Below are 55,480 nucleotides of genomic sequence, written 5' to 3'. Positions count from 1 at the left end.
CCGTGGGATCGACGAGAAATTCCGCGTGCGGCGTGACATCCAAGACCGGAGTTGGTTGCTCCCCGATGACCAAAGCCGGCACCGACGCCTCCGCCGACAAGGCAAGGGCCGTCATCAATGTAAAAATGGCGACGGGCTTGCTCATGGTCTGGCCTCTTTGACGCGGGCCGAGGTCTGATGGTGCCTCCGACACTGATAAGATTCGGCGCCGCTGGCAAGTTGCGGCTAAGCAGTTTCAGGAATGCTGCCGCGCGGAGGTCCTTCTCGACGCGGCGGGGAGTTGAAGCTCGGCGCGCTGTTGCTGCGCCTACAACTCGACGCTCACCTGCACGCCGAGGGGCACGTCGTATCAATCCCGATCCTCGGCGAGCAATTGACGAAACATCTCGTAAACCACATCGCGGGTGTTGGCGTATTCCAGCCGTATTTCCCGCGCCGAGACCTGACGGTGAAGGATGCGGATGCCGCCGATGCGCAGACGGCTGAAACCCTCGAGGTCACCTTGCAGCCCTTTGATGTCGCCCTTTCCTTTGGCCAACGCGCGGAGGGCGGCGCGAACTCTCTTTTTGGTCTGGGGCGGAAGAGCGGTCAGCCAAGCCGCGACCTGATCAGAGGCCGAAATTTTCATCGGTCAGGTCAAGCGTGCGGTATTTCGTCTTGCCCGCTCGCGCGGCCTGAACCGCTTTCATGGCTGCCGGGTCGGCCAGAACGTCCAAGGTCTCCATCAATGCTTCGAAGTCCTCGATAGGCAGACCGACGACAACAGGACGATTGCGGTTGGAAATGACAAAACGCCGACCGGAACGGCAAAGCTTGGTCAGGTTGGCCTGAGCCTCGCGCATGTTGTAGGTAGAAGTCATTAATTACGTCTATACAACGGGAAAGATGCGCGTGCAAGGAGACGCGATCCACCTTGAGCTTCGCCTACAGTTCGACGCTCACCTGCACGCCGAGGACAAGGGCGTTGCCGGATTCACCGAAGCCGCCCGGGCGGATGATGTATTGAATGTCGGGCTGCACGGCCAATTCCTTGGTGATTTTGAAGATGTAGCCCGCGTTGAGCACGGACTCGAAGGCGCCGGAGGATGATTGCCGGACGCTTTGCGCGTAGGGCTCGCTGAAGTTGCCGATTTGCCCGACGACGTAAAGATGGTCCGTGGGCCGCCCGGGCAACGGGCCTTGCCAAGCGCTGCCGGCGAATCCGCTCCACGGCATTTCGGTCACGCCGGTCGGCGGTGACCACGTGGCACCGCTGAACACGCAGAGGTGCGGCGCTTGAATTTGTCCGGGCGTTTGTTCCCAAAGTGTTTGTTGGCCGAGCAGGTAAAATCCGAACGGATTTTCGCCCCAACCGCCGGGATAATTCGCCGTGGACGTAGTGGAAAAATAGGCGCCCAGTTTGTAGATGCCGGGCAAGCCGCTCCGGTCGCCGGTGAGTTCGGTGCGGTTGCGGGTGAAACGGCGGTCTTCCTGCACGGCGGTGAATTGTTTGGAGTTGGGAGTCCAACCGACTTCCGCTACGGCAAACCCGCCATCGCCCTGACCGAAACCGAGATCCAAACCGTGGTAGGGGCCTGATTCGTCCAAGTCGGCACGCGCTTGGAACCATCCGGCCATGATGTAGGTCTCCTCGGCGGGCAACCATCGCGCACCCGCGGCCCACGAAGCAGAAGCGCTTCCGGTGAAAGGCGAGTTGAGTTTGAGCGCGATCGGCACGGAGTTGAGTCCGCCGGTCACGAGCAGGTTGAGCGCCGGCAGTCCGCCGAAAAATTCGGCGGACGAAATGCGCCCGGCCAACACTTGCAGCCGGTCATCGAAAGCCTTTTGAACAAGGTAGGCCTCGTAGAGGAAGACTGTGTTGTCGGTCCATGCCTGCGAGACTTCGAAGGTGTTGCCGATCGTGGCGGAAAGATCGCGTCCCGCGCCGGAGACAGCAGACACGCGCAATCCGCCTCCGCGCCAACCGAGCGGCTCTTTCCATTCAAATCCGAACGGCAGCATCTGCGAGTAGGCGAAGGATTGCGACAGTCCGCCGACCGGATTGCCTTGGAACACGCCGTAGTAATCGACAAAGAACTCCATGCCGATCGGTTTGGCCACATTCTTTGCGAGGGAGGAGATACGCGCCAAAATATTCGCTGAGTCGTCGGGTTCCTCCGCGCGGACGCCGTGCTGCAACAGCACAATAAAGACGCTCGCGACAGCGATGAATCTCCGGGGGAGTAAATGCACGCGCGTTGCCTGGAGAGCGAGAAAGAGTCTTCCGCTCATTTTATTCACGGTAAAGATCCGCGGCGTCGAATCCCTCCAGCAGCCGATAGAAAGCCTGCCTGAACGATGGGCCAGACGGCCACGTGGCAACCCAATCGGCCCCGTGCTTAAGCTCTCCGCGCGTCGGATCTATGGCCACCAAGTCTTCGATGTGCCGGCGCCCCTCAAGCGGGTCCAGAGCTGCTGACATTTTCAACGCAATCAGGTCCAGCCGGTCCATGAAGCGGACAGTAAGACATGGGCCGAAATCGGCGCTGTGTTTTGCGGAGCGCTCGATTGCTCCGGGCGGAAGACCGCGAGCGAGTATTGGCGATGCTGCCATGTTGAACCAACCGGGGTTGAGTGAAAGCGAAAGCCCGGCTGCGGTGATGGCGGCGTCCATCTCCGGAGAGAAATCCTCGCTGGCAACGATTCTACCTTCGGCGTCGATCATACCCACCGCGTCCACGTCGAGGGTGCGGCGCGATAGCGCGCCGACCACGCACAGGGCTGATGCGCCGCAACACAACACCGTGACGGGATCAGCGTCGCGGAGCGCCATCTGTCGCCCCGGCTCGGTGAGCGCGCGCTCCACATCCGCTTTTTTGGTAAAACCGTTCATACACGGCTCTGTGCGGCAGCCGACAGAATTTCCCGCGGAGCGAAAGTGCCGCCGGAGGCAACGTGGCGCTCTTGCTTTAGCCGCACGGTGCGACCGGTGATTTCCGGATAGGTAGCCGGGTCGAACCACGAATTTGCCGAAACGGTATGGAAGGTCTTGCGGAATCCGTCCCAGAAAGCCACGGAAGCCGAGCGGCCGTCTCCGAGATACCAAGCACCGTCGATCAGTGCGGCGAGGGGGATGACGCCATCCCGGCCGGGTTTGTGCCAGCGCAGCAGGATATTCTGACGCGCGGCCAGTGATTTTGCCGCGGTTCGTGCCTTTCCTCCCTTGCGGCCGTTGCGTGCGGGCACGGTTGATGTCCTCATAATGCGTGTTTATACGAAGGTGCTTCGTATATCAAGCCTGTCGCGCAGGCGTTTCAGGACCTGAATCGCATTTGCTTCGCCGCGGGGGAGGTCGTGATGCTCGGGCGGGCAAAACTACTTTTTCGTCGAAAAAATTGCCGTTTCGTCGTGCGGCCGAATGAGGGATTTTACAATCGCAACGGGTTCTGAGAGTGTCTGCCGCCCATGAAATCGCTCCCCCTCACTTCCATGTTTCTCGCCCTGTTTGCCGGCGGGGCCATCGCTGCCGCTCCGGTCGAGGTGACCACGGCACCGGCGCCTGAGGCCAACACCGCCGAGTTGGCCCAGAAATTGCAGAACCCGGTTGCGGACCTGATCAGCATGCAGTTTCAGAATAACTTCAATTTCGGCGTTGGGGAGCACCAGGGAACGCTTACTTACTCAATATCCAGCCGGTCATCCCTCTTCACATCACGCCCGAATGGAACTACATCGTGCGGCCGGTCCTGCCGTTCATCTCTACGAGCAATGTGTTCGGTCCGGGCTATGTCAGCGGACTGGGGGATCTCGAGCTCGAGACGTTTCTTTCGCCGGTGAAGCCAGGGCCTTTCGGAATTATCTGGGGCCTCGGGCCCACGTCCATCCTGCCCACGGCCACACAAAAGAAACTCGGCGGCGATGTCATGACGCTCGGTCCGTCCGCGGTTGCCTTGGTGCAGAAGAACGGATGGACGATCGGATCGCTCGTCACCCAAAACTGGCGCGTCGCCGGCCCCGGCGATTACAACGCGAGCTATTTCCAACCCTTCGTGACGCACACCTTCAAGACGGCGACGAGCATCAGCATCGACAGCGAATCAACCTACGACTGGCTCGATGAGCAGTGGACCATCTCGTTCAACAACACGTATTCCCAGGTGATCAAGATCGGCAAAATCCCGGTGCAGATCGGGTTGGCCCTGCAATACTACGCCCAGTCGCCCGTGCCCGGTCAGCAGTGGGGGCTGCGCATAAATTTCACGCCGATGCTTCCGGAGTAGTCCACCGCGTTTTTTTTTGATAATCTCACACTCAACAAACATCACTCATGAATACATCTAAAGTCGTCCCCGCACTTTTCGCCTTCGCGGCGATGCTCGTTGCCAACCAACCCGCGCTCGCCTGCACTGGCGGCGCGCTCATTGCCAAAGATGGCGGCGTGGCGGTCGGGCGCACGCTCGAATTCGGCGAACCGCTCGATTCCGTTCTCGCCGTCTGGCCTGCAGGAGCGGAGTTTGTCGGAACGACGCCGACCGGGAACAACGGGCTCAAGTGGAAATCGAAATACGGCTTCATGGGACCGACCGCCGGCACGCATCACGACATGCTCATCGACGGGATCAACGACCAGGGTCTCAACGTCGGGCTCTTTTACTTCCCCGGCTATGCGCAATACGCCGAGCCCACGCCGGAGAACGCAGCGAAAGGCCTCGCCCCCGCGCAAATCACCGCATGGGTGCTCTCGAACTGCGCAACCGTGGAGGACGTGAAAGCCAAAATCGGCGAAATCGCGCTCCTGCCCGTGGTGCTCGACCTCATCGGCATCGTGCCCGACATGCACATGAAAGTGCAGGACCCCTCGGGCAAATGCATCGTTGTCGAACCGCGCGGCGGCAAGCTGCTCGTGCACGACAATCCGGTGCGCGTGCTGACCAACGCGCCGGAATTTCCGTGGATGCTGACCAATCTCAACACCTACCTCGACATGTCCGCGGCCTATCCGGCCAACAAGAAGATCGGCGACCTCACGCTTTCGCCCTTCGGCATGGGCGGCGGATCGTTCGGTTTGCCGGGAGATTTCAGCCCGCCGTCGCGCTTCGTGCGCATGACGTTCTACCTGCAGAACGCCCTGCCTCAGAAGACCACCGGCGAGGCCGTGGGCACCATGTTCCATTTCCTCAACAACTTCGACATCCCGCCCGGCGCCGCCATGCCTCCAGCCGGCACATCGGAGAAATTTCCCGACTACACTTCGTGGACCACGGTGTCCGACCTGAAGGCCAAGAAATATCACTGGAAAACCTACGGCAACCCGAACGTGCGTGTCATAGACCTCGCCGAGGCGCTCAAAGCCGCCGGCGACAAAAAGGCCACCGTCGAGATGGGCCCGCAGGACCACGACAGCTTTACGCCGTCCGAGGTGGTCACGGTTAAATAGCGCCGAGTCTCTGGTCGGGCCGGCTCGGTCGCTAATTCGAGCCGCAGGCTTCGAGCGTGGTCATCGGCGCTCTGCCATGGGCGTTGACGCCCCTCGAAAGGCACAAAATACAGCTATCAAGCCGTCCAATTGCCCGCGATGATGATGGCGCTGAGCACGAGCACCGAAAGTGCGGGCACGGACTTCTTGAACGGGTCGCCGACTTTGAGATGCATCGCCACCGCGCCTGCCATGAGGAGAGCGACAACGATTGCGGCCGGAAGGACGAGCGCGGGGCAGATCAGGCCGGCGAGCAGTGCGAGAGCGGAGGCGACCTTCAACACTCCCACCAGGTAGCAGGACCACGCCGGGAGGCCATAAGCGGCGAATTCCTCGGGCATGGTGGCCGCAGATCCTCCGCGGTAAGCCGTGGCTTTGTTGAAGCGCAAAAGCCAGACGTTGAGCAGGCCGCAGCCGACGATGATTTGGCAGATTTGGACGAAGGTTTTCATGGATTCGGGGACTGTATGGTTGTCAATGAACCTAAGCGGATTCTAGCTTTGGCGTCAGGAGAATTTTTCCGGTGCCGACCACAATCGATTTTCTTGCTGCCGTTTCCGCCGCCGCGTTCCTGTTCTACGGAGCGGCCTGCGTTTTCTCACGGGCGATGGTAGCGGAGTTCGAGCGCTACCGATTGGGACGTTGGCGTTTGCTGGTCGGCTGGCTCGAAATCGCCGGTGCCTGCGGCCTCATCGCGGGCTGGTGGTGGCAACCCCTGCAAGTCGCGGCGGCAAGCGGATTGTTCGCCCTCATGCTCTGCGGGCTCTGGGCCCGCTGGCGCATCCGCGATCCGTGGTATGCTTTGCTGCCCGCCTTGGTGCTGGCGTTAACGAACTTGGCGATCGTGCTGTCGGCCCTTGCTTAGCCGGCACTTCGCACCGCTTCCGCCGCACCTACTTCGCCGTGTCGATATCGAGGATCTGGCCCTTGGTGGTGACGTCCATGTTCAGCACCAGATCCCTGTGGCGCACACGCAGGCGGTAAAACCGCTTGCCGTCGTTCTCGCCGCGCGCCGCCGAGATAATTTTCGAATCCGGGAAAAAATCCGCCACGCCGGCTGAAACGTTCGCCGGGAGTTCATCGACCGCGATGTCGTCCGAAAGGGAGGTCTCCCGATCAATCAGCCGCACCAGTCCCGGATACCCGCGGTTCATGTCGATCTCGCGGATGCGCCCACCGCGCAGCACCTCGATGTGAAGCAACTCGTCTTGGTGAAGGACTTTGAGGTCGTAATAAAGGCGGCCGTCATCCTCGTCGGCACGCGCGGATTCGATAGTCGAGCCGGGAAGGTAATCCGCCACCGCCGCGGTGACTTTCTGCGGAAGTTCATCGACAGACACCGGATAGTCGTCGTCCGCCGGAGAGGTTATTGCGGTGGAGATGAGGGCCGCGAGGATCGGGAGGAACTTCTTCATGCGCTTTTCACTAATCCCTTTGCCGCTTGTCTGACAAGCCCCGTTCCACTGGAAGTCGTCTCCGGCGCGAGCTTTGATTGTTGGCAAGCGCCCCGCGCTTGGAAAAACTGGGCCGCGATGGAAACACCCGAAGCGGCCATGGTTCCCGTGTCTCCGCGGCATGAAGTGCTGCTTGCTCCGGAGTATGCCCAGCTTATCCGCTACGCGCCCGAGCACGATTTTGTGATGCGCACCATCGCGCGACGCGAGGCCAACGGCCTGCAACTGATGTCCGCCGAAATGGTCATAGCCGGGAAGGATACGCGGAAGCAATTTCCCTTGGCCGAAAAATATCCCATGCATTTCCGCAAGACGTATTTCCCCGGGCGTCTGCACGGCGATCCGTCTGTCGAATTCGAAAACCAGAGGCGGGCCTCGGAGATTCTCGATGCGCCGCCGCCGATCGGATGGACCAAGGACACCTTCCGCTCATGCTTTGTTCCCGGAAAGCCCTATTCGCGTCTCACCCCTTTCGGCGCGGATCCCGTGGAAGGCAACGTGCAGGTCGCCGAGGAACTGGACTTGGCCACGGCGATCGGACTGTGGTGGCTCTGCCGGCGAGCCTTCGATGAACTCGTCCGTCTTCACGAGGGCGGTCTCGTGCACGGTGACATGGAGCTGCACAACATCGCCGTCGCGCCTTCGCCGGCCGAAGCGGTCCTCATCGACTTCGAACTCTCCAAATCCAAAAAAGACATTTCCGCGGCGGACTGGGATAAGCTGGTCAAAGCCGATTTCGCCGAGTTGCTCAAAGAGGCCGTCTATCTGCAATGCACGCTCGGACGTCAGCCCGGGCCGCTGGCCGATATGGCGATGGAGAGGATCGGGGAGCTTTTCTCCTCGCCGGGCCGCTTCGAGCGCAAAATCCGCCGTCAAGCGGCTGTGTGAAACGAAAAGCGTTGGCCGTGCAGGATCGAAAAGGCTCCACAAACGACATTCGCCTCGCGGCGAGCGAAGAACGATCAAAAATGCCTTCTGGAAAACTCGCGGCCCGAGCCCGACTTCAAATAACGCTCGAAAGCGGCAGCTTTTTCTTTGCTGCGGAAAGCGACGGCTGTTTCCACGCGCCAAGGGCTGAATTTCGACGTGTGACTCGCTTTGCCTGAGTTGTGCGCGGCAAGTCGCGCGTTCAAGTCCGATGTGGTTCCGACATAGTGGCGATCGGGGGCCGATTCGCTGACGAGGATGTAGGTGTAATGGAACATCGCGTGAGATCAGCTCCATGATGTGATGAACAAAACCTGCTGGCTTGCCAAGCCGTAGCCTCGACGGGTTGTGGGTTCGAAAGCGGGTCCGCCTACGCGCCTGTGGCGACTCCGGCGTGGCAGCCTTCGCTCTGGCTGCGCGGCGAGGGAAGGCTGGAGGCGAGGGGAGTCGAACCCCTGTCCTCATGGCGTTGGACGCCGCCCGCTACATGCTTAGCTGCCGGTGAGTTGTCGGACTCGGGCTGCTCGGCAGCGCGCTACCTTCGTCCTATCGTCCGCGGGAAGATCCCCGGTAGCGGCGGTCGATCCCGACACCGGGTTGCCTGCTGTCGTCGGCTTCCCGCCTAGCAGGCGTCAACTGGAAGCCGTCGCGGGCGATTAAGCCGCGAGAGCGAGATCTTCGGTCTCTGCTGTTATTTTTTTGATCCGATTATTTACGAGGCCAACGGATCATCCTCGGCATGCGGACGTCGTTTCGCACCATGAGTCGAAACCAGATACGCCCCCTACGGCGGGAAAAGTAGGACCGGGCGGCCGCGTTGTCAAACGATCGTTTACTGCAGGAACCTGATGGTGAACGGATATTGGTAGTCTTGGCCGTTGCTGGTTTTGACCGCGGCCATGATCATGTAAACAATCCAGAGAATGACGACAACGGGCAGGACAAGGAAGCCGATGCAAAGCCAGCAGAGGGCGAAGGCGACCGCGCCGTAAATGGTGTAGCTGATTTGGAAGTTGAGCACTTCTTTGCCAATGCGGTCGAGGTAGGGGCTTTCGGGACGCTTGATGAGCCAGATCACGAGCGGCGCGAGGATTTGCCCGAGCGAGGGCACGAGAAACCCGGCGAAGCCGCTCAAATGCAGCGCGATGGCCCAGCTTTGATCTTCGCGCGTGGGAACCGGCGGCGGTGTGGAGGATGCAGGCGCCGTCAGCGGGGCTTCCGATGGCTGGTTGGATGGCGACGGAACCGGAGGAGGCGTGTTTTCCATGGGTGTTGGATGAACTTTGCGCGTCAGAGTGTCAATAGGAATGGGGGGAGATAAGGCCGAGATTTGAATTCGAGGCCCGAGCGGGACGGCCGCGGGCTTTTGCCGGTCAGGCCTCGTTGAGCAACCCGGTGCCGGCTATACTGGCACAAGGTCGGCTACCAATGGCCGGGACTTCTTGAAGCGGCTTACGCCGAGAACACTGAAGCCAATCACTTTGCCCTGCTCGTCCACGCGTTCCATCACGGCATCATTCCCGGTTGCTATTTCATATCCGGCAGCATCGGAAAAGCGGACTTCGAGGAAATCCGCCTCAGCATCGAACCAAACTCTTACTTTGTCGGCCATAGATCCAACCCGGCTTTGGGTTTGTCCGTCAGATAAGCCGTGACGACAAACGCATCATGCTCGGCACACTTAACCACAACACAGAGCCATTTGCCACCAACGATTGTTTGGGCGTGGAAGTTGTAAAACAACTGCACGGATTCATCCGAGCGTGAACGCCGAACCAATTGCGGCTCGAGCAAGGCCCGCTCGATATCCGCGGCCATGCTTCGCATTTCGCGATGTTCCAGAATGTGAGCCAACCGTTCATCGGTGAGTCGGATCGAATTGCCGAAGCGGTCCTTGAGAAGTTTCACTCCGCGAGAGTTTTATGCCTCGTTCAACAACCCGGTGCCGGCGCAGAGGCGGGCGTAGAGTCCGCCCAGGGCCAGGAGTTCGTCGTGTTTGCCGCGTTCGACAATGCGGCCGCGGTCGAGGACGAGGATTTGGTCGGCGTGGCGCACGGTCGAGAGCCGGTGCGCTATGACAAAGCTGGTGCGCTTCTGCAACAAGCGGTCGAGGGCTTCCTGGATCAGCCGCTCGGTGGTGTTGTCCACGCTTGCCGTGGCTTCGTCGAGGATGAGGACCGGCGGGTCCTTCAACAACGCGCGTGCGATGGAAATGCGCTGTTTTTCGCCGACGCTGAGGCGCACGCCGCGCTCGCCCACCTCGGTTTCGAGCTTCTTCGGCAGGCGTTCGACGAATCCGGCGGCGTTGGCCGCGCGCAAGGCGGTCCAAAGTTCCTCGTCGGTCGCATCGGGTTTCCCGAAGCGCAGGTTGTCGGCCACGGTGCCGTTGAAAAGAAAGCTTTCCTGCGAGACAAGGCCGACCGCGCGCCGCAGGTCTTTTTTGGCGAACGAGCGGATGTCTTGGCCGTCGAGGGTGATGGTTCCTCCGCCCCATTCGTAGAGCCGCATGAGCAATCCGACGAGCGAGGATTTGCCCGCTCCGGTGGGACCGACCAGTGCCACGGTTTCGCCCGGTTTTGCCTCGAGGCAGATGTCGCGAAGAACGCCCGGGCCGTCGCCGTAGGAGAAGTCCACGTTGTCGAAGCGGATTTCTCCCCGCAATGTCGCGGGAAGCGGGGCGCGGCCGGCGTCCGGTTCCGGCGCGGCATCGAGAATGTCGAAAACGCGGCGACCCGCGGCACGCCCGGCTTGCATGATCTGGTTGAGTTGGTGCAAGCGCCCGACGGGTTCGTAAAGGAACCGGACCAGGACGAGAAACGCAACGAGCACGCCGAGGTCCAATTTTCCGTGAAGTGCAGCCCAGCCTCCGTAGCCGAGGACGACGAGGCTGCCGATCGACGAAAGAAAGCTCATGCCCGGGCTGTAAAACGCCCATGCTTGCATGACGACCAGCGTCGCCTCGCGCAGTTTGCCGCTCGATTCGTTGAAACGGCGGTGCTCGCTGGATTCCCGCGCGTAGCCTTTGATCTGCCGGATACCGTCGAGATTGTCGTGCAGGAGGGCGTTGAGGTCGGATGCGGCCCGTCGCTGCGCGCTGTAGCGTTTGCCCGCGGTGAGCGTGTATGCAAGCGCGCCGGCGAAGAGGAACGGCACGGGCGTGAGGGCGCAGAGGGCGAGCGTCGGACTCCACCAAAACATGAGGGCGAGCACGACCGCGATTTGCAGGATGGCGACCGCGCCCTGCTCGATGCCGTCGATGAGGACGCGTTCGACATTGTTCACGTCCTCGACGACGCGGGTCATGATGTCGCCGGTGGCGCGGTGGTCGAACCACGCGAGCGGAAGCGATTGCAGCCTGGCGTAAAGGTCGCTGCGGAGGTCGAAGAGGACTTTTTGCTCGAAGGTGTTGTTGAGCAGGATGCGCAACGTGTTGAGGCCGTCCTGCGCAAGGAAGCCGAACGCGGCCAGAGCGATCATCGGCCACAGCTCCGCGGTTTTCCCGCCGCGCAAAACGTCGTCCACAATGCGCTGGGTGACGACCGGAAAGACGATCACCATCACCGACGAGCCGAGCGCGCAAGCGAGTGTTGTCGCGGCGAGCAGCGGGTATCGCCGCAGGTAAGCGAAGACGCGGGCGAGGATGCGTGGCTTTTCGTTCATACTGTGGTGGCGGCCCTGGAGCGCCGCTTATTATGCATCCCTGCGGCGGTAGTAGGCGAGGCGGATGCTTTGGCTTTTGGGATAAAAGGCCAGCATGTCTTCGATCGTGGAAAACATGAAAGGCGCCGCCAGCGACGGGCCGTTTTTGGTGAAGACCATGTTGTCCGCGATGTAGGTGGCAGAGTGGATGGCCGAACCGTCCGGCAACTTGAGCAGCACGACATCCCCGAAGCGCGGAGCGCCGTTGACCGGCTGGTAATTGTCGCGCAGCAATTTCTCGATATAAGCCGGGTCGTTCAGCGAGGCGTCCGGCTCGCCGCGGGCGAAAAAGTTGAAAGTCGTCCAATGGCAGTCGGGGCCGATGTCTTTGCCCGGCAGCGGATCGGGGAACCGGTAAAGGCGCGCGCGCGCAAACATGGGCAACATGTTCGACAATCCGAGCGGGCCGCCGCCGGCTTGGCCGAGTCCGCGAAGCAGGGGTTCCACTTTGTCGCGCCGTCCGCCCGTGCCGTAATAGGCCACGAGGTTGTCCGTGGCGCCCCCGGCAGGGACTTGGATCGTGAGGATGGCGGATGACTTGCGGGTGAGTTGTCTGAGCAGCTCCAGCTTGACCACGGGAGAGGTGATTTTGTCGGCCACGATGTTGTAGTCCGAAAAGAACAGCCCGGATCCCCGCCGCCACATGAGGCTTTCGACCCCGGCAACAACCTCCGGCGGAAGTTTGGCGCCCTCCAACCACTTTTCCAGGTGCATGTCGGTGGTCCGGAAGGGTTCGACTTGGGGAAAATTCTCCGGAATGTCCGCCAGTTTGTCATAAAGTGCCGAGCGGACATCCATGGAGAGCGAGCGCACGAGGTCTTCCGGCGGTGTTGCGGCGAGCAAGTCGCTGCGGTCCGGCACCCGCTGCAGGAGCGGAAGAATGCGTCCGGCTTGCTCCGTGGTCAGGCCCGATGCACGGAGGAGGGCGGCAACCTCATCCGGGTTGCGGGCGCGGAAATACCAGCGCCCGTCGCCGAGGCGGAAATTGAGCGATGGCAGACTTGCCGGCGCTTCGATGAGGATGGGCTGAACGGTGATCTTGCCCCAGGGACCGGGTTGCAGTTCGTAGGTGGTGCCGACGGAGCCCTCGGGTTTGGCGAAAAGCTTCCGCGTTCCCCAAGCCGCGGTGGTTGACAGCACCGCCAGGGCGCAGGCACCCAAGATGATATTGATTGTCGTGCGCCGCGAGAGCCGCAGATGGAAAAACGAGCGGCCGGATGGTGATCCGAATGAAACGTGCGGTCGGGCCGGGCGGCTGTCCATAATACAACATCGACAGTGGCCTGCCGGAGAGAGGTGGCAGATTGGTCGCTGAGAAAAATCAATCAGAAACAAGCCATCACACAAGGACTTTGTCGCCAGCGCGGGGTAAGGTTGGGCGTCGCTTGGATCGGGGCGCTGGCGAAATTTGCCCAGTGCGGGTGCCCGGGTGCTGCACCGATTTGACCGGCGTCTGAGTGGCAAAGCCGGTCATTCCGGAATCCGCGGGCACTTGGCACGGCAGTTGCTTTTCTTTTTGTCCGGCAACTTGCCCCTTGCGGCGGTTTCCCGGGCGGTAGAGCCGGGGGCTGCAGCAGCGGGACGAGCCCGGAACCACAACAACAACTATGAAACTGATGAAAAAAACAAGATGGGAGTCCATGCTGCTCGTCGCGGTCTTGTCGCTTTGCGCGGCTTCGCCGCTCCGGGCGCAGGAGACGATGTCGGCCGTCACGGAAACCGTGTCGGTCTCAACCGAAGAAGGCACTGTCACGGAGTCCGTGACCGCTGCGACCGCGGAGGCTCCTGCAGGGGCGCCCACGCTTGAACAGCGCGTCGAAGACCTCGAGGCCTACATCAACAACGTCGATCGTCCGTCGGGCGACGCGTCGAAGATCAAAGCGCCGGGTCCCGGACACAATGCGTGGCAGATGGTGTCCACGGCTTTGGTTCTGTTCATGACTTTGCCGGGATTGGCTTTGTTCTACGGGGGCCTCGTGCGCTCGAAGAACGTGCTTTCCATCCTCGCCATGTGCCTGGGCATCGCGGGCCTCGTGTCGTTCCTGTGGTGGCTTTGCGGCTACAGCCTGAGCTTCGGCGCGGGCAATGCCTTCATCGGCGACCTGAGCAACGCGATGTTCAACGGCATGTCGGCAGCGGGGGTCGGCGCCGGCTACTACTGGATTTCGGACTACGTGTGGGCGATGTTCCAGCTCACCTTCGCGATCATCACGCCCGCGCTCATTTTCGGCGCGACGGCCGAGCGCATGAAATTTTCCGCGGTGATGCTTTTCACCGCCATCTGGATGTTCGTCGTCTATTTCCCGATGGCCCACATGGTGTGGAGCACGACCGGTTTCATGTGCGGTCCGCTCAACCCGGATGCGGGCATCAAGGCGATCGACTTCGCCGGCGGAACGGTGGTGCACATGACGTCCGGATGGACCGCGCTCGTGCTCTGTCTGATCCTGGGACCGCGCATGGGTTTCGGCAAAGTGCCCATGCCTCCGCACTCGATGGTGCTGGTGATGATCGGCACCGGGATGCTTTACGTGGGATGGTTCGGCTTCAACGCGGGATCCGCGCTGGGCGCCGACGCGATCGCCGCGAATGCGTTCACCACGACGATGCTGTGCGCCGCGGTGGCGGGCTTCGTGTGGGCCGTGCTCGAGTGGGTTTTGCGCGGCAAACCGAGTGTGCTCGGCTTTTGCTCGGGCATCGTCGCGGGGTTGGTGGTCATCACCCCGGCGGCCGGATTCGTCACTCCGACCAGCGCGATCATCATGGCCTTCGCGGCGGGAATCATTCCGTTTTTCGCCGTCGTTTATCTCAAAAAGTGGCTCGGCTATGACGACGCACTCGACACCTTCGGCATCCACGGGGTAGGGGGAACGATCGGCGCGATCCTCACCGGCATCTTCGCCGATCCCGCGGTCAACGCGGTGGTCGAGCCCCTCAAGGACGGGCTGATCGGCGAGCAACTCAAGGCCGTGCTGCTCACGGTCGGCGTGTCCGTCGTTGCAGCCGCGGTGATCGCCTTCATCGTCAAAGTGACGATCGGATTGCGTCCCGGCCAGGATGAGGAAAACCAAGGCCTCGACACCGTGGACCACGGCGAGGAAGGCTACTTGTTCGACTAGCAACCCGTTTGCCAAAGGAGAAATCACCAATGAAAAAAATCGAAGCAATCATCAAGCCGTTCAAACTCGAGGAAGTGAAGGACGCCTTGTCCGACCTCGGAATCGAGGGAATGACGGTCAGCGAGGTCAAAGGATTCGGCCGCCAGAAGGGCCATACGGAAATCTACCGCGGCAGCGAATACACGGTCGATTTCCTGCCCAAGATCAAGATCGAGGTTGTCGTTTCCGACAACCTTGTCGAGGGCGCCACATCGGCGATCGTCAAGGCGGCCAAGACCGGGAAGATCGGCGACGGCAAGGTCTTCATCTCGACGGTGGAGGAAGCGGTCCGCATCCGCACTGACGAAACCGGGGACAAAGCCGTCTGAACCGGCAGAATTGTGTCCGGTGCAAACCGGACAATTCACGGCAAACGAAGCGGCGGGGGAAGGAGGACCCCCGCCGCTTTCGGCTTTATCGTGCGGTCGATCCGGTGCACCCTACGGCGTCATGAGCAGACTCTTCCTTGTTCTTTCCGTCGCCGCGCTCTGCGGTTGTGCCACGACGAACGCGCCGCAATTGGACCAGCCGGGCTACCTCAAGGTGCTCAAGGCGAAAAAGATCGATGCCGGCACCTACGCCCGCATCAGTCACGGCCGGGTCCTCGGATACGACGACATCAAGGATCTCGCGCGCAAGGGCGTGCCGGGCAAGATGATCGTGCCCTACCTCAAAGCGACGAAGACGCCCTACGATTACTCGGACAAGGAGATCAACGGCCTGGTCGATGCCGGGGCGGACGACGTGCTGGTCAACTATCTCGGCAAGGCGAAGGGAATTTATCTGGAGGACGAGGGGGACATCCCGCGTCATCCTTATTACAGCGATCCCTATTACATGGGCGCGGCGCCCTTCGGGTTCGAGTGGCCGTCCGCTTGGACCGGCGATTTTATCGGACTCTACTGAGTTCGTAACGCCGCGAGGTCCGGATCGTTGTGCAGCGCGTCCAGGATCGAAGGGTAAAGCGGGTGCCAACCGGATGACCGGAGCTTTGCGTTGCTGACGCGTTTTCCGGTGGCCGGAGCAAGATGCGCGTTCCGGACGGGTTGATCCGTGCGAATGTCCTCGGCCAAGTCATCGCGGCGCGCGGGATGATCATCGACGGCATTGTAGATGCCGTGGAGACGTGACCGGCCCGCATGGCAGAGAGCGCGGGCGGCGTCGTCGCGGTGGATCATATTGATGAAAGCCTCCGGGCTGCCGAAGGGGGAAGTCCCGCGCTCCAAAGCCGATTCGATGAAGCGCGTGCGGCCCGGACCGTAAATGCCGCCGAGCCGCACCACGGCGCCGCCGGCAGCAAGCGCGATCCGCTCCGCTTCAAGCAGGACATCGGCCGTCGGTGTGCCTCCGCATGCCGATTCCTCGGTGACCGTCGAGCCGTCGTTTTGCGTGTAAACCGAAGTGCTGCCGGTGAAGACGCAGAATTTGGGGTGCAGCGATGCCAGCAGGTTTCGCAGAGTCGCGACGTAAGTGACGCGGTAGGCCGCGGCATCGCGTCCGGCTTTGCCGCTCAGGCAATGGATGAGAATGTCCGGTTGTCCGCAGCGCGAAAGCGCTGCTTCGAGCATCGCGGGGTCGGCGGCATCGGCCACCAGGATCTCGTAAGGTTTTCCCGACAATCTCTGCCGGGACCCGGGGGAGGAGACGAGGGCGGTGACGGCGGCTCCTTCACGGCAAAAAAATTCCGCGCATCTTTCGCCGGTATAACCGCAACCTGCGATAAAGATGCGCGGATGTTGATTCAACAGAAGTGGCTTTAGGAAAGGCTGAAGCGGAACTTCATCTTGGCGCGCTTGGCGTTGGATTTCGCTTTGCGGCGGGACTTTTGCGTGGGGGTCTCAAAAGCGCGCAGACGACGCACTTCTTCCATGATCCCCTCGGAGTCCAACTTCGCTTTCAAGCGTTTGATGGCGCGGTCGATGGGTTCTCCTTTTCGAACGATAACTTCGGGCATTATTTGCTCACATCCTTTCTATGCATGCTCGGATACCCGAAAAGCGTAGGGGTGAGCTTGGAAGGACGTCAAATAATTCTTTTATTTGTTGGAGGAAAACAACTTATGACTATTTTTGCCTCCAAAAATCCCCTCCCCAGGCCCAAATCAACCTCCGGCTACCGCACGGCGGCCAGGCATTCCGTGAGGAAGGGCAGGAGCTGTTTTTTGCGCGAGACGACTCCCTCGAGAAACCAGACACGGTCCGACTGTTCCGGATAGTGGATGGTGCGCAAGTAGTCCGCGTCCCCCTCCACCAGAAGATAAGAATTCTGCTTGTTGATGTCCGTGACGAGCAGCGCGGCAAAAAGCAGTCTGCGTTCAGCCATCCTTTCGCGCAGGGCGGACTGCAGTTGCTCGCGCCGCTGTTCGAAGTGCAGGAAGGTCACCTCCTCGATCTGCGAAACGCTGAAGCGCACGCCGCGCTCCTCGTATTCCTTGCAATCGGCGGTGACAACCTGTTCCGGCGTGAGTGTTTGCAGCGGTGAGCCGACGGAGAAAATTTGCCCGGCCAGCTCCGAAGCCGGGATCCCGGCGAATTCCGAAAGTTCCCGCAGGTAGCGACGGTCGAGGTCGGTCGCGGTGGGCGAAGTCCCGTTGAGGGTGTCGGCAATGATCCCGGCCATGAGCAGTCCGGCAACGGCGCGCTCGGGGTCGATGCCGTTGCGGCGGTGCAGATCGGCCACCAGCGTGCAGGTCGATCCGACCGGCTGGTTGATGAAAAGGATCGGCGCTTCGGTAGGCATGTTGCCCAGACGGTGGTGGTCGAGGATTTCGACGATCGGCACCTCGCTCGCCCCGGGCACCGCTTGGGAGAGTTCATTGTGATCGACGAGGACCAGCTGGCGGGCAGGGGACTTGAGGAAGTCGCTTTTGGACAGGATGCCTTCCAGCCGCCCTTCCGCGTCGATGACGGGAAAAATGAATTTGTTGGAGAGGGCCACGGAGCGCCGGGCGAGCGAGAGGGCCATGTCCGCGTCGAACTTTTCCGCCACCGGCTCCATCACATGGCGCGCCACCACCGCACCGCGGGCGAGAATGACGCTGGTTGCCGTGTCCAGTTGCGAAGAGATGATGCAGCAGTCGCGGCGCCGCGCTTCCTCCAGCAAGGGCTCCGGGATTTCGCATCCGCCGGTGACCACGAGGGCGCGGACCCCGCCGCGGATCGCCTCGAGTTGCACGTTTTCGCGATCACCAACGAAGAGCACCGTGCGCGGGCGGTCCATGTTCACCATGCGCTCGACGAAAGTGCCGATGCTCATGGCCGCCACGATGAGGGCGTATTCTTCCTCGTTCTCCGGCAGTGCGCCGGTCTGCGGGACGCCGTCGAAAGTTTTGGCGATGTTGGCCAGCGAGGCCGTGACCTTGCGGGCTTGCGAAGCGGACTCCGGCGCGGGCAAGACGCGCTCGAGAAGTTTGTTTTCGCTGACCACGCCGCGGAAGCGCCTTTCGTCATCGACCACCGGCAGCGCGCGCAGGCGCAACGAAGACATCTTCTCCAGGGATTCGGCCACCGGGCGGTCGGGATGCGCGGCCACATATTCGGCGATCATCACGTCGCGCACCCGCGGCGTGACGTCGGGAACAAAGTCGGGCTGCGGGACACCGAATTTTTCCAGGACGAAAGTGATGCGCTCGTTCAGGGCGCCCGCACGCGCGGCACGGACCCCGGCGCTGCCGAGACGCGTCTTGAGCGAAGCGTAAGCGATCGCCGAGCACACCGAGTCCATGTCGGGGTTGCGGTGTCCGATGACAATGGTGTCCATATTCTATTGGCGGCGGGTTGGGCGCTCTGACTGCATTTCTGCTCGCGCAAGCGCGCCAGTCTAACAGACACTCGCCGTTCGTAAACGCCTCTTGCGCGGAAGTCCCTGCCGGCTTCCGTGCGAGAACCGGAATCCCGCCCCATGCAGACCGCCCTCATCATCGACGCCATCGTGGTCGCTGTTTATTTTGCGGTGATCGTCGGCATCGGCCTGCGCGCGGGGCGCGGCAGCAACAGCCTTCAGGAGTTCACTCTCGGCGGACACCGCATCCCGTGGTGGGCGGTGTTGGCTTCGATCATCGCGGCGGAGACGAGTGCGGCGACGTTCCTCGGCGCGCCGGCCGAGGGATTCAAGACGCGCAGCTTCGCCTACGCGCAGCTGGCCATCGGCACGGTGATCGCCCGCTTCATCATTGCCTACATTTTCATCGGTCCCTACTACCGCAACAACGTCCAGAGCATTTACGAGTTCCTCGACCGCCGTTTCGGGGCCTCCACCCGCAACATGGCCAGCGGGATCTTCCTCGTCACCCGCGTGCTCGGCATCGGCGTGAGGCTCTACCTCGGCGGTGTCATCATCGTGGTCATATGGAGGTATCTTTTTCCCGGCGCGCCCGTGACGCTGGCGACATATTTCTGGGGGATTCTTTTCACCACGTTGGTGACGACGCTTTACACCGCGGTGGGTGGCATCAAAGCGGTGGTGTGGACGGACCTCATCCAAGCCTGCCTGATGATCGGCGCGATCTTTTTCGCCATCGGCGCGATCTTCTTTTCGATTCCCGGCGGATGGCAGACGGTGTCGCAGAGCCTCGCTGCCAATCCCGGGGCGGGGATGTTCCAGACGGGATGGGATTCCTCGAAGCCTTTCCTCGATGCGCTCAAAGGCATGCTCGAGACGCCTTACACGATTTTCGCCGCGATCATCGGTTCGACCGTATTCACCATGGCGACGCACGGCACGGACCAGGACATGGTGCAGCGTTTGCTTACGGCGGAGAACACGGCCAAGGCCAAGCGGTCCCTCATCGTCAGCGGTTTCGCCGACATCCCTATCGTGCTCGGTTTTCTCGCCATCGGCCTGCTGTTGGCGGTGCATTACGAGATCTCTCCCGACCCGTCATTGCCCGCGCAGCACAACGAGGTGTTTGCCTATTACATCGTCAACGAAATGCCGGTGGTGGTGCGCGGTCTCATTGTCGCCGGCGTGTTTGCCACCATGATGGGTTCGACTTCGGCTGCGCTCAACGCGTTGGCCACCTCGTTCGTGAAAGATTTTTATGTGCCTTACCTTGGCGGGGCCGGGGCATCCGACCGCCGTTCCGTGGCGGTGGCGCGCATTTCCACGGCGGTGTTCGGCGCGCTGATGGTCGGTGTTGCCACGGCGGCCGCCTACGCGGTTTTGCAGACAAACATCACGATCATTCCCCTGGCCCTCGGCATCCTCGGCTACAGCTACGGCAGTCTGCTCGGCGTGTTCCTCCTCGGAATGCTGACCCGCACGCGCGGTTGCGACCGCGCCAACGTGGTGGCGATGCTCGCGGGGATCGCCGCGGTGCTTGTGCTCGGTCGGGTGAAGGTGCCTGCGGTGGATCTCGGCGCTTTGCTGCGCGGGGAACTCATCCCGCAGGAATGGTCCTTCGGCGCCTTTCTCCCCGCATGGTGGCCGGCGGTTGCGTGGCCTTACTACGTGCTGATCGGCACGATTTTCACGGTTGCCATCGCCGCATTGTTCCGAAGCGGCGAGCGCATTGATCTGGACGGCCCCCAAGCCTGAAATTCCGGTTCGGCAGGATACCGAGACCTTCAGAGAATCCCCAATCCCTTCAGGACCGAAAGCATGATGGCAGCTGCCATCACCGAGCCGACCTGGCCGCCGGTGTTGGCGGCCATGGCGTGCATGAGGAGAAAGTTGTGTTTGTTCCAGCGCTGGCCTTCGGTCTGCACAAGGCGCGCGGCCATCGGGTAGGCGGAGATGCCCGCCGCCCCGACCAGCGGATTGACCTTGCCTCCGGACAGCCAGCACCAGAGTTTGCCCAGCCCGATCCCGCCGATGGTGTCCATCACGATCGCGACGAAACCGAGGGCGAAAACCATGAGCGTTTCCTTGGTGAGAAATTGCGGTCCGGCCATGGTTCCTCCGATGGCCAGGCCGAGGAAAAGCGTGGCAACGTTGGTGATTTCGTTTTCCGCCGCGCCGGTGAGTCGCGTCACGACGCCGCTCACCTTCATGAAATTTCCCAGCATGATCATTCCCATGAGTGGAAGGCCCTTGGGGGCGACGATGCCCGTGAGAACAACAACAACGATGGGGAACGCGATGAGAGCGGCCCGGGAGACTTGGCCTTTCGGGCTTGCCATCTTGATCTCGCGCTCGCGGCGCGTGGTGAGCAAGCGCATGATCGGCGGCTGGATGATCGGGACCAAGGCCATGTAAGAATAGGCCGCCACGGCGAGGGCGCCGACCATCGCCGTGGGGATCTGGCCTTTCTCCGCAAAAAGGTTGGAGACGTAGATCACCGTCGGTCCGTCGCAGGCTCCGATCGCCGCGACGGAAACCGCTTCCGCTTTGGAGAATCCGAGCCCCAGCGCAAGGAGGAGAGTGAGGAAAATCCCGATTTGCCCCGCTGCACCGAATAGCAGAAGGCGCGGGCTCGACAGCAAGGGCGAAAAGTCGGTCATCGATCCGATTCCGACGAAAATCAGCAGCGGGAACAGTTCGTTGGCGATGCCGAAGTCGTAGATCGTCTTGAGCACGCCGCCCGCGTCCATCACTTCGCTGAGGGGAAGGTTGACGAGCAGGCACCCGAAGGCGATGGGCAAAAGGAGCAAAGGCTCCACGCCCTTGCGTATCGCGAGCCAGAACATCACAAGCGCCACGGCGATCATGACGAGATTGCTTTCGCCGTTCGCCAGCAAATGGCGGAAGCCCTCGCCGAGGGCGGAGAAGCCTCCGATGACGCCTTCGATCATGGCCGCGGTTGCGGTTGCCCGGGTCGATCCGGTTCCTCTTTCACCGGGAATACCAGAGTGAGAAGGCGCAGAATTCCGGCCATCACGCCGAGGGTGAGCAGCGTGCCGCCCATGCCGACCACGAGCATGGTGAGGCCGAAAAGCATGGTGTCGCTCACGGCTTGGCCTCCCCGTTGGTGCGCGTGTGCCAGACCGAAAGCACGATCGAAAGCGCAAGGACGGTCACGATGAACATGAGCGAGAAGAAGGTGTTGTGCTTGAACCAATGCTCCGCCGGCGGCCAAGCGCTGGCGATCATTTTCGCGCCTATGAAGAACAGGATGAAGCTCACGCCGTGCTGGAGAAACTTGAACATTCCCATCACCCCGCGGAGCGCGAAGAAAAGTGAGTTGAGGCCCAGCACGGCGAAGATGTTCGAGGTGATGACGACGAACGGGTCCTGGCTGATACCCATGATGGCCGGGATCGAATCGACGGCAAAAAGGATGTCCGTGCTGCCGATGACGAGAAAGACGAGGAAGAGCGGGGTGATGAACCAGCGTCCGTCGGCTTTGATCACCAGTCGCCGGCTGTCGTCCGGAACGTGGCGCATGGGCAGCAGTTTCGAGGCAAGCTTGTAGAGGATGTTGCCCTCCGGGTTGACCTGCTCATCCTTGTCGGCGACGAGCATTTTCCAGGCCGTCCAGACCAGCAATGCGCCGAAGATGTAGAGCAGCCAGTGGAATTTCTCGATCAGCGCCAGACCGAAGACGATGAAAAGGATGCGCAGGAGAATGGACAGGTAAATGCCGACCTTGATGAGCTTCGGTTGTGCCGCCGCCGGAACCGCCATCAGGGAAAAAATGAGGATAAACACGAAAAGGTTGTCCACCGAAAGAGAGTATTCGGTGAGGTAGCCGGCGATAAACAGCGTGGAAAGCGTGCCTCCGTTGGGATGCAGAAGATAAATCGCGAATCCGAAGCCCATCGCGAGGGCAACCCAGATGCCCGTCCACCGCAGCGCATTGGCCACGCCGACCGGCGAATGGCTGTGCGTTATGACAAACAGATCCAAGGTGCAGACCCCGACCACCACAACGGCGAAGATCAGCCAGAGAAGGGTGACGGGATCAACCATGGCAAAATACGTCTCAGACGGAATGACCCAGCCAGGACACGGCCTCCACGCCGCCCCAGGCGAGCGCGCCGAAGAAGAGCAGGGTCGCGACGAACGCAATGCCTGCCGCAACCAGAAAGTAGCCGTCGCGCTCCGAGAAAGCGGCGGCGGTGAAGATGACGGTGAGCGCCGGCAGGGTGTTGGTGCCGGGAACCGGCAGCGGCAAAAGCAGCAGGAAGCCGCAAAAGCAGATCACCATGCCGGCGAAAAATTGCGTGGCCCGGTAGTCGAACAGGGAGGTCATCCGCGGATGCAGCAGTCTCTCGATCGTTCCCAGAACTTTTGCGCCGCCGCGCAGCGCGGCGGGGAAAAATTTCGAGGTGAGTTTGATCGAAAGGAAGCGCTTGGGCAGCCAAGGGTGCTGCCGGAAGGCGAAGCGCAAGCCGAGCAGCGCGATGGCAACCCCGAACGGCGTGGACAACCCGGGCAGCGGGATCGGTTGGCACATCGGCAGCGAGAGCAGCAACAGGAAAAGCGTGTAAACCCGGCCCTCGAGACGTTCCATCAGGGCTCCGAGCGTCAGATCATGGTGCTCCTCGGCCTCCGCCAACGCGAGCAGCTCGGCGGAAAGTCTCTTGGGCGCGGGATGTGGCGTGTCCGTTGTCATTCCGCGGCGCGATGGGTTCAGCCCCTTATGACAAGCCCGATCTCGTCCGGCAGGTTCTTCACAACCTGCTGCACCACGCTGCCGTGCAGGAGGTGGGCGAGGGCGGAGTGCCCGGAGGCGCCGAGGAACAGTTCGTCGACGCCCAAGGTGGCCGCGACATCAACGATCGCCGCGCCGGCGCTCTCGGCCACGGCGTAAACGGGAACGACGTTCACCCCGGCTTCTTCGCCCACGGTGCGCGCCGTTTTCATGATGAGCGCCGCTTCGGGATCGTCCTGCCAACGCGCCTTGGCGCCCTCGGCGGAAGCGCCGAATGCCACGGCGACCTCGCGCACGTAGAGGATGTAGAGCGCGGCGCCGCGCAGCTTTGCCGTCTCGACCGCGAATTTCAGCACCGGCGTGACGCCGCGCAGGCAGAGCAGGATTTTTCCGCCTTCGAGCGAGCCGGGCTTGAGCTTCTCCAACTCGACCGATTCGACCATGGCGGCCACCTTCTGCGGCACGGTGACAGTCGTGATGCCTTTGTGCTTCTGGCTCCACGCGCGCAAAGCGAGACCGAGGATCATCACACAGGTGACGAAGAACAGGGCATCGGGCTTGGTGTGGGCGAGGGTGAGCCAGACACAGCAGAGCAGCGCGAAAGTCGCGCCCATGACGATGCGCGACGGCCAGCCGATGGGGAGCGCACGGTTGAAGGCGGTCGAGCCGAGATCGACCGCGATGGCCCCGACCACGCCGATGGCATAGAGGCCGGCCAGCGCCTCGAGTCCAGGTGCGATCAGGAGCACGAGCACGGGCAGCACGACCGACACGGCAAGCGGGATGGTGGGGACACCGTGGCGATTGAGCCTCGTGAAACTCCGGGGCATCTCGTTGTCACCGCTCATGCGGAACATGAGGCCGATGAGTGCCGCGACCACGGTGTTCACCGCGCTGAGCAGGAGCAGGGCGAAGGCGATCCCGACAAAAAGACCGAAAATTTTCCCGCCGGCCGGCCCGAATGCCGCCGTGGCGTAATGCTCCGCGGCAAACCGCAGGATGTCGTCGCGGCGCTCGAGCATCTGGTCCTTGAGTTCGTGCGGTAGCGACAGCACGGCCCAGGCCAGCAGGGCGGTGCCGACGCTCACTTCAAGCGCGACCGGGACGATGGCTTTGGTGGCGTTCTTGACCACGCGCGGACTGTCCGGGGGCGAGCCTTTGTCCGCCTTGAGCACGCCGGTCAACGTGGCGATGGCCTCGACACCGCTCAGCGCCAGAATGACCCCCGTGAACGCCACCCAGTTCGGGTAGAAGCTCGCGTGGGGGAGTTCGAGACCGCGGAAGCTGAGATGTGGTATGGAAAGCGCGATGATGCCCACCACGGATGAGACGACGGGTATGGCCAAGACCACCGCCAGGGTCCCGCTGTGGTGCGGTCCATAGTAATTGAGTGCGCCGAACAGGATGATGACGGCGATTGCGGCGGCAGGGATCCACTCCGCGGGGACATTGAGATAGCTCAGGGCTGCCCACGTGCTCAGGGCTGCTGTCACGGTGAAGTCGGCGATCAGCATCAGCGCCCCGACCACCGCCAGGAGCCGGCCATGCGGCCGCGCGGCCGAATACACGCCTCCGCCCGCGGGAAAGCACCGGCAAATGATGATGTAATTGAGCCCGACGATCAGACTGAGCGCGCATACGGCCAGCACGATGGGCAACGAAGCGAAGCCCATGACGGCAAAGGCCAGCCCGATAACGTAGGCCTTGCTCGTGCCCCAGTCGCCGTAAAGGAGACAGGCGGCGCGGCGCCAGCCGAGGGTGCGGGGACGATGAATTTCCACGGAATACTCAGGCGGCTCCGGATCGCACGGCGGCGCGGCTCACGATTGCGGCGGCGTGTGCCGCGTTGTTTGTTGCGGAATCAACCAAGAAGCGGCGACCGAAAGACTGATCACCGTGACAATGAAGCCCAGCGACCACGTGATGGGGAATTTGCCGCCGAAGAGGTTGTTCAGCCAGGCCATTTTCAGGCCGACGAAAATCAGCACGACGCCCAGTCCGTATTTGAGGAAGCGGAATTTGTCCACGACGCCGGCGAGGAGGAAATACATGGCACGCAGCCCGAGGATGGCGAAAACGTTCGAGGTGAAGACGATGAGCGGTTCCTTGGTCACGGCGAAGATGGCCGGCACCGAATCGACGGCGAAAATGATGTCGGACAGCTCGATGAAGACCAGCGCGATGAAAAGCGGGGTGGCGTGGAGCATGCCCTCCTTGCGGATGAAAAATTTCTGGCCCTCGAGATGCGGGGTGACAGGGAGAAATTTTTTCAGCAGGCGGATGAGCGGATTTTTCGTCGGGTCGATCGGTTTTTCCGGGGCGAAGAGGATCTTGAAACCCGTGGCGATCAGGAAAATCCCGAACGTGATGACGATCCACTTGTATTGCATGAGCACGGAGCCCAACGCGATGAACACAATGCGGAAGAAAAGCGCGCCGATGATGCCGAAGAAGAGGACGCGGTGCTGGTATTTGGCCGGGATGGCGAAAAAGGTGAAGACGACGACAAAGACGAAGATGTTGTCCACCGCGAGGGACTTTTCGATGATGTAGCCGGTCAGATATTCCAGGCCGCTTTGCCACGCGGCGGCGGATGGATCGAATCCCGGCAGCGCCAGCAGTCGCGGGTCCTGCGGGAATTTCCACGCCGCGTAGCTGTAAAAGCCCCACCCGAAGAGGAGGGCCAGCACCACCCAGACGATGCTCCAAGCCAACGCCTCGCGAAACCCGACTTCATGCGCCTCGCGGTGAAAAACGCCCAGATCCAGAGCGAGCACAACCAACACGAATGCCGTGAAGGCCACATAGAACCACCAGTATTCCGCGAAAGGAAACAACATGCAGTGGGCATATCAGACCTGCCCATGCTGTCAACGACAGTCACGGTGCAGGCCGGCCTCAGTCGAGCACCACTTGGAGTCCGTCGCGGATGGCTTCGATGACTTCCTCCGGGTCGGAGGCCTGTTTGAGGCGGTCGGTGACGTATTCGCTGTCCACGAGGCCGACAATGTCGGCGAGGAAACGCGGCTGGATGCGGGCGACGCTTTGCGGGGTGATGAGGAGGAAGACCATGTGGATGCGTTCGTTGCTTCCGGGAACGGGAATGCCCTCCTCGGAGCGGGCGAAGATCAGGACCGGCGCATCGATGGAGTCCAACCGGCAGTGCGGGATGGCCAAGCCGTGCCCGAGGTAGGTGGTCATGGCCGCTTCGCGCTGCAAAACCTGGGTGATGATTTTGCGCCCGTCGGCCGGGAGTTGGTCGAGCGGCACAGCCGTCACGATCTTCTCGATCGCTTCTTCGAGGTTGGGCGCCTGGACATCGAGCACGATGCGCCCCGGTGTGACGGCGTCGGCCAGCGAAATGGTTTTTCCGGTGCGGTCGGTGTCGGACTCGTCGCTGATCTTTCCCACCAATTCCTCGAGGACGTCCTCGAGCGTGATGATGCCGGTCCACGCGCCGTCGGCGCCGGTGACAAAAGCCATGTGCTGGTTGCCGCGCTGGAATTTGGACAGTGCGTCATCGAGTGGCATGTCCTCGGGCAATTCCAGCGCCGGGCGCACGAACTCGCGCAGTTCGGAGGAGCGCAGCTCCGGCCAGCCATGGCGCAGGGCGAGATCTTTGAGCAGAATAACCCCCAGTGGTTTGCTGTGTTCTTTTGCCAGCAGGGGGTAGCGTGAGTAGCGGGACTCGTGGATCGCGGCGAGGTTGTAGGACCACGGCCAGTCCAGGCGCAGGTGTCTGACCCCGCTGCATCGCCGCATCGAATCGCGCACTGTGATCTCGGCCATGTCGACCACGTTCTCGATGAGCAGCAGGCGCCGGAACGGCATGAGGCCGAGTTTCTCGGGACGTTCGAAGTGCATCTTGAGCTCTTCTTCGCGGGGCAGTAGCAGCGAAACGATGATGCAGACGAGCAGTATGACGAGGATGAGGATGAGCGACGCTGCCACCGGGACTTCGTAGTAGTCGCTGACCAGCATCTTCACGCCGAGGATCAGGATGATCGACGCGAAGCCGTAATGCAGGGCGTGGAACATGCGCATCACGCCGGAAACGGCGAAATAGAGCGATCGCAAGCCCAGCATGGCGAAGATGTTCGAGGTGAAAACAATGAACGGGTCGCGGCTGATGGCGAAAATGGCCGGGATGGAATCGACGGCGAAGACGATGTCCGAAGACTCGATGGCCAGCAGAGCGACGAAGAGCGGTGTGGCGGCCAGGGCGCCCCAGCGCCTTGTGAAAAATCGTCCCTCGTCGTATTCCTTGCTCACCGGAAACCAGCTGCGGAAAAGGCGGATCACCCAGTTTTTCTCCGGGTCGGTCTCCGTGTCTTTGTTCCGCATCATGCTGATGCCGGTAAACACGAGGAGCGCGCCGAACACATACATCAGCCAGTGGAAGCGCTCGAGCAGCGCGAGTCCGCCGAGGATGAAGGCGGCGCGCAGGACGATCGCCCCGAAAATCCCCAAAAAGAGGATCTTGTGCTGGAAGACCGCCGGAACCCGGAAGTAATTGAAGATGAGAACGAAAACGAAAACGTTGTCGATGCTCAGCGATTTTTCGACGAGGAAGCCGGTGAAAAATTCCAAGCCCGCATCGGTGCCGCGCTCGTGGAAGAGGAAAATTCCCGCGTTGAAGAGCAGGGCCAATCCCGTCCAGAAACCGTAGAGGATGAAAGCCTCACGCGTGTCGATGACATGGGGCTTGCGGTGGGCGGTAATGAAATCCAAGGCGAGCATCAGCAGCACGAAGAGGAAAAATCCGCCCCAAAGCATGAGATTGGTATCCATACGTCGTTTCCCCCGGGATCAAATGACCCCGTGGTAATGGAGGTTCTTGCCGTGGGTTTCCTCGAGTCTGACGAGACCGTTGGCGATGCCGGCCATTTGACAGTTGAGGGGCGGCATGCCCCAATCGACGAACTGCTGCCCCCCACAGCCCAGGTCCCGCAAGCTGGGGATGCAGACAACCCGCCACGCGGGTCTGGATGAATTCATGGGAAGGGGAAGTCCTTATCCGGCTGCGGGCGCGGAATCAATCCCGCGCCTGCCCCCGCGGCAGTTGCTGCAGGAGCTTCTTCAGATCCGGTTCAAGACGCTGCAGGATTTCGGTGGCAGATTCCTGGGTGCCCCCGGCGTCCTCGGGCTTGGTCGCGAGTTCCTGCATGGTCGAGACGATGATGCCGATGAACAGGTTCAGCACGGTGAAGGTGGCGACGATGATGAACGGAATGAAAAAAAGCGGCGCCCACGGATAGACGGCCATGATTTCGCGCGCCATATCCGCCCAACCCTCGAGTGTGAGGATTTGGAACAGCGAAAAGAGACTGCCGCCGAGTGTTCCGAACCATTGCGGAAATTTTTCGCCGAAGAGATTCACCGCCAGCACGGCCGAGGTGTATAGGAACACGCACATCAGCAGCAGGACGCCGCCGAGTCCGGGGATGGCGTGCAAAAACGCGGCCACCACTTTGCGCAGCGACGGGATGACGGTGAGCAGGCGCATGACCCGCAGCACCCGCAGCGAGCGCAGCACGGCCCACGGACCTGCGCCCGGCACGAGGGCCACCGCGACAACGGCGAAGTCAAAGATATTCCACCCGCTGCGCCAGAACGCCCGGCGGTAGGCCATCAAGCGTGCGCCGATCTCGAGACAGAAAACAACGAGACACAGCTTGTCGATGGCCACGAGCCAGGGCCCGAACGAAGCCACTGCGCCTTTGCTCGTCTCGAGGCCGAGCACGACGGCATTGACCAGGATGACCGCGACGATGAAGTGCTCGAAGCGCGGCGTTTCTAGGAACTCCGCCCAGCGCAGCCGCCACGGCGCCACGTCGGGGGTGGCGCGCAAACGCTCGAGGTCCGCCTTGCTCACGGTTGTTTTTCCGTTATCCGCCTGTGGACCACCGAGGCGATGACCGACAGTGCGAGGATGCCGGCCACGACGCCGAGCGAAATCGAAGTGTCGATCTTCCAAGCGGTGTGGGCGAGAGACATCTTGATACCGACGAAGACAAGGATCACGCCGAGGCCGTATTTCAGGAAGTGGAAGTAGGGCAGCAGGCCGGAAAGCGCGAAGTAAAGCGCGCGCAACCCGAGGATGGCGAAGACGTTCGACGTGTAGACGATGAACGTGTCCTGCGTGATGGCGAAGATGGCCGGGATGGAATCGACGGCGAAAACGACGTCGGTCACCTCGATGCAAAGCAGCACCGCGAAGAGCGGTGTGGCGGCGCGCACGCCGTTCTGGCGGACGAAAAATTTCTGTCCGTGGAACTCCTTGGTCACCGGCATGAATCGCCGCAGCAAGCGCAGGGCGATGTTCTTCTCCGGATCGATGGCCTCGTGGTCGCCCAGGGCCATCTTGATGCCGGTGAAAATCAGCAACGCGGCGAAGACATAGATGATCCAGCTGAAATTGCTGATCAGCGCCGCGCCGGCGAAGATCATGGCCGCGCGCATGATGAGCGCGCCGAAAATCCCCCAGAAGAGGACGCGGTGCTGATACTGCGGCGGGATGCCGAAGTAGGTGAAGAGCACCGCGAAGACGAAGACGTTGTCGACGGAAAGCGATTTCTCGATGAGATACCCGGTGAGGAATTCGGTGCCTTTCTGCGGGCCGAGCTGGAAGTAAACCCAGACGTTGAAGGCCAGTGCCATTGCGATCCAGACGGCCGACCAACCGAGGGCCTCTTTAATGGCGACGACGTGGGCTTTGCGGTGGAAAACTCCGAGGTCGAGGGCCAACATGGCGATGACGAAGGCGTTGAAGGCCACCCACCACATCAAGGGTATTTCATTCATGGATTTATCAGGTGCGGTTTTGCGGAACGGGTGGCGGATGCCGCCCGGAAGCGATGGCCGGTCCTCAGACGTTCGCTGGCGAGGTGGGGGACTTTATCGCCGCGAGAACTCCGGGCAAGTCCAGACCCTTGGCCTTGTCTTGGATTTGGGGAAGATAAGTCTCATACAGGCCGCGCGCGCGGTCGGAGACCGAATCGAACAACGTCTTCATTTGCTCCTTTGTCATTTTCCGTCCGCTCCCGTAATAAGCCTGCGCCACATGACCGAGCGCATAGGTCGAAGCGAACGCGAACGCTGAACTCGCAGCTTGGCCCGTCACTTTGCCGGCCATGCTTTTCTTGCCGAGCAGGCCCTTGAGCAGACGCCGCGCATAACCTTCCAGCACCTGCGAGGTGAGGCCGAGTCCCGCCGCCGCGGCAAGTTCTTTGATGCGTGCGGCATCGAGTTCGACGCCGTGCGCGCGGCCGATGCGGTAAACCATCTTCATTTGCATCGGAATCACGGCCATGGTGGCCAGGCTCTGCGGCAACAATTCGAGCGCGCCGTTGAGGATGGCATAGTTGAGGATCATGCGCTCGGTGTCGGCCGGAGATGTTTGGTCCGTCAGCGTGTTTTCCTTGGCGAGCGCGGCCGGGGCTGGATTCATGATTTCCTCGGTGACGAGGATCGCGTCGCCGGCCAGTCCTAGTTTTTCGCGCAACTCCGCGAGAAACGTCCGCTCTTCCGGTGCCAGATTTTTGTCGACCCCGCAGACGACTGCCCCCATTTCGTAGGCTTGCGCGGCGGCGGGTTGTCCGGCCAGGGGCGCGCACAATGTGTCGAGGGTGACGCGCTTGAACAGCACGTCCTGCAGTATGGCCGAGTTTTCCTTGTCGTCGCCGCCGAGCAGGGCGGCCATGCGCTGCATCTGGTCGCGCTCCTCATCCCCGTGGTTGCCGTCGGCAAAGGCTGCCATCAGGCAGATGCCGAGCATGCCCTGGCGCTGTGCTTGGTCGGGCGACGGATTCACGATGTCGGGACGCGAAGCACGGGATTCCGTTGCATGACGCGGGTGACGATCCATTCGTCATCGGCCAGGCCGAGGCCCGGGACGGAATCGGGGATTATGTCGATCCCTTTCAGCACATAGCGCAACGCGGCGCCCGCCTCGGCGAGGTGCGGCGGCAGCGGATCCGTCGCGTCGGTGACTTCCGGACTGGCCAACAGCGCACCGAGAGTGGCGACGCCCTCGGCCAAATCCGGGTGTCCGCCCGCGGCGGCAGCCTTTTTCTTTTGGTCCAACGCCCCGACGAAGCGTCGCAGACCGCGCAGTTCGTCGGCTGTGGTGTCACGGCTTTGCTTGATGATGAATTCGTCGGTCGAGACGGCGGGTTCGGGAGTTTTCATGGTTTTTAAATCTTTTCTGCGGTTATTCCCGGCGTCCGGCCAGCAGCGGCAGGAGGTGCCAGAGGAAATAGGCCAGGGATGTTATGAACGCCGCCACATAGGTGAGCGCCGCCGCGTTGAGCACACGATCGACGCCCTCGGATTCCGAGACCGTGGCGATGGCTCCGCTGGAACGCAGCGCCAGGCGGGCGCGACGGGAGGCGTCGAACTCGACGGGGAGAGTGACGAGGTTGAAGAACATGATGATTCCCCAACCGCCCGCCATGAGCATGATGGCCGTGGTCGGCGAAATGACGCTGGTGAAGAGCCCGAGCAGCGGCAGCCACATGACGATCTGGCTCGCGAATTGCGTGGCGCCCACCGCGGCCATGCGAAGGTGCAGGGGACCGTAAGCGCGCGCATGCTGAATGGCGTGCCCGGCCTCGTGCGCGGAGACGGCAACCGCGGCCACGGAGTTGCCGTGGAAGTTCTCCTCGCTCAGAACGAGGCGGCGGTGCAGGGGATCGTAGTGGTCGGTCAATTCGCCCTGTTGCGGGACGACCTCCACATTCACGACACCCTCGTTTTCGAGGATGCGACGCGCCGTCTCGGCTCCCGTGAGGCCCGACAAAGCGGGCTGTGCCGAGTAGCGGCGGTAGGTGCGTTTGACCCGGGCCGATGCCCAGAGTGACAGGAGCATTGTTCCGGCGAAGAGAAGCAGTGCGGTGGTTGTCATGCCGCCGAATCTAACCGTCCGGCGAAGTTTGCATATTACGAAGAAAAACACATATCATGAGGAAAAACCGCATGAATCTCCAGATCAACTACCACCACCTGCGCTACTTTCTCGCTGTCGCCGCCGAGGGCGGGATCAAGGCGGCGTCGCAGGTCCTGCACGTATCCCCGCCGACGCTGAGTGCGCAGGTGAGGGAGTTGGAGGGGTTTCTCGGGCTGCCGCTCTTCCTGCGCGAGGGTAAACGCCTTGTGCCCACCGAAGCGGGCCGGGTGGTGCGGCGCTATGCCGAGCGCATCTTCAACCTCGGCGATGAAATGGTCGAAGTGGTCCGTCGTGGAAGCCCGGAGGGGCCTCAGACGTTCTTCGTGGGGATCGTCGATGCAGTGCCGAAGTTTCTTGCGTCCGCCATCCTCGTGCGTGCCTGGCAGGAGTTGCCCGGTCTTCGCGTCGTGGTGCGCGAGGGGCTTTCGAGCGAATTATTCCCCGCACTCGCCGCGCACCAACTGGATCTGGTCATCGGCAACGAACCTCCGCCGGCCGCGCTGAAGACGGCGGTGTTCAGCCGCCGGGCGGGCCGCTTCGGCGTTTCCTTTGCCGCCTCGCCGGCGCTCGCACGGAGATTCAAACGCAGCCGCGGGCTGGACGGTTTTCCCGTGCTCGTGCCGACAAGCGAGTCGCCGCTGCGGAGGGATCTCGACCGCTGGTGGCGGGACAACGGGATCCGGCCGGACATCCGCGGAGAGTTCGACGACGCGGCTGCCATGGGCGAGATGGCCGCCGGGGGCGCGGGTGCTGCGCCTTTGCCCGATCCCGTGCTGCGCGAAATCGCCAAACGCTACGGTCTTGTGCGGTTGCCGGTGAAAACGGGCATCGACGAGGAAGTCCACGTGGTTACGGCCGAGCGGCAGTTCTCGCACGAGGCACTCCGGGTCATCGCCCGGTTGTCGGCCGAGGTCGTCAGCTCGTTCAGGAAGCCGACTGCGCCACGTCGCCAAGGACCTCGCGCTTGATGCTCCGTCCGGTCCATTTCGACCACCAGAGGACGATCGGGGCAGCGACGAAAATGGACGAATAGGTGCCGACAAGGATGCCGATGAGGATGGCGAGGGCGAAGTCGCTGAGCACGGGGCCGCCGAGGAAAAAGAGCGCACCGGTGGCCAGCAGGGTCGTGCCGCCGGTCAGAATGGTGCGCCCGAGCGTTTCGTTGATGCAGGTGTTCATCACCGACGCCACGGAGCCGCGCATTCCGCCCCGCAGGCCCTCGCGCACGCGGTCGAACACGACGATCGTGTCGTTGATGGAATAGCCGGCGATGGTCAGGACGGCGCCGACCATGACGAGCGAGATTTCGCGCCCGAGCATGGAAAACACGCCGACGGTGATGATGACGTCGTGCAGCAACGCGACGATGGCGCCCAGTGCGAAGGCGAACTCGAAGCGCACCGTGACGTAGATCAGGATTCCAACGAGTCCGAGCGCGAGGGCGAAGAGCGAGCGTCCGGCAAGTTCCCGGCCCACGCGCGGACCGACCGTGTCGCTTTGTTCGACGGTCCATCCGGCGTCGGGAAAATCTTTCTGCAGGCCGGCGACGATGGCGCCCGCGCTGTTCACGCGGCTCTGGATGGTGACGAGTTCGCGGCCTTCCTCGACCGAACTCTGGATGGTGCTGTCGGTGAAGCCGGCGGTTTCCACGCTGCGCCGGACGTTGGCGAGGGGCACAACTTTCTGTGCCGCGAGAACCACGAGGTCGCCGCCGGTGAAATCGACACCGAAGTTCTTTTCCCCGCGCCAGGCGAAGAAGCCGACCGATCCGAGGATGAGGATCAGCGAGACGGCGAGGGCCATGTGGCGTTTGCCGATGAAGTCGATGCTGCGCGACGGGATCCAGTTGAGCATGCGCAGTTTCTTGAGCCCCAGATTCTCGAGCATGTAGCTGAAGCAGGTGCGGGTGAAGAGCAGCGCCGAGAACATCGAAGCCACGATGCCGAGGGTGAGCGCGATGGCGAATCCTTTCACCGGTCCGGTCGCCTGCCAGAAAAGGATGGCCGAGGTGATGAGGGTGGTGAGGTTCGAGTCGAAAATGGCGGAGAAGGCTTTGTCATAAGCCGAATTGAGCGCGGCGGCGAGGGACTTGCCGGCGGCCATCTCCTCGCGCAGGCGCTCGAAGATGAGCACGTTGGCGTCGATGGCCATGCCGATGGTGAGGATGATGCCCGCGATGCCGGGAAGGGTCAGGACGAAGTTGAACATGCACATCGCCCCGAAGAGCATCACCATGTTGACCGAGAGTGCGAGGCAAGCGACCAGACCGGCCAGACGGTAATAAAGCAGGACGAAAACCAGGGTGAGCGCGAGGCCCAGCAAACCAGCGCCGATGCCGCTCTTGATCGAGTCCGCGCCGAGCGATGCGGAGACGCTGCGAGTTTCCTCGATCTCCACGGGGGTGCGGAGCGGGTTTTCCAGAACACTGGCGAGGTTGCGCGCCTCCTTGTCGTCGAAACGCCCGGTGATGACCGCTTGTCCGCCGTAGATCGGCTGGCGGATATTCGGCGCGCTTTGCACGTCGCCGTCGAGCATGATGGCAAGTCGCTGGCCGACGTTGGCCGTGGTGAGGTCACCGAACATTTTCGCCCCCTCGCTGTCGAGGGTCATGGCCACGCCGTAGCCCTGGACGTCGTAGAACGGGTTCGCCGCCGTGACGCGGTCGCCGGTGAGGTCGGGGCGCTGTTTGACCAAAAGACGCAGCGTCTGTTCCTTGCCCTCGATGGTGTCCTTGTATTCCTTGAGCACGTAGCCGGGGGGCAGGACGCCGGTGCCGGCATCGACCTGTGCAAGGACCGCCTCGCTCTGTGGATGGACGAGGGCGAACTCGAGTTTCGCCACGCGCTGGAGCTGCTCTTTGGTCTGCGCGAGTTGCTTCGTGTCGAGACCCGGGATCTGGACGAGGATGCGGTCGCGACCCTGCGCGGCGATGACGGGTTCGCTCACGCCGAACTGGTCCACGCGTTTGCGGATGACCTCGATGGCTTGGTCGAGGGTTGCCGGGGTGACCTGCTCGCCCTCCTGCCCGACGAGCCTCAGCAGGAACGACGTGCCGCCCTGCAGGTCGAGGCCGAGGCGGATTTTTTTCTCCGGCGGAATGATGGCCTCGATGCACAGCGCCACGAGAAGAATGGTGAGGACAAGGCCGATGTGGCGCTTGCGCGCGCTCAGATCGGTGAGGAAATACCAGATGAACAAGGCCAGGATCAGCAGGCCGGCGAAGAAAATCAGGGTCGGGCTCATGGGTTCTGCGATGGGTTACGCGGCGCGCGCGGAAGGTTTCAGGCGTTTTCCGCCGCTTTGGTCACGCTGGCCACCGCCGCCTTGTCCATCTCGATCTTAACGTTGTCCGCGACCTTGAGCAGGATGGTGTGCTCCTTGACGTTGGAAACGATTCCGTGGATGCCGGCGCTGGTCACGACCTTGTCGCCGGTCTTGACGCTGGCGATCAGATTCTGGTGTTCCTTTTGTTTCTTTTGCTGCGGCCGGATGAGGAGGAAATAGAACAGCACCGCGATGATGATGAGCGGCATGAATTGGAACAAAACCGGCGGCTGCTCCGGCGCGGCTTGTGCGAGAAAAAGCGGCAAATTCATAGAACTTTCCAACGTATGCGAGGCGCCCGCGTGTTCCAAGGAATTTGCGGGGCGGTTTTTCGGGCTTTGCGCCCGCGGGGGCGGCGGGTAGTAAAACAGCCCCGATGACGGACCTCCGCATTCCCGGCTGGGATTTGCTGCGCCGCGGCAAGGTCCGCGACATCTACGTTTCAGACGATCGCGCCCTTGTGGTCGCCTCGGACAGGTTGTCGGTGGCCGAACGCGTCCTGCCCGACCCGATCCCGGGGAAGGGCCGGGTTGTCACCGCACTGTCGGCTTTTTGGTTCCAGCGGCTGGATTTCGCACCGAGCCATTTCGTCACCGCGGATTTCGCGGCCTTTCCGGCCGACCTGAAAAAGTTCGAGGAGGCTTTGTCCGGGCGGTCGATGCTTTGCCTGAGGACGCGGCCTTTGCCGGTGGAATGCGGGGCATGCGGTTATCTTTCCGGAGCCGCGTGGGCCGAATACCGCCAGCGGGGCACGGTGGGCGGACACGAATTGCCGCGGGGGCTGCGCGAAGCCTCCAAGTTGCCGAAACCGGTTTTCACGGCCGCGCGCCGTTCGGCCGACGGACGCGAGGAGCCGGTCGCGTGGGACCAGTGCCGGCGTTTGCTCGGCGACGATCTTGCCTTGCAGGTTCGCGAGGCTTCGCTGGAGATTTACGAATACGGGTGCGTGCAGGCGGCGCACGCCGGCGTGATCGTGGCCGACACGAAGTTCGAGTTTGCCCTGCGCGGCGAGGAGTTGGTGCTGGCCGGCCATTGCATGACGCCCGACTCTTCCGGTTTCTGGCCGGCCGATCGTTGGGAGCCGGGAGTCCACCCGCCGAGTTTCGACAAACAATTCGTGCGCGACTATCTCGCGGAATCGGGTTGGACCCCGGACGATCCTCCGCCGCATCTGCCGGCCGATGTCATCGAACGCACGGCGGCCAAATACCGCGAAGCCTACGAGCGCCTCGTCCTGGGGCGGCGACCGTCGTGACCGGGGAAATCGAAGAGTTTATCCTGCACTTGGCCACCGAGCGCGGTCTCTCCGACAATTACCAGCTCAGCACGCGGTCCTCGCTCGAGCTTTTTGCCGGATGGGCCGGCGGCGAAGCGCAGGTTGGGTCATGGTCGAAGGTGACGCCCGAGCAGATCGGCGGATTCCTCGGTTGGCGCAAACGCGCCGGCATGTCGGCCGCCACCATCAGGCTGCACGCCGTGGCCTTGCGGGTTTTCTTCCGCTTCCTCGTGAAACGCGGGGTGCTCGCCTCCGATCCCACCGAATTCCTCGGCATTCCGAAAATCGAGGCCTATCTGCCGGAGACGCTCTCGCGCGACGAAGTGGGGCGTCTGCTCGCCGCCGCGGGGGGAAAAACGCCGCTGGAATTGCGCGACCGCGCCATCCTCGAATTGCTCTATGCCAGCGGGCTGCGCGTCTCGGAACTTTGCAATGCGCGGTTGGAGAATCTCGACCTCGACAAGGGTTTTATCCGCGTCGTCGGCAAAGGCAACAAGCAGCGGCTTGTTCCTGTCGGCGCCGCGGCGCGCGAGGCGGTCGGGCGCTACCTGACTTCCGGACGCCCGGAACTGGTCGGCAAAAAGACCGGCGGGGAAGTGTTCCTTTCCGTTCGCGGGCGCAAGCTGACCAACCAGCGCATCTGGCAACTGGTTGTGGCCTTGGGCAAGCGGGCCGGTTTGGAAAAAAACATCCATCCCCACACGCTGCGTCATTCGTTCGCCACGCACCTGCTCGAGGGTGGCGCGGATCTGCGCATCATCCAGGAGATGCTCGGTCACGCCGATATTTCGACCACGCAGATCTACACGCACGTGGACACGCGGCAGTTGCACAAAGCCCACCGGCAGTTCCACCCGCGCGCGCGGAAATGACCCGCGCGTGGCGTCAGCCCAGTGTGACTTTCTGCGCGAAACGGTGCGAAGGCGCGTCCTCGTGCCGCTGCAGCAGCTCGAAATCCACCATGGTGTAAACGTAGCGGCCGCGCCGGCGGAGCAAACGGCCGTCCCGACCCGGCCGCACGATGAGATGGCGCGGTTTGTTGTCGAGCACGCGGTAGCCCAGCCGCGAAAGGGTGTGGTTGGAATCGCGTGCCAGATCGACGAGCCCCGCCTTGCTCAACATCCCGCGGTCGAAGGCCTCCTCGGCGTCGATGCCATCGACCCACGCGAATATCTCGATGTAGTCGCGACCGATATCGAGGGCGATGGCGCCCAGGCCGTTGTCAAATTGTTCGCGGGCCATCACGCGCGCATGCGAGCGGAAAATGTCCGGGTGCCGCCCGGTTTGCCACAGCGGGTATTTTTCCGGCGGCGAGTAAATCGCCAGGGGAACCTTCGTGCGCAGGCGGCGGACGCCGTGGTTGAAGACGTCGTTGCGCAGTTCGCTGATGAGTCCGAATTCGTCGAACGGACCGAGAAAGCGCGCCTTGGCCACGGCCTCGCCCGGCATGGAATCGAGAAATTCGTCCGGAATGAACAAAGGCACGTCTTGCGCGACGCGGGAAAATTTCACCACAAGGTCGCGGGGCGGAAGCCCGGGGGGCGCGCTGCGGACGCGATAAACGGTGCCGGTGCTCCCCGCGAGGCGTTCGCCGGTGACGGCCAAGCTCGCCGCGTCCCACCAACGCTGCGGCAGCAGGTAATCGCGCCACGGCCAAGCGTGGCGCATGATATACAACTCGCCGCCGTCCTGCTGCGGGCAGAGCGCGTAGTCCACGCCGAAAACGCGCGCCCGATCTTCGGGCGGAAGGATGTGAAACGGCGGGCGCTCCTCGTCGAAGACGCGCGGACGATCCGCGGGTGCGCTCACCGGCCGCCGGGGAATGCGCCCGCGGGCACCTCGGTGTAGCCGTAGGGGCCGACAGGCATGCCCACGTAGTAAAGCCGTCTGCTGGCAACTTTGCCCGTGGCCGTGTCAAAAATCATCACCGGACGCCCGCCGCCGGTCGGCTGGGCCGAGACGGTGTCCACGAGAATGTAGCGCGGGATATTTTGCGCTCCGCGCTGGCGTGCGCGCTCGACGAGCATCTGCCCCCGCTGCTCGGCGAGAAGGCGCTGGTCGCGGCCGACCGACATGTTGGTCGCGGCCACGGCGAGTGCTCCTGCGCCTGCCGCTGCACCCAGCGAGATCGGAACGGCGGAGCCGGCGGGCACGCCGGTCGTGCCCAGGGCGATCCCTGTCGCGGCCCCTGCAAGTCCGGCCGCCAGGAGGCCGGCCTCCGTTGCGCTGAAGTTCTCGCAGCCGGAGGTGCCGAGGGCGCCGAGCGTTGCGATGGTGATGCCGAACCGGGAGAATTTCTTCACGGGGCTTTCCATAATGCATCCGCGGGAATGTGCAAGTCCCGACGGACAACCTTTGCACCGGGCGCCAAAATGTTTATTTTCTGCAGCCATGCAAATTACCAATGATCAACGGGAGAAGGTCGCCGCGTGGGTGTCGGAGGGCGCCTCGCTGGCCGATGTGCAGCGCCGTTTGAAGGACGAGTTTGGCGTTTCGCTCACCTACATGGATGTGCGTTTCCTCGTCGATGACTTGAAGCTCGAGATCAAGGAACAGCCGCGGCAAAGCGAGGCGGTCGAGCGTCTGGCCGCGGCCAAAACCCAGGGCGAGGGCGAGCGTGCCGGTGCGGCGCCGGGTGGTGTGCGGGTGACGATGGACGCCATCACCAAACCGCAGGCACTGGCCAGCGGCAAAGTGACATTTTCCGACGGCGAGACCGCGGAGTGGATGCTCGACCACTCCGGCCGTCTGGCGCTCAATCCTTCCAAGCCCGGCTATCGCCCGACGCAACCGGACATCATGGCGTTCCAGCAGGAATTGCAGCGCGTGGCCCAGGGTTTCTGAGCGACCGGCGCTCAGGCCCATGCAGCGCCGCCACGTGATGGTTTTGGGATAGGTCCTACTCCATCACCGCATTGAACCACGACTCATAGCGGTCGTCCTGCGCCTGCCGCCGCATGTATTGGCGGTTCTGGTAGGAATCCCACTTCTGGTTCCGGTGATAGAGGTTCCGCTGCAACACGTAGTCCGGATCTTGATACGGATCTTGATTGGCGCAGCCGGTTATTCCGGCCGCGAGGACAACGGGAAGAAGCGCTTTCATCGTGTGCAATCGTAGGCGGGTCAGCCGGCCTTTGTGAAGTCCAGCGAAGCAAGGCGCTTGGCCGCTTCCTGTGCGCGTTCGCGGCTGTTGAAGGCGGAGATGCGGAAATAACCTTCGCCCGCCGCGCCGAAGCCGCTGCCAGGGGTCGTCACGATGTTGGCCTCGCGCAAGAGAAAGTCGAACATCGTCCAACTGGCGACGCCTTCGGGTCCGCGCACCCAGATGTAAGGCGCATCGACGCCGCCATAAACTTTGAGTCCGGCGCCGGCCACCGCCTCCCGCAGGATGCGCGCGTTTTCCATGTAAAAATCGACCAGCGCATCGACTTGCTGGCGCCCGTTGGGCGAATAGATCGCTTCGGCCGCGCGCTGCACCGGATAGGACACGCCGTTGAATTTCGTCGTGTGATTGCGCAGCCAGAGCGGATGGATCGGCTTGCTCTCGCCACCGCGGGTGCGTGCGTGGAGCGACTTCGGAACGACGGTGAACGCGCAGCGCAGGCCGGTGAACCCGCCGTTTTTCGAAAAGCTGCGGAACTCGATGGCGCACTCGCGTGCGCCTTCGATTTCGTAGATCGAGTGCGGCACGCCGGGCGTGCGCACGTAGGCTTCGTAAGCCGCGTCGAAAAGAATCACGGCCTTGTGCTTGCGCGCGTATTCGACCCACTTGGCGAGCTGATCGCGCTTGGCCACCGCGCCCGTCGGGTTGTTCGGGTAGCAAAGATAAATCAGATCGACGGCTTCCTTGGGGATCGTCGGAACAAATCCGTTCTCCGCGGTGCAGGGAAGGTAAACGAGCCCCGCATACGCGCCTTTCTCGTCCGCATCGCCAGTGTTGCCGACCATCACGTTCGTATCCACATAGACCGGATAGACCGGATCCATCACCGCGATGCGGTTGCCCGGACCGAAGATGTCGAGGATGTTGCCGCAGTCGCACTTCGATCCGTCGGACACGAAAATTTCGTCGTCTTCCACCTCAAGCCCGCGGTCGCGGAAGTCGTGCTGCGCGATGGCGTGGCGCAGGAAGTCGTAGCCTTGCTCGGGTCCGTAGCCGCGGAATGTGTCGCGGTGCGCCATTTCGTCCACCGCTTTGTGCAGCGCTTCGATGCACGCGGCGGGAAGCGGTTCGGTCACGTCGCCGATCCCGCAGCGGATGATTTTTGCCGCCGCGTCCGGGTGCGCTTCACCGAAAGCTTTTACACGCCGCGCGATCTCGGGAAAAAGGTAGCCGGCTTTGAGTTTGAAATAGTTTTCGTTGAGGTAGGCCATGGGAAAGAAACGCGGAGTTTAGATTTTAGAACGATGAAGTCAAAGATCTGAGTCGGTATCGGATCGGCGAAAGGCCGCAGCCTGCGTCAGCCGAGCACGGCCGCGTGGCAGGAGAATCCCGCGCCGAAGGCCGTGAGCGATCGCGGCCCGCGGTGGGGCGTTTCGTGCTCCATATCGATTTCCAGCGCGAGAAGAACGCTCGGCGAGGAGCAGTTGCCGAACCGGCGCATGGCCTCGCGGCTGGATTGCATGCAGTGGTCGGGCAACGTTGCCGCAATTGCGTCGAGGACGTCACGCCCGCCCGGATGGGTGATGAGTTTCGGCGGACCGTCGTGCCCGGGGTGATCGCCGACAAGTTTTCCGACCGCGGCCGCGGCTATGGCGGGAACGCTGCGGTCGAGCCGGTTGCGAAGGTATCCGCCATCGTTGACGAACCGGATGGCCTCGCGGTGCTCTGGCCGATGCACCGAGACAAAGTTGCCGATGCGCGGCCCCCTTGCATCTGCCGACCACACCGCCGCACTCGCGGCATCGCCGAACAGGCAGAGCGAAATAAGCACGCCGGGATCGTCGGCCACGAAGAATGCCGCCGAGCAAATTTCCACGGCAACGGTGGCGACGACGTGCGACGGGTTCGCCGCGATGTGTGCGGCCGCCGCGCGAAGCGTGGGAATAGCCGCGCCGCAACCAAGTCCCACGACATCGTGCAGGACTGCGTCCGCGCGCATACCGAGTTGCTCCGCCACATGGCTCGAGGGTCCGGGGCAGAGGTATCCCGTGCACGAACAGAGGAACAGGGCGTCCAGGTCGGCGGCGCGCAGTCCGGCGCGTTGCAGTGCTGCGGCAAGCGCTTGGACCGCGAGTCGCGGAGCCTCTTTCTCGTAGTGCCGAGAAAGGCTGCCTGCATCCATCGCGAAGAGCGCCTCGGGATCGGCGGTGGCGAAATGCCGCGTGTCGATGCCTGACGGACCGCACAAGATTTTCTCGAGAAGTCCGCGCGACGAGGTGCGCAACGCGCGCACGGACTTGCACTTTCTCAAAATCTCCCAGACGTCGTGCTGCGTGAAACGTGCCGGTGGAACGGCGCTGGCAAGGGAAGCGAGGCGCATCAGTGGTGGGTGAGCCGGTAAAGTGCGTCGAATGGCAACGCACGCCAAGCGCACAAAATGCCGAGCACGGACGAACCCCACGGATGAAGCAGGACCGGATGCAGTGCGCACGCCACGGCCACGCGCCGACCGAAACGGCAACGGTCGGCGGCAAGGAAAGCGCGGCGAGTGGACGTCCATGACGCGCGTTCAGTGGCCCAGCTTTCCAACGGGCCCGCGGCAACAACGCCGCGCTCGAGCGCCATGGCCATGCCATGACCGGTGAAAGGCGGGATCATCGCATGACGGTCACCTAGCGGAAGCGCGGGAGTCGAATGTTCTTCCGCAGGCCGTCGTCCGAAGCGCGGCAGCACGCACGATGCGGTGGAGCCGTCCACGACATCCGCCGCATCGACACGATCGGCCAGTCGGCCGAGGCCGGCGCGGCGCAAAGCCCCGGTCATGCCGCCTCCGCCCTTGACCAAGTCCCGATTGAACAATCCGCAAACGTTCCGCGCGCCGGATTCGATGCGCGAAACACCCGCGTAAGCTCCATTGCCGAGGTGCATCTCGAGATCCGGACCATCCGGCCACCCTCGCACGTGGAGCTTGAGGCCGACCCATCGCGGTGTGCCGTGTGCGGGCGAGCCGGTCGCCAGCACGTCACCCTCTGCGGCCGCGGCGGTATCGACGCGCGATCCGGTGACAAGATCACCACCCATCGCCACGAAACGTTCGGCCAAGGCCCGGTCCAGTGCATGCCTCGAAATTCCCGGTGCCGGTGCGGGCAGCGTGCACTCGTAAATATGCCGCCCGCCGCGGAACCACGTGGTTGCGCGAAGCGAGGGGGCTCCTGTTCGCTGCAAGATTTCTTCGAGCCCCAAAACGTCGGCGACTTCGGGATCAAGTCCGCCCAAGAATTCGCCGCAAACTTTTTGCCGTGGATAAGACATCGCCTCGTGCACGACTGCCGGCACGCCGCGCGCGCGAAGGGCGATGCCGAGGGCGAGGCCGGAGAGTCCTCCGCCGAGGATACGCACCGTTCTCATCTCGTGCCGCCCGTCGCACGTAGAGCGGTCATTTCATACGCCCCGAAAAGCGTGTGGCGCACACGGACGCGCCAATTTTTATCCAATCCGAGTGCCTGCGGAAGTTCGCTGTGCAGAAAACCGGCGCGGATGCTCACGGCCATGTCATGACGGGTGATCGGGTGCAGCCCGAGCGGAAGAAGCAAGTGTCGCATCCACGCCCGGTGCCGGGCCGGTTCGCGGCAGATGATGACACGGGCTGACGCGAGGAATGCTGCCGCCCCGGCGCGCAACTCGGCATCGTCGAAGTGGTGGAAAAACAAGTTGGCGACAACCACGTCAGGCGCGTGGCGCGCACAGGATTCGCGCCAGTCGCCTTGGATCCATTCAAACTCCAGCCCGCCCGGCCAGTCGTGCGGCGGCGGTGCAAGATCCAACGCCGAATACCGGCTGCCGGATGCGTTTCTGATAACGTCCCTTGCGCGCAAGGCGAGCGATCCGTCGCCGGCGCCCAATTCAACCACACGGTCATCCGGTTGCACCAATCGCTGCAGTGCGCTCCGGATCCATCGGTGGTTTCCCATGATCGCATTGATCCGGCGCAAGTCCCGCCTCGCCTCGCGAACGCCCTCGGCGTCGGGCGGAAGGTTGTCGAGAATCTCAGGCTCGACCCTGCGCGCCGATTTGCGTGGGGGAATTCCCGGGGTCATCGCGATGAGCGCACCAAACTTGCCGCTACAGTGCGCAGCGGATGGATAACCTCGAAGAAGTCAAACTTCCGGAAATCGGTAGCCGTGGTGCAGAGGCGGCGCACGCCGTGCTTGCGGAGAATTGTCGCGACGTGGGCGTCAGGAACGAGATTGCCCGCGGTGAGGGCGTCGGCCAGGTCGAGGGTGGTTTGCATGATGGCTGGTGCAAAATCAAAAAAGATCTGATGTCACAATGGCGCCCCAGAAGCTGCCATCGATTGCCGGAGCGGAGACCGCGGGCTTTGTCGTCCAGGACAGTGCCGGTCGCTTACGCATTTATTCGCCGAGGGCCTCGGCCACGGCGCGTTGGAAAACTTTCTCGTCCGGAGCGATGCCCGTCCAACGTTCGAAGATCTGCATGGCCAACTGCACGAGCATTTCCACGCCGTCCACGATGCGGCAACCGTGCTCGCGTGCCGTGAGCAGGAAAGGAGTGAGTCTCGGGTTGGTGATGACATCGACGGCCGTGCAGTCGTTGGGCACCGTATCCCAACGCACCGGCACGGGCTCCAGTTCGGGCGCGCAGCCCAGATGGGTCGCGTTCATCAGCAGGGTGGTTCCTGCCGGCAATTCGACTTCCTTTTGCCAGGGTTGCCAATCGCAGGGGATGCCGCTGGCGCGTTGCACCAGTCCGGCGACCTCGCGTCCCTGCTCTTCGCGGCGCGTCACCAGCGTCATCTTTGCGGCGCCGGCCCAGGCGATCTCCACGGCCATGGCGCGCCCGGCGCCGCCCGCGCCGAGCATGACCACGTGCTGGCCGCGCAGGGGCACCACTTTTTCGATGGCTTTGACCACGCCCTTGCCGTCGTTGTTGTGACCGACCAAACGCCCTTTCTCGATGGTCACGTAATTGGCCGCGCCGATCGCTTTCACATCGTCGTCGATTTCATCAAGCATCGGCATCACCGCGACTTTGTAGGGAACGGTGATGGTAAAACCGCGGTAGCCGAGAGGCGCCAAAGCGGGGACGGCCAAGGCGAGAGCGGACTCCGAGGCGATGTTGCTTTTCCAGAATTGCCAGGGCAACCCGTAGTGCGCGTAAACGGCGTCGAACATGCGGTCGATCGGGTTCTCGGCCACCGGATGACCGAGCATGCCTGTCATTTGCTTTTGCGGAGGAATCATCGGGTCACTCTATAGGCGGCGTGGCTGCGACCAAAGAAAAAGCCCGGGGCGGTAGGCCACGGGCTTTTTTTGCGGTGAGTTGATCGGGCGCGGATTACAGCGCGGCGAGGTAGTTTTTCTCGGCTTGGTCCCAGTTGACCGTGCTCCACCAGGCTTTGAGGTAATCGGGGCGTCGGTTTTGGTAGTTGAGGTAGTAGGCGTGCTCCCAGACGTCGCAGCCGATGACGGGTTTCCCTTCCACCCCGGCGACGGCTTTGCCCATGAGCGGGCTGTCCTGGTTCGCGGTCGAGACCACTTCAAGTTCGCCCTTGTTGACGACGAGCCAGGCCCAGCCGCTGCCGAAGCGTGTGGCGCCGGCTTTTTCAAAAGCCTCTTTGAAAGCGTCGTAGCTGCCGAACTTCGCTTTGATCGCTTCGGCCAGCTTGCCTTTGGGTTCGCCGCCGGCATTCGGACCCATGATGGTCCAGAAGAACGTGTGGTTGGCATGGCCACCGGCGTTGTTGCGCACGGCGGTGCGGACGGCTTCCGGCACGGCGGAAAGGTCGGCGATCAATTCATCGACCGGTTTGGCGGCGAGGGCCGGATGGTCTTTCAGCGCGTTGTTCGCGTTGGTGATATACGCCTGATGGTGCTTGTCGTGGTGGATCTCCATCGTGCGCGCGTCGATATGGGGTTCGAGTGCGTTGTTTGCGTAGGTGAGAGGTGGTAGTTCGTAGGCCATAGGTTTTCGTGTTGTTTTTCGGGAGAGACTTTTAGCCAGCCCTCATGCAGGGGGCAAGCGCAGGCGCCGGGGGTGTCGGGGCGTCAATCCTCCTGCTCGAGCAGTTTGCCGTCGCGTATGTGCAGGACGCGGTCGCCGCGGGCGGCGAGTCCGGTGTCGTGGGTGACCGCCAAAAGCGTGGTGCCGTGTTCGCGGACCAACCCGAGCAGCAGGTCGATGACTTCGCCTCCCGTGCGGGAGTCGAGGTTGCCGGTGGGCTCGTCGGCAAAAAGCATCCCGGGCTTGTTGACGAGCGCGCGGGCGATGGCCACGCGCTGCTGCTCGCCGCCGCTCAACTCGGACGGAAGGTGCCCCGCCCGCGCGCCGAGACCGACCTGCTGCAACAATGCGGCGGCGCGATCACGGTCGGGTTTGCCGCCGATGAGGCCCGGCAGTGCGACGTTTTCCAGCGCGGTCAGTTCGGGCAGCAGGGCGTAGCTTTGAAAGACGAAGCCCATGCGCGTGTTGCGGAGTGCGGCTTGCCGCGAGGCGGATGCGCGGTAAAGGTCCTCGCCCTCGAATTTCACCTCACCGCACGTCGGGCGTTCGAGTCCGGCCAGCGTGTAAAGCAGGGTGCTTTTGCCCGCGCCGGATGCACCGCAGAGAAAGACGGTCTCGCCGCGCTTCACGGTGAGGTCCACACCGCGCAGGATCTCGAGTTCGGAAGATGCGAGCCGGAAGGCTTTGTGGAGCCCGCGGGCGTGCAGGTGGATGTCGTCCGGCATTGCGGCGGCGTTCAACCCGCCGCCGGGGGCGTGGTGGTGTGGCGGATATCCACAGCCGAGGTCGCAAAAACCGCGTCCTCCGCGATGTTGGTCGCGTGGTCGCCGATGCGCTCGATGATGCGGGCAACAAAGATAAGGTCGAGGTATTGCGTAATGCGGGCCGTATCCGAGGACATCCGGGCGGTGAGGTCGCCGATCATTTTGTGGTGGAGTCCGTCCAGGTCGCGGTCGCGCGGCTTGAGGGTGCGGGCCAGCGTCTCGTCGCGGTCGGCGAAGCTGCGCACACTTGCGCGGAAAAGCTCCAGGGCCATGCGGAACATTTCCTCCAAGGCGGCGGTCTCGGGGAGCGAAGGGGACTGGTTGAGGCGGCGTGCGCGGCGCGCGATGCTCACCGCCTGGTCGGCCACGCGCTCGAGGTCGGTGCCGACTTTCATCGCGGCCACAACCTCACGCAAGTCGCGGGCCATCGGCTGGAACCGCACCATGATCTCCATGCCGTCCTCATCGACATTCTTTTCCAGAACGTCGATCTCGGCGTCGTCCGCGATCACGCCGTTGCAGGCGTCGAGATTCCTTTGGAAGAGGCCTTCACCCGCGCGGACAAGCAGTTTGTCCGTGAGGCTGGCCATCATGAGGACGTGATCGCGCAGTGTTTTGAGCGCGTCGTCGAACCTCGCCAAAATATGTTGGGGAGTGTTGTCCGGCATGGAAGTAAGTTAGGCTCCGGTCGGTGCGGCGAGCAAGCCGCCACGGTCAGAAAATCGCGGCTTCCAGCCGTGCGCGCAGTTCGGTGACCGGGATGCGCTCCTGCTGCATCGAGTCCCGGTGTCGCAGGGTGACAGTGCCGGCTTTCTCCGGCCCGTTTTCCCCGATCGTGTCGAAATCCACGGTGACGCAGAATGGCGTTCCGATCTCGTCCTGCCGGCGGTAGCGGCGCCCGATGGCGCCCGCTTCGTCGTAGAAGACGTTCATGTGACGACGCAACGAGGCTTCGATTTCGCGCGCTTTGGCGACGAGTTCAGGCCGGTTTTTCAGCAGCGGGAAGATGGCGCATTTGACCGGCGCAACGCGGGGGTGCAGGCGCAGCACGGTGCGGGTCTCGGCTTTGCCTTTGTCATCGCTGACGGTTTCCTCGTCGAATGCGGCGGCCAGCACGGCCAAGGCCATGCGGTCGAGTCCGGCCGACGGTTCGATGACGTGCGGCAGGTAGAAGCCTTTGAAAAGTCTTTCCGCGCAAGTCGCGATTTCCTCGCGCGTGGTGTCCGCGCATTTGCGGTTCTCGAACAATTCGTCGATGAATTCTTTTTTCTGTGCGTCGGAGAGTTTGTCGCACGCAGCTTTGAGTTCCTCGTCGAATACCTCCAGAGGTTTGCCGGAGAACTTCTGGTGCTGCGCCAAGTCGAAGTCCCCGCGGGCGGCGATGCCTTCGAGTTCCTCCGTGCCGAAGGGAAATTTGAAAAGGATATCGACCGTGGCGCGGGCGTAATGCGCGAGTTCCTCCGGCTTTTGCCAGTGGTAGTCGAGCACGTCCGTGCCGAGGCCGATTGCGTCGTAATATTTCGTGCGTTGGTCCACCCAGTAACGGTGCCACATGTCCCAGCCCCAGTTCGGGCGCGGGGCGGAGAGGTCCGCGCCTTCGCGCCAAGTCTCGACGTGTCCGTGGATGAGTCGCACGGCGTCATCGGGCCGGATGAAAAATTCGAGCTCCATCTGCTCGAACTCGCGGGAGCGGAACGTGTAATTGCGAGGCGTGATCTCGTTGCGGAAGGCTTTGCCGATTTGCGCGATGCCGAAAGGAACTTTGACGCGCGAGGAGTCCAGGACGTTTTTGAACTGCACGAAAATGGCCTGTGCCGTCTCGGGGCGCAGGTAGGCGAGGTTCTCATCGCTCTCCACCGGTCCGCAATGCGTGCGGAACATGAGGTTGAACGGCCGCGGGGCGGTGAGTTCTCCGCCGCAATGCGGGCACGGCGTCACCAAACCGGTGACGGCCATTTGCTCGGTGGCGAGAAACTTGTAAAGCTCGACAGCATCAGCCGGCCCTTTGCCCTTCTCCGTTTCTTCCGCCAGCCAGGAAATCGTGACATCGGGATTGCGGACAAGCGCGAGGTTGGGCGCAAGTTGTTTGCCTTTGCCTTTGCCCCACTTCAGGAGGTCGGCGGGGTGGAAGCGATTGGTGCCCGGTTCGACAAGCTCCGCGATCGATTGTGTCCACTTCTGCTCGGACATCATCGCCCACCACTGGTCGGCGCGGACAAGCTTCTTGCATTGCTTGCAGGTGCTCATCGGGTCGCTGAACGTGTCCACATGCCCGCTGGCGGTCCATACCGTCGGGTGCATGATGATGCTCGCATCGAGGCCCACGACATCGTCGCGGTCGCGCGTCATCGTGTGCCACCATGAATCCCGCAGGTTGCGTTTGAGTTCCGCTCCCATCGGGCCGTAGTCCCAAAAACCGTTGAGTCCGCCGTAGATTTCTGACGACTGGAAAATGAACCCGCGCCGTTTGCACAGGCTGACGACCTTTTCCATCCGCTGTTGTTGCGCTTCCTTCGACATGAGCGGCCGAATGTAGCGGTCCTGCCGTGCTGCGACACGCGGAAAATCGCGGTCAGAGCGGTTTGAGCCCGGCTTCGATTTCGGCGCGGCGAGGCTCGAGGAAGGGCGGGAGCGAAAGGGCTTCGCCGAGCCGGTCCGAAGGTTCATCCGCGGTGAAGCCGGGTTCGTCGGTGGCGATCTCGATCAGGATGCCGTTCGGCTCGCGAAAGTAGAGGCTGCGGAACCAGAAACGGTTGACGGGTCCGCTGTGGGGAATGCCGGCGTCGGAAAGACGCGCGGCCCAAGCATCGTAGTCTGACAACGTGGTGCGCAGGGCCAGATGATGCACCCCGCCCGCGCCTTGCCGTGCGAACGGTGCGCCGGGTTCCGTCATGACATGCAACTCTTGTGCGGGGCCGCTTGCATCACCGCTTTGGTAAACGCGCGCCTCGCGTCCGGCATGATCGTAGCTGCGGACCGGTTGCATGTTCAGCAATTCGCGGAATACGCGGTCGGTGCGTTCGAGTTTCGGGACGCTGAGCGTGACAGGACCAAGGCCGCGGATCTGGTGTTCCGGCGGCACGGGGCTGCGTGTCCACGGATGCGCTTTGCCATCCGCTTCATCCGCGACGAAGCAGAGCCGCTGGCCTTCGGGATCCTCGAAGTCGAGGACGGCGCGCCCATCGCGCTCCGCGATGCCCTCATGCCGCACGTCGCGGGCACGGAGCCGGTCGTGCCACCATTCGAGGGACGCATTGTTGCCGATGCGCAATCCGGTGCGCGTGATGCCGGGCGTGCCCCGCTGTTCCGGCGCCGCGGGCCAATCGAAAAATGTCAGATCGCTTCCCGGCGTTCCGTTGCCGTCGGCATAGAAAAGATGGTAGGCCGAGACGTCGTCCTGGTTGACGGTCTTTTTCACCAACCGCATGCCGAGGACCTGCGTGTAAAAATGATGGTTCTCCCTCGCGCGGGCGGTGATGGCAGTGACGTGGTGGATGCCGTGGAGTTTCATTTCAGTCGTTCAAGAGCGAAGATGCGGACGTCGAAGCCGTCGGCGTGGCAGGCGTGCTGGGGTTGCGGTGCGAGTGCATCGAACCCGGCGAGCGCGGCGGGAAGCACGGAACACCGGTCGATCTTCGCCTCGCGGAATTCGTAAGGCGCATGGGCGACGGTGCCGCGGCAAAGGTGCGGTCCCCGGGTTGCATAGAGGTGATAGCGCTCGAGCAGGAAAAATTCGAGGCTGCCGGCCGTCGCGCATCGCGTCTCGCCATGCGGGCGCCACGTGTAATGTGCTTCTGCCGAAGTCCCTCGGCGGGTCGAATGGTAATCGATCGTCGGACCGAAATCGGCGCGCATGGTGGAATGCTCGTAGGGCAGGCGGAAAAACGTGCGCGCGGCAAGCACCGCAAGCGGTTGATTGCAGTCCAGGGAGTAAAACCAGACGCCGGGGACTCCATCGTCGTCATGGACATAGGTGCGGACGTTGAGTTCGAGAAAATTCGAAAGCGATCCGGCAGCGGGCAAGCCGGCGGGACGCACGTTGCGCATGGCGAAGGGCACAACACCGATCCAACCGGTTCCGGCGAAAGTGTCGGCGTGCAGTCCGCGCGGAAGGGTGCGCTGGATGTCGTCGCGATCAACGGTCCAATGAAGAAAAAGCAGATTTTCCCATCGCTGGTGCATGACGGGACGGCGTCCGCCGGGGCTGCGGCGTGCCGCTTCGCGTTGCTCTGCGGTCGGACGTTTCATGCGAAAAGCTCGCGGTGGGCGTCGCTGGCAAAGCGGAATGCCGGCAGCGGCGCGTCGATTCCCTTGGAAAGCGCCAGAAATTTGAATGACGTGCCCATGCTTTCCGGGTGAAGAAGCTGGCGCAGGGCGCGCATCTCCTTTGCCGCTGCGGCATCGAGTGGTGACGACGCCATGGGTGGAAATGTGATCGCGGCCAAGGCGGCGAGGGCGTGATGCTGGTCGGTGAATCCGGCGATGCGCAGTCCGCATTTTTCCGCCTCCTCGGCGACCGTCGTGAAATCGACGTGCGCGGTGAGATCCTGTTGGCCCGGAGCGGCGAGGGGATCGGGCGCCCTCTGCTGTTTGCGGTAAGCGGCCAGCGTTCCCTCCGCACGCGCGGGATGAAACCTGGCGCGGCGCGGATGCCCGTAATCGACGAGAAAAATCCATCCGCGTTGCAATTTGTCCGCGACGGTCTCGAGCCAGGGCGCGAGCGAAGGACTCCATTCGGTGCAAAAGCGGCTGTCGCCATCGACCGGCATTTTCTTCGCAGCCTCCAATGCTTCAGCATGCTCGAGAGGAGTTTCGCGGAAGACGAACCGGTCTGCGTCGCAATCGACGCGGCGCTCGAGCCATTTGCCGCCGGTGCGGACGAGAAGTTTGACCGGAAAGGCATCGAGCAATTCGTTGGCGAAGAACACGCCGGTGAAGCGCGGCAAATCTTTTTCGTCCGCCACCCATTGCGTCCGCCCCTGCCAGCGCCGCAGCAACGTTTCTTGAGCCGTGCGGCGGTTGGCGAGCGGTTCGACGATGATGGCGTGCGGACGGAATCCCGGGTGGTTGCGATCGATCGCCGTCAGGATGTCGTCCAAAAGCTGCCCGTCATTAGCGCCTTGTTCGACGAGCGTGAAATCTCCGGGCTCGCCGAGCTCTTTCCACATCCGCGAGAACTGCGCGGCCAGAAGTTTTCCGAAGACCGGCCCGATGCTGACGCTGGTGACAAAGTCGCCGTGTTTCCCGGTGCGCGACGTTCCGGACGCGTAATAGCCGCCTTCCGGGTGATAGAGAGCAACGGACATGAACTCGTCGAAGCCGACGGGACCGTTGCTTTTGATGCGGCGTCGCAGTTCTTCCCCGGGGCCTGCGCAATCCGCGGGGCGAGCGGTCACTCGGTTTGCCCGGTGCGGGCCGGGGATGGCTGTTGCTCGGGTGCCGCGCCGCCGAACGGCTGCAGCGGCACGGCAGCTTGCGCCGGTGACGCGGCGGGCACGGCACGGGGCGCCACAGGTTCCGCGCGGCGCACGGGAACGGCTTCGTCGCCGCCGGCAACGGCCGGTTTGACCGGTTCCGCCCTGCGCACGGTGACTTCGCCCGCGGGTGTGGCCGGCAGGGCACGGGGTATCGCGGGCTCCTGGACAGGGCCGGGTGTTCCGCGCTGGACCGGCACGGCGCGCGCGACCGGCACCTCGACCGGCTTCACAACCGCGGGTGGCTGCACGCGTGCGAGCGAGGAAGAACCGCGTGCGAAACCGGTCCGCTGCAGGTAGGCGGCGTAGTGCTTTTCGGCCTCTTTGACCGCGGCCTCGTTGAGCACGGGAAGTCCGGCGCCGACGTTCAGGTCCGTGGGCGGTTCCAGGCTGAACGTCCCGGCTGTCCCGCTCGACGTGTAGTTGCCGTAAAGCAACGGGACAGCCGTGATGTTGAGGCGTCCGTCGGGCAAAATGCGCGCGTTGATCACGGCGATGAGATCCATCGTCTTGGGAAGCCTGAGATCGAGGCCTGTGGTGAGCGTGCGCTCCGCGGCGGCAGCGTCCTTTTCGGGGGTGGGGAAAACCAATTCCAGAAGGACTTTCGGATTTTCAACCGACTGCGCGAGCGCGACCACGCCCCCGGTGAAAAAGTTTCCCGGCCCGAGCCGGAACGCACCCAACAAATCGTAGGAGCCCACGACGTAAGGGATCAGTTCCTTGTGCTGTTCGTAATTTCGCACGTAACCGCGCTGGAGCCTTTTGTTCTCCGATTCGAGTTGGCGCGGTTGCAACTTCGTGAAGCGGTCGAAGAGCTTGTTCGCGTCGAGGAACTGTCCGCGGGGTGCGGCGGTGAGCGCGAATCGCCGCGGGGCGTCGATTTTGCCGAGCGTGCGAAGGACACGGTAGCTCAGAGCCTCTTCCGGGTGCCCGAAGATGTAGAAACTGCCGATCCAGCAACCCGCGGCAAAGATCGCCAGAAAGATGATGAAGATCGTCCAGCCGAAGAGGCTGTCGCGGCCCGCGGGACCCGGGCGAGTGGAGCGGCCGTTATACATGCGGGTCTCGGGAGGGAACGGCAGGCATTGAGTCGGTCGGTCTGGCCATGTAATGAAGCCGGAATGTCTCTAAACCACGGGACGAAGCCAAGTCAAACGGGAGCCGGGCAGCGTCATGGGTAAGATCCGCGTCCTGCCGGAAGTCGTGGCCAGCCAGGTCGCGGCGGGCGAAGTCGTGGAGCGTCCCGCCTCGGTGCTCAAGGAACTCCTCGAGAACAGCCTCGACGCGGGTGCGCGGCAGATCGAGGTCGAAGTGCGGGGCGCGGGAACCGCGCTCGTGCGCGTGACCGACAACGGATCCGGCATGGACCGCGAGGATGCGCTCATGGCGCTGGAGCGCCACGCGACCAGCAAAATCGCCACCGCAGCGGATCTCGCCTCGGTGCAGATGATGGGATTCCGCGGCGAAGCCGTGCCGAGCATTGCGAGCGTTTCGGAGTTTACCCTGCGCACGCGGACGGAAGGAGCCAGCGCCGGCACCGAGGCGGTGGTGCGCGGGGGCAAATTGGTCGCGGTTCGCGACGCCGGTTGCCCGGTCGGAACGACCATCGAGGTCAAATCGCTTTTCTTCAATGTGCCTGCGCGGAAAAAATTCCTGCGAAGCCACGCCACCGAATCCGCGCATCTCGACCGTGCGGTCGAAAACATCGCGCTGGCGTTTCCGTCGGTGGCGCTCGCCTACGTGCGGGAAGGTCGCGAGATCTACCGGTTGCCGTCCGCCCCGTTGGCCGCGCGGACCGGCGATCTTTTCGGGGCCGAGGATCGCGCGCAGTTCCTCGAGATTGCCCACTTCGAGCGTGATGGTATCCGTGTGAACGGACTCGTCTCGCGTCCGGTGGTGACGCGCGCCGACCGCGGCAGGCAGTTCTTTTTTGTCAACGGGCGTGCGGTCGACAGCGGCTTTCTCGCCGCCGGTTTGCGCGAGGCTTACAGTCAGATGCTCGAGCCGGGTCGGCATCCGTCGGTCGTCTTGCACCTGGAGATCGATCCGCGGGAAATGGACTGCAATGTGCATCCGGCCAAGCGCGAGGTGCGCTTCCGCCGCGGGTCGGCGGTGCGCGATGCGGTGCATGAGGCCGTGGCCGCGGCGCTGCGCGAGGCGCGGGCAGAGTGGTTACGTCCCGTGCAGACGCACATCGCGGCGCGCGTTGCGCGTGCGCCGCAGGTCGACCCGCACAGCAGTCGCCATCAACCCGAACTGCCCCGCAGTCCTGCGGCGCCTCCCGAAATTCGCCCGGCCGAAATGGTGTCGCCCGTTGTGACGTCCGGACCGGCTTCGAGCGTTCCCGCGGAGCGGAGTGCTGCGGCCGGGGAATTCCGGCTCATTGGCCCTCTTGGACCGCGGTATCTGCTGCTCGAAGGAGAAGAGGGAATGGTCATGCTCGATCGCAGCGCGGCCCGGCAGCGCATTCTTTTCGAGCGCCTTCAACTCGGGGTGGATGGCGGGGCCGTCGCCGCGCAGCGCTTGCTCATGCCCGCGGTTTTCGAGCTTCCTCCGCGTTTGCATGAAGCCGTCGCGGAAAATCTGGCCGTTCTCGCCGCCTCCGGTTTCGGCATCGATTTGTTCGGGGGAAATGCGGTCAAAGTCGAGGCCATGCCGGACTTTCTCGCCGGACGCGACCCTCGGAGGGTGGTGGAGGATTTCGCCCAGGATTTCTTGTCCGATGGCGCCGCAAAAAGTCGTGCCTCGCTCGATGACAGCGTGCGGCGCGCGGTGGCGCGTTTGGCCAGGGGCGCACCCGAGCCGTCCGACGAGCGTGCCCAGCATGCGTTGGTTTCCCAGTTGCTCGCGTGTGAGTTGCCCTACTGCGACCCGGATGGCAAACCGGTCATGCTGCAATTTTCCTGGCGCGAGCTGGACCGCAAATTCGGGCGAGCTTGAGCCCCCGCCGCCTTGCCGCGCGCAGCGGGTGCAACTACAACTAGCCCCAATGCCGGACCTGCGCATCGAACCTGCAACGCTCGAAGACCTGCCGCTCATGGCCGAGCTGCTGGCCGATCTTTTTGCCGCAGAACCGGAGTTTACCGCCGACCAAGCCAAGCAGATGCGCGGATTGCGGCTCATCCTCGAGCAACCGAACCGCGGGCGCATCTTTGTCCTGCGCAACAGCACGCGCATCATCGGGATGAGCCACCTTCTCATCACGATCAGCACGGCGGAAGGCGGCGTCGTTCTTCTGCTGGAGGATCTTGTGGTTCATGCCGACCACCGGGGGCAGGGGCATGGCGGACGTCTTCTCAAACACGCCATCGATTTCGCCCGCGAGAAAGGTTTCGTGCGCATCAC

62 protein-coding genes and 1 other RNA gene (1 of these 63 cut by a window edge) are annotated in these 55,480 nt (G+C 62.7%); 14 read left to right on the top strand and 49 right to left on the bottom strand.

The genetic code is table 11. The features are described from left to right. The 6 genes from FGM15_06515 to FGM15_06490 form a co-directional block, all read right to left on the bottom strand. On the bottom strand, positions 1-145 hold the 5' end (the start) of the coding sequence (locus FGM15_06515; protein MBU3665516.1) for a hypothetical protein. Its footprint begins 1,832 nt before the window's first position; the window shows 145 of its 1,977 coding nt (coding positions 1-145); it begins with the start codon at positions 143-145; the stop codon falls past the left edge of the window. A gap of 204 nt (positions 146-349) precedes the next feature. Next, the gene (locus tag FGM15_06510) at positions 350-628 is read right to left on the bottom strand and encodes a hypothetical protein (protein ID MBU3665515.1); all 279 of its coding nucleotides are present in this window, start codon (positions 626-628) and stop codon (positions 350-352) included. Then, positions 609-860, bottom strand: a complete 252-nt coding sequence (locus FGM15_06505) for a type II toxin-antitoxin system Phd/YefM family antitoxin (GenBank protein MBU3665514.1) — start codon at positions 858-860, stop codon at positions 609-611. The genes FGM15_06510 and FGM15_06505 overlap by 20 nt, the downstream gene beginning before the upstream one ends. A gap of 64 nt (positions 861-924) precedes the next feature. Then, positions 925-2,271, bottom strand: coding sequence for a carbohydrate porin (locus tag FGM15_06500; GenBank protein MBU3665513.1), 1,347 nt, complete (start codon positions 2,269-2,271; stop codon positions 925-927). 1 nt (position 2,272) lies between these two features. After that, positions 2,273-2,872 carry a hypothetical protein gene (locus tag FGM15_06495; protein MBU3665512.1) on the bottom strand — a complete coding sequence of 200 codons (600 nt, stop codon included), beginning with the start codon at positions 2,870-2,872 and terminating at the stop codon, positions 2,273-2,275. Then, a complete protein-coding gene (locus tag FGM15_06490; protein ID MBU3665511.1) occupies positions 2,869-3,240 on the bottom strand; it encodes a hypothetical protein in 372 nt (123 codons plus the stop codon). The genes FGM15_06495 and FGM15_06490 overlap by 4 nt, the downstream gene beginning before the upstream one ends. Before the next feature lie 473 nt (positions 3,241-3,713). Between FGM15_06490 and FGM15_06485 the strand changes: the two genes are divergently transcribed. Then, entirely contained in the window at positions 3,714-4,259 is a 546-nt protein-coding gene (locus tag FGM15_06485) for a transporter (GenBank protein ID MBU3665510.1), read from the top strand. Between the two features lie 47 nt (positions 4,260-4,306). Continuing rightward, positions 4,307-5,416, top strand: a complete 1,110-nt coding sequence (locus FGM15_06480; protein ID MBU3665509.1) for a choloylglycine hydrolase family protein — start codon at positions 4,307-4,309, stop codon at positions 5,414-5,416. Positions 5,417-5,532: 116 nt separating this feature from the next. On the opposite strand, the gene FGM15_06475 is transcribed toward FGM15_06480, so the two are convergent. After that, a complete protein-coding gene (locus tag FGM15_06475) occupies positions 5,533-5,907 on the bottom strand; it encodes a DoxX family protein (GenBank protein MBU3665508.1) in 375 nt (124 codons plus the stop codon). A gap of 62 nt (positions 5,908-5,969) precedes the next feature. Between FGM15_06475 and FGM15_06470 the strand changes: the two genes are divergently transcribed. After that, entirely contained in the window at positions 5,970-6,320 is a 351-nt protein-coding gene (locus FGM15_06470; protein MBU3665507.1) for a hypothetical protein, read from the top strand. Between the two features lie 28 nt (positions 6,321-6,348). Here FGM15_06470 and FGM15_06465 read toward each other — a convergent pair whose 3' ends face one another. After that, complete coding sequence (locus FGM15_06465; protein ID MBU3665506.1) at positions 6,349-6,870, bottom strand: hypothetical protein; 522 nt, start codon at positions 6,868-6,870, stop codon at positions 6,349-6,351. 117 nt (positions 6,871-6,987) lie between these two features. On the opposite strand from FGM15_06465, the gene FGM15_06460 reads away from it, so the two are divergent. After that, positions 6,988-7,797: a hypothetical protein gene (locus tag FGM15_06460; protein MBU3665505.1), complete on the top strand. Its 810-nt coding sequence runs from the start codon at positions 6,988-6,990 to the stop codon at positions 7,795-7,797. A 74-nt stretch (positions 7,798-7,871) separates the two neighbouring features. Here the strand turns inward: FGM15_06460 and FGM15_06455 are convergent, their stop codons facing one another. From FGM15_06455 to FGM15_06425, 7 genes are all read right to left on the bottom strand, one after another. Continuing rightward, on the bottom strand, positions 7,872-8,114 hold the full coding sequence (locus tag FGM15_06455) for a GIY-YIG nuclease family protein (GenBank protein ID MBU3665504.1): 243 nt from the start codon (positions 8,112-8,114) through the stop codon (positions 7,872-7,874). Positions 8,115-8,265: 151 nt separating this feature from the next. Beyond that, positions 8,266-8,621: a transfer-messenger RNA gene (gene ssrA, locus FGM15_06450) on the bottom strand. Between the two features lie 47 nt (positions 8,622-8,668). Continuing rightward, entirely contained in the window at positions 8,669-9,103 is a 435-nt protein-coding gene (locus FGM15_06445; GenBank protein ID MBU3665503.1) for a DUF4870 domain-containing protein, read from the bottom strand. Positions 9,104-9,238: 135 nt separating this feature from the next. Then, complete coding sequence (locus tag FGM15_06440; GenBank protein MBU3665502.1) at positions 9,239-9,448, bottom strand: DUF2283 domain-containing protein; 210 nt, start codon at positions 9,446-9,448, stop codon at positions 9,239-9,241. After that, positions 9,433-9,663, bottom strand: a complete 231-nt coding sequence (locus tag FGM15_06435; protein ID MBU3665501.1) for a DUF4258 domain-containing protein — start codon at positions 9,661-9,663, stop codon at positions 9,433-9,435. The genes FGM15_06440 and FGM15_06435 overlap by 16 nt, the downstream gene beginning before the upstream one ends. A gap of 93 nt (positions 9,664-9,756) precedes the next feature. Further along, a complete protein-coding gene (locus FGM15_06430; protein MBU3665500.1) occupies positions 9,757-11,496 on the bottom strand; it encodes an ABC transporter ATP-binding protein in 1,740 nt (579 codons plus the stop codon). Between the two features lie 30 nt (positions 11,497-11,526). Continuing rightward, on the bottom strand, positions 11,527-12,798 hold the full coding sequence (locus tag FGM15_06425) for a hypothetical protein (GenBank protein ID MBU3665499.1): 1,272 nt from the start codon (positions 12,796-12,798) through the stop codon (positions 11,527-11,529). A 437-nt stretch (positions 12,799-13,235) separates the two neighbouring features. Between FGM15_06425 and FGM15_06420 the strand changes: the two genes are divergently transcribed. The 3 genes from FGM15_06420 (at position 13,236) to FGM15_06410 (ending at position 15,599) form a co-directional block, all read left to right on the top strand. Next, a complete protein-coding gene (locus tag FGM15_06420) occupies positions 13,236-14,654 on the top strand; it encodes an ammonium transporter (GenBank protein ID MBU3665498.1) in 1,419 nt (472 codons plus the stop codon). Positions 14,655-14,683: 29 nt separating this feature from the next. Further along, complete coding sequence (locus FGM15_06415; protein ID MBU3665497.1) at positions 14,684-15,022, top strand: P-II family nitrogen regulator; 339 nt, start codon at positions 14,684-14,686, stop codon at positions 15,020-15,022. Positions 15,023-15,143: 121 nt separating this feature from the next. Then, positions 15,144-15,599, top strand: a complete 456-nt coding sequence (locus FGM15_06410; protein ID MBU3665496.1) for a hypothetical protein — start codon at positions 15,144-15,146, stop codon at positions 15,597-15,599. On the opposite strand, the gene FGM15_06405 is transcribed toward FGM15_06410, so the two are convergent. The 3 genes from FGM15_06405 to FGM15_06395 form a co-directional block, all read right to left on the bottom strand. After that, on the bottom strand, positions 15,593-16,498 hold the full coding sequence (locus tag FGM15_06405; protein MBU3665495.1) for an NAD-dependent epimerase/dehydratase family protein: 906 nt from the start codon (positions 16,496-16,498) through the stop codon (positions 15,593-15,595). The two genes, FGM15_06410 and FGM15_06405, sit on opposite strands and share 7 nt — an antisense overlap. Then, positions 16,450-16,647, bottom strand: coding sequence for a 30S ribosomal protein S21 (gene rpsU / locus FGM15_06400; protein MBU3665494.1), 198 nt, complete (start codon positions 16,645-16,647; stop codon positions 16,450-16,452). The genes FGM15_06405 and rpsU overlap by 49 nt, the downstream gene beginning before the upstream one ends. Positions 16,648-16,805: 158 nt before the next feature. Further along, on the bottom strand, positions 16,806-18,452 hold the full coding sequence (locus tag FGM15_06395; protein MBU3665493.1) for a putative manganese-dependent inorganic diphosphatase: 1,647 nt from the start codon (positions 18,450-18,452) through the stop codon (positions 16,806-16,808). A 141-nt stretch (positions 18,453-18,593) separates the two neighbouring features. On the opposite strand from FGM15_06395, the gene FGM15_06390 reads away from it, so the two are divergent. Further along, positions 18,594-20,228: a sodium:proline symporter gene (locus FGM15_06390; GenBank protein ID MBU3665492.1), complete on the top strand. Its 1,635-nt coding sequence runs from the start codon at positions 18,594-18,596 to the stop codon at positions 20,226-20,228. A 29-nt stretch (positions 20,229-20,257) separates the two neighbouring features. Here the strand turns inward: FGM15_06390 and FGM15_06385 are convergent, their stop codons facing one another. From FGM15_06385 to FGM15_06330, 12 genes are all read right to left on the bottom strand, one after another. Beyond that, positions 20,258-21,424: a sodium ion-translocating decarboxylase subunit beta gene (locus FGM15_06385; GenBank protein MBU3665491.1), complete on the bottom strand. Its 1,167-nt coding sequence runs from the start codon at positions 21,422-21,424 to the stop codon at positions 20,258-20,260. Between the two features lie 154 nt (positions 21,425-21,578). Beyond that, positions 21,579-22,541, bottom strand: a complete 963-nt coding sequence (locus FGM15_06380) for a TerC/Alx family metal homeostasis membrane protein (protein MBU3665490.1) — start codon at positions 22,539-22,541, stop codon at positions 21,579-21,581. A 13-nt stretch (positions 22,542-22,554) separates the two neighbouring features. Continuing rightward, entirely contained in the window at positions 22,555-23,187 is a 633-nt protein-coding gene (locus FGM15_06375; GenBank protein MBU3665489.1) for an exopolysaccharide biosynthesis protein, read from the bottom strand. Positions 23,188-23,204: 17 nt separating this feature from the next. Beyond that, complete coding sequence (locus FGM15_06370; protein ID MBU3665488.1) at positions 23,205-25,007, bottom strand: amino acid permease; 1,803 nt, start codon at positions 25,005-25,007, stop codon at positions 23,205-23,207. Between the two features lie 39 nt (positions 25,008-25,046). Next, positions 25,047-26,066, bottom strand: coding sequence for a TerC family protein (locus FGM15_06365; protein MBU3665487.1), 1,020 nt, complete (start codon positions 26,064-26,066; stop codon positions 25,047-25,049). Positions 26,067-26,124: 58 nt separating this feature from the next. Beyond that, positions 26,125-28,017 carry a TerC/Alx family metal homeostasis membrane protein gene (locus FGM15_06360; GenBank protein MBU3665486.1) on the bottom strand — a complete coding sequence of 631 codons (1,893 nt, stop codon included), beginning with the start codon at positions 28,015-28,017 and terminating at the stop codon, positions 26,125-26,127. Positions 28,018-28,035: 18 nt separating this feature from the next. Next, positions 28,036-28,224, bottom strand: a complete 189-nt coding sequence (locus FGM15_06355) for a hypothetical protein (GenBank protein ID MBU3665485.1) — start codon at positions 28,222-28,224, stop codon at positions 28,036-28,038. A gap of 37 nt (positions 28,225-28,261) precedes the next feature. Further along, on the bottom strand, positions 28,262-29,044 hold the full coding sequence (locus tag FGM15_06350) for an ion transporter (protein ID MBU3665484.1): 783 nt from the start codon (positions 29,042-29,044) through the stop codon (positions 28,262-28,264). 53 nt (positions 29,045-29,097) lie between these two features. Beyond that, the gene (locus FGM15_06345) at positions 29,098-30,030 is read right to left on the bottom strand and encodes a TerC family protein (GenBank protein MBU3665483.1); all 933 of its coding nucleotides are present in this window, start codon (positions 30,028-30,030) and stop codon (positions 29,098-29,100) included. A gap of 64 nt (positions 30,031-30,094) precedes the next feature. Next, positions 30,095-31,093: a DUF533 domain-containing protein gene (locus FGM15_06340; GenBank protein MBU3665482.1), complete on the bottom strand. Its 999-nt coding sequence runs from the start codon at positions 31,091-31,093 to the stop codon at positions 30,095-30,097. After that, a complete protein-coding gene (locus FGM15_06335; protein ID MBU3665481.1) occupies positions 31,036-31,416 on the bottom strand; it encodes a DUF1232 domain-containing protein in 381 nt (126 codons plus the stop codon). Before FGM15_06335 ends, FGM15_06340 begins: the two co-directional genes overlap by 58 nt. A 22-nt stretch (positions 31,417-31,438) precedes the next feature. Beyond that, positions 31,439-32,131: a zinc metallopeptidase gene (locus FGM15_06330; GenBank protein MBU3665480.1), complete on the bottom strand. Its 693-nt coding sequence runs from the start codon at positions 32,129-32,131 to the stop codon at positions 31,439-31,441. A 56-nt stretch (positions 32,132-32,187) separates the two neighbouring features. On the opposite strand from FGM15_06330, the gene FGM15_06325 reads away from it, so the two are divergent. Continuing rightward, entirely contained in the window at positions 32,188-33,141 is a 954-nt protein-coding gene (locus tag FGM15_06325; GenBank protein ID MBU3665479.1) for a LysR family transcriptional regulator, read from the top strand. On the opposite strand, the gene secD is transcribed toward FGM15_06325, so the two are convergent. Further along, positions 33,098-35,416 (bottom strand): protein translocase subunit SecD, encoded by a 2,319-nt coding sequence (gene secD, locus FGM15_06320; GenBank protein MBU3665478.1) that lies wholly within the window; start codon positions 35,414-35,416, stop codon positions 33,098-33,100. The genes FGM15_06325 and secD overlap by 44 nt on opposite strands. A gap of 38 nt (positions 35,417-35,454) precedes the next feature. Beyond that, positions 35,455-35,769 carry a preprotein translocase subunit YajC gene (yajC, locus tag FGM15_06315; protein MBU3665477.1) on the bottom strand — a complete coding sequence of 105 codons (315 nt, stop codon included), beginning with the start codon at positions 35,767-35,769 and terminating at the stop codon, positions 35,455-35,457. Positions 35,770-35,873: 104 nt separating this feature from the next. Here yajC and FGM15_06310 point away from each other — a divergent pair, with 104 nt between their 5' ends. Together FGM15_06310 and xerD are read left to right on the top strand one after the other, a co-directional pair. Next, complete coding sequence (locus tag FGM15_06310) at positions 35,874-36,752, top strand: phosphoribosylaminoimidazolesuccinocarboxamide synthase (GenBank protein MBU3665476.1); 879 nt, start codon at positions 35,874-35,876, stop codon at positions 36,750-36,752. After that, the gene (gene xerD / locus FGM15_06305; protein MBU3665475.1) at positions 36,749-37,645 is read left to right on the top strand and encodes a site-specific tyrosine recombinase XerD; all 897 of its coding nucleotides are present in this window, start codon (positions 36,749-36,751) and stop codon (positions 37,643-37,645) included. Before FGM15_06310 ends, xerD begins: the two co-directional genes overlap by 4 nt. Before the next feature lie 13 nt (positions 37,646-37,658). Here the strand turns inward: xerD and FGM15_06300 are convergent, their stop codons facing one another. Beyond that, positions 37,659-38,582, bottom strand: coding sequence for a hypothetical protein (locus FGM15_06300; GenBank protein MBU3665474.1), 924 nt, complete (start codon positions 38,580-38,582; stop codon positions 37,659-37,661). Continuing rightward, on the bottom strand, positions 38,579-39,076 hold the full coding sequence (locus tag FGM15_06295; protein ID MBU3665473.1) for a hypothetical protein: 498 nt from the start codon (positions 39,074-39,076) through the stop codon (positions 38,579-38,581). Before FGM15_06295 ends, FGM15_06300 begins: the two co-directional genes overlap by 4 nt. 88 nt (positions 39,077-39,164) lie before the next feature. Between FGM15_06295 and FGM15_06290 the strand changes: the two genes are divergently transcribed. Next, positions 39,165-39,617, top strand: coding sequence for a hypothetical protein (locus FGM15_06290; GenBank protein ID MBU3665472.1), 453 nt, complete (start codon positions 39,165-39,167; stop codon positions 39,615-39,617). Between the two features lie 55 nt (positions 39,618-39,672). On the opposite strand, the gene FGM15_06285 is transcribed toward FGM15_06290, so the two are convergent. The 15 genes from FGM15_06285 to FGM15_06215 all read right to left on the bottom strand — a co-directional run bounded on the left by FGM15_06285 (position 39,673) and on the right by FGM15_06215 (position 53,193). After that, the gene (locus FGM15_06285) at positions 39,673-39,876 is read right to left on the bottom strand and encodes a hypothetical protein (GenBank protein ID MBU3665471.1); all 204 of its coding nucleotides are present in this window, start codon (positions 39,874-39,876) and stop codon (positions 39,673-39,675) included. Between the two features lie 20 nt (positions 39,877-39,896). Further along, complete coding sequence (locus FGM15_06280; protein MBU3665470.1) at positions 39,897-41,147, bottom strand: LL-diaminopimelate aminotransferase; 1,251 nt, start codon at positions 41,145-41,147, stop codon at positions 39,897-39,899. Positions 41,148-41,233: 86 nt separating this feature from the next. Next, positions 41,234-42,256: a stilbene synthase gene (locus FGM15_06275; GenBank protein ID MBU3665469.1), complete on the bottom strand. Its 1,023-nt coding sequence runs from the start codon at positions 42,254-42,256 to the stop codon at positions 41,234-41,236. Continuing rightward, on the bottom strand, positions 42,256-43,284 hold the full coding sequence (locus tag FGM15_06270; GenBank protein MBU3665468.1) for a hypothetical protein: 1,029 nt from the start codon (positions 43,282-43,284) through the stop codon (positions 42,256-42,258). Before FGM15_06270 ends, FGM15_06275 begins: the two co-directional genes overlap by 1 nt. Then, positions 43,281-43,973, bottom strand: coding sequence for a class I SAM-dependent methyltransferase (locus FGM15_06265; GenBank protein MBU3665467.1), 693 nt, complete (start codon positions 43,971-43,973; stop codon positions 43,281-43,283). Before FGM15_06265 ends, FGM15_06270 begins: the two co-directional genes overlap by 4 nt. Beyond that, a complete protein-coding gene (locus FGM15_06260) occupies positions 43,970-44,167 on the bottom strand; it encodes a hypothetical protein (protein ID MBU3665466.1) in 198 nt (65 codons plus the stop codon). The genes FGM15_06265 and FGM15_06260 overlap by 4 nt, the downstream gene beginning before the upstream one ends. Positions 44,168-44,288: 121 nt before the next feature. Continuing rightward, a complete protein-coding gene (locus tag FGM15_06255) occupies positions 44,289-45,116 on the bottom strand; it encodes a shikimate dehydrogenase (GenBank protein MBU3665465.1) in 828 nt (275 codons plus the stop codon). A 115-nt stretch (positions 45,117-45,231) separates the two neighbouring features. Beyond that, complete coding sequence (locus tag FGM15_06250) at positions 45,232-45,858, bottom strand: superoxide dismutase (GenBank protein MBU3665464.1); 627 nt, start codon at positions 45,856-45,858, stop codon at positions 45,232-45,234. Positions 45,859-45,941: 83 nt separating this feature from the next. Then, positions 45,942-46,622 carry an ABC transporter ATP-binding protein gene (locus tag FGM15_06245; protein ID MBU3665463.1) on the bottom strand — a complete coding sequence of 227 codons (681 nt, stop codon included), beginning with the start codon at positions 46,620-46,622 and terminating at the stop codon, positions 45,942-45,944. Positions 46,623-46,633: 11 nt separating this feature from the next. Beyond that, on the bottom strand, positions 46,634-47,329 hold the full coding sequence (gene phoU, locus FGM15_06240; protein MBU3665462.1) for a phosphate signaling complex protein PhoU: 696 nt from the start codon (positions 47,327-47,329) through the stop codon (positions 46,634-46,636). A gap of 46 nt (positions 47,330-47,375) precedes the next feature. Continuing rightward, complete coding sequence (locus FGM15_06235) at positions 47,376-49,181, bottom strand: glycine--tRNA ligase (protein MBU3665461.1); 1,806 nt, start codon at positions 49,179-49,181, stop codon at positions 47,376-47,378. A 52-nt stretch (positions 49,182-49,233) separates the two neighbouring features. Further along, positions 49,234-50,172: a ring-cleaving dioxygenase gene (locus FGM15_06230; GenBank protein ID MBU3665460.1), complete on the bottom strand. Its 939-nt coding sequence runs from the start codon at positions 50,170-50,172 to the stop codon at positions 49,234-49,236. After that, a complete protein-coding gene (locus FGM15_06225) occupies positions 50,169-51,158 on the bottom strand; it encodes a DUF2071 domain-containing protein (protein MBU3665459.1) in 990 nt (329 codons plus the stop codon). The genes FGM15_06230 and FGM15_06225 overlap by 4 nt, the downstream gene beginning before the upstream one ends. Then, on the bottom strand, positions 50,906-52,057 hold the full coding sequence (locus tag FGM15_06220) for a hypothetical protein (protein MBU3665458.1): 1,152 nt from the start codon (positions 52,055-52,057) through the stop codon (positions 50,906-50,908). Before FGM15_06220 ends, FGM15_06225 begins: the two co-directional genes overlap by 253 nt. Beyond that, complete coding sequence (locus FGM15_06215; GenBank protein MBU3665457.1) at positions 52,054-53,193, bottom strand: hypothetical protein; 1,140 nt, start codon at positions 53,191-53,193, stop codon at positions 52,054-52,056. The genes FGM15_06220 and FGM15_06215 overlap by 4 nt, the downstream gene beginning before the upstream one ends. A gap of 115 nt (positions 53,194-53,308) precedes the next feature. Here FGM15_06215 and mutL point away from each other — a divergent pair, with 115 nt between their 5' ends. After that, positions 53,309-55,075, top strand: a complete 1,767-nt coding sequence (gene mutL, locus FGM15_06210; protein ID MBU3665456.1) for a DNA mismatch repair endonuclease MutL — start codon at positions 53,309-53,311, stop codon at positions 55,073-55,075. Positions 55,076-55,124: 49 nt separating this feature from the next. After that, positions 55,125-55,480: GNAT family N-acetyltransferase (locus FGM15_06205; protein MBU3665455.1), on the top strand; the 356-nt coding region annotated here is incomplete at its 3' end.

Source organism: Chthoniobacterales bacterium (genome assembly GCA_018883245.1).
Taxonomy (GTDB): domain Bacteria; phylum Verrucomicrobiota; class Verrucomicrobiia; order Chthoniobacterales; family JACTMZ01; genus JACTMZ01.
The sequence above is the reverse complement of the archived record's forward strand: the minus strand, read 5'-3'. Positions and strand labels throughout refer to the sequence as shown.

Coding starts and splice junctions, on each gene's coding strand:
- FGM15_06440 (MBU3665502.1), bottom strand. CDS start 9,448: ATGGCCGACAAAGTAAGAGTTTGGTTCGATGCTGAGGCGGATTTCCTC.
- FGM15_06385 (MBU3665491.1), bottom strand. CDS start 21,424: ATGATCGAAGGCGTCATCGGAGGCTTCTCCGCCCTCGGCGAGGGCTTC.
- FGM15_06270 (MBU3665468.1), bottom strand. CDS start 43,284: ATGAGAACGGTGCGTATCCTCGGCGGAGGACTCTCCGGCCTCGCCCTC.
- FGM15_06290 (MBU3665472.1), top strand. CDS start 39,165: ATGCAAATTACCAATGATCAACGGGAGAAGGTCGCCGCGTGGGTGTCG.
- FGM15_06380 (MBU3665490.1), bottom strand. CDS start 22,541: ATGGTTGATCCCGTCACCCTTCTCTGGCTGATCTTCGCCGTTGTGGTG.
- FGM15_06365 (MBU3665487.1), bottom strand. CDS start 26,066: ATGTTGTTTCCTTTCGCGGAATACTGGTGGTTCTATGTGGCCTTCACG.
- FGM15_06360 (MBU3665486.1), bottom strand. CDS start 28,017: ATGGATACCAATCTCATGCTTTGGGGCGGATTTTTCCTCTTCGTGCTG.
- FGM15_06420 (MBU3665498.1), top strand. CDS start 13,236: ATGTCGGCCGTCACGGAAACCGTGTCGGTCTCAACCGAAGAAGGCACT.
- FGM15_06285 (MBU3665471.1), bottom strand. CDS start 39,876: ATGAAAGCGCTTCTTCCCGTTGTCCTCGCGGCCGGAATAACCGGCTGC.
- FGM15_06260 (MBU3665466.1), bottom strand. CDS start 44,167: ATGCAAACCACCCTCGACCTGGCCGACGCCCTCACCGCGGGCAATCTC.
- FGM15_06345 (MBU3665483.1), bottom strand. CDS start 30,030: ATGAATGAAATACCCTTGATGTGGTGGGTGGCCTTCAACGCCTTCGTC.
- FGM15_06310 (MBU3665476.1), top strand. CDS start 35,874: ATGACGGACCTCCGCATTCCCGGCTGGGATTTGCTGCGCCGCGGCAAG.
- FGM15_06435 (MBU3665501.1), bottom strand. CDS start 9,663: ATGCGAAGCATGGCCGCGGATATCGAGCGGGCCTTGCTCGAGCCGCAA.
- phoU (MBU3665462.1), bottom strand. CDS start 47,329: ATGCCGGACAACACTCCCCAACATATTTTGGCGAGGTTCGACGACGCG.
- FGM15_06255 (MBU3665465.1), bottom strand. CDS start 45,116: ATGACAGGCATGCTCGGTCATCCGGTGGCCGAGAACCCGATCGACCGC.
- FGM15_06355 (MBU3665485.1), bottom strand. CDS start 28,224: ATGAATTCATCCAGACCCGCGTGGCGGGTTGTCTGCATCCCCAGCTTG.
- FGM15_06510 (MBU3665515.1), bottom strand. CDS start 628: ATGAAAATTTCGGCCTCTGATCAGGTCGCGGCTTGGCTGACCGCTCTT.
- FGM15_06505 (MBU3665514.1), bottom strand. CDS start 860: ATGACTTCTACCTACAACATGCGCGAGGCTCAGGCCAACCTGACCAAG.
- yajC (MBU3665477.1), bottom strand. CDS start 35,769: ATGAATTTGCCGCTTTTTCTCGCACAAGCCGCGCCGGAGCAGCCGCCG.
- FGM15_06490 (MBU3665511.1), bottom strand. CDS start 3,240: ATGAGGACATCAACCGTGCCCGCACGCAACGGCCGCAAGGGAGGAAAG.
- FGM15_06265 (MBU3665467.1), bottom strand. CDS start 43,973: ATGACCCCGGGAATTCCCCCACGCAAATCGGCGCGCAGGGTCGAGCCT.
- FGM15_06410 (MBU3665496.1), top strand. CDS start 15,144: ATGAGCAGACTCTTCCTTGTTCTTTCCGTCGCCGCGCTCTGCGGTTGT.
- FGM15_06215 (MBU3665457.1), bottom strand. CDS start 53,193: ATGTATAACGGCCGCTCCACTCGCCCGGGTCCCGCGGGCCGCGACAGC.
- FGM15_06375 (MBU3665489.1), bottom strand. CDS start 23,187: ATGACAACGGACACGCCACATCCCGCGCCCAAGAGACTTTCCGCCGAG.
- FGM15_06395 (MBU3665493.1), bottom strand. CDS start 18,452: ATGGACACCATTGTCATCGGACACCGCAACCCCGACATGGACTCGGTG.
- rpsU (MBU3665494.1), bottom strand. CDS start 16,647: ATGCCCGAAGTTATCGTTCGAAAAGGAGAACCCATCGACCGCGCCATC.
- FGM15_06230 (MBU3665460.1), bottom strand. CDS start 50,172: ATGAAACTCCACGGCATCCACCACGTCACTGCCATCACCGCCCGCGCG.
- FGM15_06415 (MBU3665497.1), top strand. CDS start 14,684: ATGAAAAAAATCGAAGCAATCATCAAGCCGTTCAAACTCGAGGAAGTG.
- FGM15_06225 (MBU3665459.1), bottom strand. CDS start 51,158: ATGCGGACTGCGCATCGCCGGATTCACCGACCAGCATCACGCCCTCGC.
- secD (MBU3665478.1), bottom strand. CDS start 35,416: ATGAGCCCGACCCTGATTTTCTTCGCCGGCCTGCTGATCCTGGCCTTG.
- FGM15_06280 (MBU3665470.1), bottom strand. CDS start 41,147: ATGGCCTACCTCAACGAAAACTATTTCAAACTCAAAGCCGGCTACCTT.
- FGM15_06325 (MBU3665479.1), top strand. CDS start 32,188: ATGAGGAAAAACCGCATGAATCTCCAGATCAACTACCACCACCTGCGC.
- FGM15_06465 (MBU3665506.1), bottom strand. CDS start 6,870: ATGAAGAAGTTCCTCCCGATCCTCGCGGCCCTCATCTCCACCGCAATA.
- FGM15_06455 (MBU3665504.1), bottom strand. CDS start 8,114: ATGTTCCATTACACCTACATCCTCGTCAGCGAATCGGCCCCCGATCGC.
- FGM15_06480 (MBU3665509.1), top strand. CDS start 4,307: ATGAATACATCTAAAGTCGTCCCCGCACTTTTCGCCTTCGCGGCGATG.
- FGM15_06430 (MBU3665500.1), bottom strand. CDS start 11,496: ATGAACGAAAAGCCACGCATCCTCGCCCGCGTCTTCGCTTACCTGCGG.
- FGM15_06445 (MBU3665503.1), bottom strand. CDS start 9,103: ATGGAAAACACGCCTCCTCCGGTTCCGTCGCCATCCAACCAGCCATCG.
- FGM15_06275 (MBU3665469.1), bottom strand. CDS start 42,256: ATGCGCCTCGCTTCCCTTGCCAGCGCCGTTCCACCGGCACGTTTCACG.
- mutL (MBU3665456.1), top strand. CDS start 53,309: ATGGGTAAGATCCGCGTCCTGCCGGAAGTCGTGGCCAGCCAGGTCGCG.
- FGM15_06500 (MBU3665513.1), bottom strand. CDS start 2,271: ATGAGCGGAAGACTCTTTCTCGCTCTCCAGGCAACGCGCGTGCATTTA.
- FGM15_06475 (MBU3665508.1), bottom strand. CDS start 5,907: ATGAAAACCTTCGTCCAAATCTGCCAAATCATCGTCGGCTGCGGCCTG.
- FGM15_06245 (MBU3665463.1), bottom strand. CDS start 46,622: ATGCCGGACGACATCCACCTGCACGCCCGCGGGCTCCACAAAGCCTTC.
- FGM15_06335 (MBU3665481.1), bottom strand. CDS start 31,416: ATGAAAACTCCCGAACCCGCCGTCTCGACCGACGAATTCATCATCAAG.
- FGM15_06495 (MBU3665512.1), bottom strand. CDS start 2,872: ATGAACGGTTTTACCAAAAAAGCGGATGTGGAGCGCGCGCTCACCGAG.
- FGM15_06235 (MBU3665461.1), bottom strand. CDS start 49,181: ATGTCGAAGGAAGCGCAACAACAGCGGATGGAAAAGGTCGTCAGCCTG.
- FGM15_06250 (MBU3665464.1), bottom strand. CDS start 45,858: ATGGCCTACGAACTACCACCTCTCACCTACGCAAACAACGCACTCGAA.
- FGM15_06330 (MBU3665480.1), bottom strand. CDS start 32,131: ATGACAACCACCGCACTGCTTCTCTTCGCCGGAACAATGCTCCTGTCA.
- FGM15_06425 (MBU3665499.1), bottom strand. CDS start 12,798: ATGGACAGCCGCCCGGCCCGACCGCACGTTTCATTCGGATCACCATCC.
- FGM15_06460 (MBU3665505.1), top strand. CDS start 6,988: ATGGAAACACCCGAAGCGGCCATGGTTCCCGTGTCTCCGCGGCATGAA.
- FGM15_06340 (MBU3665482.1), bottom strand. CDS start 31,093: ATGGATCGTCACCCGCGTCATGCAACGGAATCCCGTGCTTCGCGTCCC.
- FGM15_06390 (MBU3665492.1), top strand. CDS start 18,594: ATGCAGACCGCCCTCATCATCGACGCCATCGTGGTCGCTGTTTATTTT.